This window comes from Achromobacter sp. JD-1, from assembly GCF_038594925.1.
GTDB lineage: Bacteria > Pseudomonadota > Gammaproteobacteria > Burkholderiales > Burkholderiaceae_B > Achromobacter > Achromobacter spanius_C.
Window position 1 is genome coordinate 112,159 of the sequence record NZ_JBCGCS010000014.1, and the last position, 54,399, is coordinate 166,557.

Annotated in this window: 58 protein-coding genes and 1 pseudogene (1 of these 59 only partly in view); 27 read left to right on the forward strand and 32 right to left on the reverse strand. The window is 60.4% G+C overall.

Annotation, left to right across the window (positions count from 1 at the left end; all coding sequences use genetic code 11):
• Positions 1 to 643: the 3' portion of a PDR/VanB family oxidoreductase gene (locus WBR68_RS20900; RefSeq protein ID WP_230695145.1), read on the forward strand. 320 nt of this gene lie to the left of the window's left edge; only the last 643 of its 963 coding nucleotides appear in the window; its start codon lies off the left edge, out of view; it ends in the stop codon at positions 641 to 643.
• Positions 644 to 706: 63 nt separating this feature from the next.
• Here WBR68_RS20900 and WBR68_RS20905 read toward each other — a convergent pair whose 3' ends face one another.
• From WBR68_RS20905 to WBR68_RS20910, 3 genes and pseudogenes are all read right to left on the reverse strand, one after another.
• Complete coding sequence (locus tag WBR68_RS20905; protein WP_370641260.1) at positions 707 to 832, reverse strand: SDR family oxidoreductase; 126 nt, start codon at positions 830 to 832, stop codon at positions 707 to 709.
• A pseudogene (locus tag WBR68_RS31515) lies at positions 818 to 916 on the reverse strand (SDR family oxidoreductase); the annotation flags it as partial. The gene WBR68_RS20905 and the pseudogene WBR68_RS31515, both read right to left, overlap by 15 nt.
• Before the next feature lie 47 nt (positions 917 to 963).
• A complete protein-coding gene (locus WBR68_RS20910; protein WP_230695146.1) occupies positions 964 to 1,638 on the reverse strand; it encodes a peroxiredoxin-like family protein in 675 nt (224 codons plus the stop codon).
• A gap of 122 nt (positions 1,639 to 1,760) precedes the next feature.
• Here WBR68_RS20910 and WBR68_RS20915 point away from each other — a divergent pair, with 122 nt between their 5' ends.
• A complete protein-coding gene (locus tag WBR68_RS20915; protein ID WP_342490511.1) occupies positions 1,761 to 2,801 on the forward strand; it encodes a LysR family transcriptional regulator in 1,041 nt (346 codons plus the stop codon).
• Positions 2,699 to 3,049 carry a nucleotide pyrophosphohydrolase gene (locus tag WBR68_RS20920; RefSeq protein ID WP_050446713.1) on the forward strand — a complete coding sequence of 117 codons (351 nt, stop codon included), beginning with the start codon at positions 2,699 to 2,701 and terminating at the stop codon, positions 3,047 to 3,049. The genes WBR68_RS20915 and WBR68_RS20920 overlap by 103 nt, the downstream gene beginning before the upstream one ends.
• Before the next feature lie 58 nt (positions 3,050 to 3,107).
• Here the strand turns inward: WBR68_RS20920 and WBR68_RS20925 are convergent, their stop codons facing one another.
• From WBR68_RS20925 to WBR68_RS20935, 3 genes are all read right to left on the reverse strand, one after another.
• On the reverse strand, positions 3,108 to 3,260 hold the full coding sequence (locus tag WBR68_RS20925; RefSeq protein WP_157055396.1) for a hypothetical protein: 153 nt from the start codon (positions 3,258 to 3,260) through the stop codon (positions 3,108 to 3,110).
• A gap of 142 nt (positions 3,261 to 3,402) precedes the next feature.
• Positions 3,403 to 4,149: a glucose 1-dehydrogenase gene (locus WBR68_RS20930; protein ID WP_230695147.1), complete on the reverse strand. Its 747-nt coding sequence runs from the start codon at positions 4,147 to 4,149 to the stop codon at positions 3,403 to 3,405.
• A gap of 156 nt (positions 4,150 to 4,305) precedes the next feature.
• On the reverse strand, positions 4,306 to 5,292 hold the full coding sequence (locus WBR68_RS20935) for a GlxA family transcriptional regulator (RefSeq protein ID WP_230695148.1): 987 nt from the start codon (positions 5,290 to 5,292) through the stop codon (positions 4,306 to 4,308).
• Between the two features lie 106 nt (positions 5,293 to 5,398).
• Here WBR68_RS20935 and WBR68_RS20940 point away from each other — a divergent pair, with 106 nt between their 5' ends.
• Entirely contained in the window at positions 5,399 to 6,037 is a 639-nt protein-coding gene (locus WBR68_RS20940) for an HD domain-containing protein (protein ID WP_230695149.1), read from the forward strand.
• A gap of 27 nt (positions 6,038 to 6,064) precedes the next feature.
• Here WBR68_RS20940 and WBR68_RS20945 read toward each other — a convergent pair whose 3' ends face one another.
• The 5 genes from WBR68_RS20945 to WBR68_RS20965 are packed head-to-tail and all read right to left on the reverse strand — an operon-like array spanning position 6,065 to position 10,200.
• Entirely contained in the window at positions 6,065 to 6,664 is a 600-nt protein-coding gene (locus tag WBR68_RS20945) for a TetR/AcrR family transcriptional regulator (protein WP_230695150.1), read from the reverse strand.
• Between the two features lie 51 nt (positions 6,665 to 6,715).
• On the reverse strand, positions 6,716 to 7,510 hold the full coding sequence (locus WBR68_RS20950; RefSeq protein WP_230695151.1) for an SDR family NAD(P)-dependent oxidoreductase: 795 nt from the start codon (positions 7,508 to 7,510) through the stop codon (positions 6,716 to 6,718).
• 1 nt (position 7,511) lies between these two features.
• Positions 7,512 to 8,228: a glutathione S-transferase family protein gene (locus tag WBR68_RS20955; protein ID WP_230695152.1), complete on the reverse strand. Its 717-nt coding sequence runs from the start codon at positions 8,226 to 8,228 to the stop codon at positions 7,512 to 7,514.
• Complete coding sequence (locus WBR68_RS20960) at positions 8,225 to 9,313, reverse strand: DMT family transporter (protein ID WP_342490512.1); 1,089 nt, start codon at positions 9,311 to 9,313, stop codon at positions 8,225 to 8,227. The genes WBR68_RS20955 and WBR68_RS20960 overlap by 4 nt, the downstream gene beginning before the upstream one ends.
• Positions 9,314 to 9,348: 35 nt before the next feature.
• The gene (locus WBR68_RS20965) at positions 9,349 to 10,200 is read right to left on the reverse strand and encodes an alpha/beta fold hydrolase (RefSeq protein ID WP_230695184.1); all 852 of its coding nucleotides are present in this window, start codon (positions 10,198 to 10,200) and stop codon (positions 9,349 to 9,351) included.
• Positions 10,201 to 10,341: 141 nt separating this feature from the next.
• On the opposite strand from WBR68_RS20965, the gene WBR68_RS20970 reads away from it, so the two are divergent.
• Complete coding sequence (locus WBR68_RS20970; RefSeq protein WP_127184827.1) at positions 10,342 to 10,722, forward strand: MerR family transcriptional regulator; 381 nt, start codon at positions 10,342 to 10,344, stop codon at positions 10,720 to 10,722.
• 42 nt (positions 10,723 to 10,764) lie between these two features.
• On the opposite strand, the gene WBR68_RS20975 is transcribed toward WBR68_RS20970, so the two are convergent.
• The 3 genes from WBR68_RS20975 to WBR68_RS20985 form a co-directional block, all read right to left on the reverse strand.
• Positions 10,765 to 11,472, reverse strand: coding sequence for an RES family NAD+ phosphorylase (locus WBR68_RS20975; RefSeq protein WP_230695154.1), 708 nt, complete (start codon positions 11,470 to 11,472; stop codon positions 10,765 to 10,767).
• Complete coding sequence (locus WBR68_RS20980) at positions 11,465 to 12,139, reverse strand: hypothetical protein (RefSeq protein WP_127184829.1); 675 nt, start codon at positions 12,137 to 12,139, stop codon at positions 11,465 to 11,467. The genes WBR68_RS20975 and WBR68_RS20980 overlap by 8 nt, the downstream gene beginning before the upstream one ends.
• Before the next feature lie 175 nt (positions 12,140 to 12,314).
• Positions 12,315 to 13,238: a LysR family transcriptional regulator gene (locus WBR68_RS20985; RefSeq protein ID WP_230695155.1), complete on the reverse strand. Its 924-nt coding sequence runs from the start codon at positions 13,236 to 13,238 to the stop codon at positions 12,315 to 12,317.
• Positions 13,239 to 13,381: 143 nt separating this feature from the next.
• Here WBR68_RS20985 and msuE point away from each other — a divergent pair, with 143 nt between their 5' ends.
• The 3 genes from msuE (at position 13,382) to WBR68_RS21000 (ending at position 16,110) form a co-directional block, all read left to right on the forward strand.
• On the forward strand, positions 13,382 to 13,963 hold the full coding sequence (gene msuE / locus WBR68_RS20990; protein WP_230695156.1) for an FMN reductase: 582 nt from the start codon (positions 13,382 to 13,384) through the stop codon (positions 13,961 to 13,963).
• A gap of 103 nt (positions 13,964 to 14,066) precedes the next feature.
• Entirely contained in the window at positions 14,067 to 15,050 is a 984-nt protein-coding gene (locus WBR68_RS20995; RefSeq protein WP_050446725.1) for a DUF1852 domain-containing protein, read from the forward strand.
• Between the two features lie 31 nt (positions 15,051 to 15,081).
• Positions 15,082 to 16,110 carry a methionine synthase gene (locus tag WBR68_RS21000; RefSeq protein ID WP_050446726.1) on the forward strand — a complete coding sequence of 343 codons (1,029 nt, stop codon included), beginning with the start codon at positions 15,082 to 15,084 and terminating at the stop codon, positions 16,108 to 16,110.
• A gap of 80 nt (positions 16,111 to 16,190) precedes the next feature.
• On the opposite strand, the gene WBR68_RS21005 is transcribed toward WBR68_RS21000, so the two are convergent.
• The 4 genes from WBR68_RS21005 to WBR68_RS21020 all read right to left on the reverse strand — a co-directional run bounded on the left by WBR68_RS21005 (position 16,191) and on the right by WBR68_RS21020 (position 19,616).
• Positions 16,191 to 17,174: a Bug family tripartite tricarboxylate transporter substrate binding protein gene (locus WBR68_RS21005; protein ID WP_127184833.1), complete on the reverse strand. Its 984-nt coding sequence runs from the start codon at positions 17,172 to 17,174 to the stop codon at positions 16,191 to 16,193.
• Between the two features lie 282 nt (positions 17,175 to 17,456).
• Positions 17,457 to 18,221 carry an SDR family NAD(P)-dependent oxidoreductase gene (locus WBR68_RS21010; protein WP_230695157.1) on the reverse strand — a complete coding sequence of 255 codons (765 nt, stop codon included), beginning with the start codon at positions 18,219 to 18,221 and terminating at the stop codon, positions 17,457 to 17,459.
• A 125-nt stretch (positions 18,222 to 18,346) separates the two neighbouring features.
• Positions 18,347 to 19,303 carry a zinc-binding dehydrogenase gene (locus tag WBR68_RS21015; protein WP_230695158.1) on the reverse strand — a complete coding sequence of 319 codons (957 nt, stop codon included), beginning with the start codon at positions 19,301 to 19,303 and terminating at the stop codon, positions 18,347 to 18,349.
• Positions 19,304 to 19,382: 79 nt separating this feature from the next.
• Positions 19,383 to 19,616: an alpha/beta fold hydrolase gene (locus WBR68_RS21020; protein WP_157055398.1), complete on the reverse strand. Its 234-nt coding sequence runs from the start codon at positions 19,614 to 19,616 to the stop codon at positions 19,383 to 19,385.
• 121 nt (positions 19,617 to 19,737) lie between these two features.
• On the opposite strand from WBR68_RS21020, the gene WBR68_RS21025 reads away from it, so the two are divergent.
• Positions 19,738 to 20,667 carry a LysR family transcriptional regulator gene (locus WBR68_RS21025; RefSeq protein WP_230695159.1) on the forward strand — a complete coding sequence of 310 codons (930 nt, stop codon included), beginning with the start codon at positions 19,738 to 19,740 and terminating at the stop codon, positions 20,665 to 20,667.
• 53 nt (positions 20,668 to 20,720) lie between these two features.
• Here WBR68_RS21025 and guaA read toward each other — a convergent pair whose 3' ends face one another.
• Both guaA and guaB read right to left on the reverse strand, forming a co-directional pair.
• A complete protein-coding gene (gene guaA, locus WBR68_RS21030; protein WP_230695160.1) occupies positions 20,721 to 22,313 on the reverse strand; it encodes a glutamine-hydrolyzing GMP synthase in 1,593 nt (530 codons plus the stop codon).
• A gap of 99 nt (positions 22,314 to 22,412) precedes the next feature.
• Positions 22,413 to 23,873 carry an IMP dehydrogenase gene (guaB, locus tag WBR68_RS21035; RefSeq protein ID WP_050449705.1) on the reverse strand — a complete coding sequence of 487 codons (1,461 nt, stop codon included), beginning with the start codon at positions 23,871 to 23,873 and terminating at the stop codon, positions 22,413 to 22,415.
• Positions 23,874 to 24,146: 273 nt separating this feature from the next.
• Here guaB and WBR68_RS21040 point away from each other — a divergent pair, with 273 nt between their 5' ends.
• Positions 24,147 to 24,827: a DUF2239 family protein gene (locus WBR68_RS21040; RefSeq protein ID WP_127184838.1), complete on the forward strand. Its 681-nt coding sequence runs from the start codon at positions 24,147 to 24,149 to the stop codon at positions 24,825 to 24,827.
• 154 nt (positions 24,828 to 24,981) lie between these two features.
• Positions 24,982 to 25,362 (forward strand): DCC1-like thiol-disulfide oxidoreductase family protein, encoded by a 381-nt coding sequence (locus tag WBR68_RS21045; RefSeq protein ID WP_050449703.1) that lies wholly within the window; start codon positions 24,982 to 24,984, stop codon positions 25,360 to 25,362.
• 19 nt (positions 25,363 to 25,381) lie between these two features.
• Here the strand turns inward: WBR68_RS21045 and WBR68_RS21050 are convergent, their stop codons facing one another.
• Positions 25,382 to 26,278 (reverse strand): LysR family transcriptional regulator, encoded by an 897-nt coding sequence (locus tag WBR68_RS21050; RefSeq protein ID WP_230695161.1) that lies wholly within the window; start codon positions 26,276 to 26,278, stop codon positions 25,382 to 25,384.
• Positions 26,279 to 26,469: 191 nt separating this feature from the next.
• Between WBR68_RS21050 and WBR68_RS21055 the strand changes: the two genes are divergently transcribed.
• Together WBR68_RS21055 and WBR68_RS21060 are read left to right on the forward strand one after the other, a co-directional pair.
• Positions 26,470 to 27,465, forward strand: coding sequence for a Bug family tripartite tricarboxylate transporter substrate binding protein (locus WBR68_RS21055; protein ID WP_230695162.1), 996 nt, complete (start codon positions 26,470 to 26,472; stop codon positions 27,463 to 27,465).
• Between the two features lie 66 nt (positions 27,466 to 27,531).
• A complete protein-coding gene (locus WBR68_RS21060) occupies positions 27,532 to 28,497 on the forward strand; it encodes a 2-hydroxyacid dehydrogenase (protein ID WP_230695163.1) in 966 nt (321 codons plus the stop codon).
• A gap of 72 nt (positions 28,498 to 28,569) precedes the next feature.
• Here WBR68_RS21060 and WBR68_RS21065 read toward each other — a convergent pair whose 3' ends face one another.
• Positions 28,570 to 28,971 carry an Imm1 family immunity protein gene (locus WBR68_RS21065; RefSeq protein ID WP_050449698.1) on the reverse strand — a complete coding sequence of 134 codons (402 nt, stop codon included), beginning with the start codon at positions 28,969 to 28,971 and terminating at the stop codon, positions 28,570 to 28,572.
• Between the two features lie 153 nt (positions 28,972 to 29,124).
• Here WBR68_RS21065 and WBR68_RS21070 point away from each other — a divergent pair, with 153 nt between their 5' ends.
• Positions 29,125 to 29,658 carry a hypothetical protein gene (locus tag WBR68_RS21070; protein WP_230695164.1) on the forward strand — a complete coding sequence of 178 codons (534 nt, stop codon included), beginning with the start codon at positions 29,125 to 29,127 and terminating at the stop codon, positions 29,656 to 29,658.
• Between the two features lie 59 nt (positions 29,659 to 29,717).
• Here WBR68_RS21070 and WBR68_RS21075 read toward each other — a convergent pair whose 3' ends face one another.
• A complete protein-coding gene (locus WBR68_RS21075; protein WP_050449696.1) occupies positions 29,718 to 29,924 on the reverse strand; it encodes a hypothetical protein in 207 nt (68 codons plus the stop codon).
• Positions 29,925 to 30,274: 350 nt separating this feature from the next.
• On the opposite strand from WBR68_RS21075, the gene WBR68_RS21080 reads away from it, so the two are divergent.
• Positions 30,275 to 30,499, forward strand: a complete 225-nt coding sequence (locus tag WBR68_RS21080; protein ID WP_050449695.1) for a hypothetical protein — start codon at positions 30,275 to 30,277, stop codon at positions 30,497 to 30,499.
• A gap of 32 nt (positions 30,500 to 30,531) precedes the next feature.
• Here the strand turns inward: WBR68_RS21080 and fdx are convergent, their stop codons facing one another.
• Positions 30,532 to 30,870, reverse strand: a complete 339-nt coding sequence (gene fdx / locus WBR68_RS21085; protein ID WP_050449718.1) for an ISC system 2Fe-2S type ferredoxin — start codon at positions 30,868 to 30,870, stop codon at positions 30,532 to 30,534.
• A gap of 29 nt (positions 30,871 to 30,899) precedes the next feature.
• On the opposite strand from fdx, the gene WBR68_RS21090 reads away from it, so the two are divergent.
• Positions 30,900 to 31,799, forward strand: coding sequence for a carbonic anhydrase (locus WBR68_RS21090; protein WP_230695165.1), 900 nt, complete (start codon positions 30,900 to 30,902; stop codon positions 31,797 to 31,799).
• 148 nt (positions 31,800 to 31,947) lie between these two features.
• Here WBR68_RS21090 and WBR68_RS21095 read toward each other — a convergent pair whose 3' ends face one another.
• The 3 genes from WBR68_RS21095 to WBR68_RS21105 are packed head-to-tail and all read right to left on the reverse strand — an operon-like array spanning position 31,948 to position 34,028.
• Positions 31,948 to 33,096: an extracellular catalytic domain type 1 short-chain-length polyhydroxyalkanoate depolymerase gene (locus WBR68_RS21095; protein WP_230695166.1), complete on the reverse strand. Its 1,149-nt coding sequence runs from the start codon at positions 33,094 to 33,096 to the stop codon at positions 31,948 to 31,950.
• A 29-nt stretch (positions 33,097 to 33,125) separates the two neighbouring features.
• Positions 33,126 to 33,548: a CopG family transcriptional regulator gene (locus tag WBR68_RS21100; RefSeq protein ID WP_050449717.1), complete on the reverse strand. Its 423-nt coding sequence runs from the start codon at positions 33,546 to 33,548 to the stop codon at positions 33,126 to 33,128.
• A 33-nt stretch (positions 33,549 to 33,581) separates the two neighbouring features.
• Positions 33,582 to 34,028: a hypothetical protein gene (locus WBR68_RS21105; protein ID WP_230695167.1), complete on the reverse strand. Its 447-nt coding sequence runs from the start codon at positions 34,026 to 34,028 to the stop codon at positions 33,582 to 33,584.
• 285 nt (positions 34,029 to 34,313) lie between these two features.
• On the opposite strand from WBR68_RS21105, the gene WBR68_RS21110 reads away from it, so the two are divergent.
• The 11 genes from WBR68_RS21110 to WBR68_RS21160 all read left to right on the forward strand — a co-directional run bounded on the left by WBR68_RS21110 (position 34,314) and on the right by WBR68_RS21160 (position 47,381).
• Positions 34,314 to 35,303: a LysR family transcriptional regulator gene (locus WBR68_RS21110; protein ID WP_230695168.1), complete on the forward strand. Its 990-nt coding sequence runs from the start codon at positions 34,314 to 34,316 to the stop codon at positions 35,301 to 35,303.
• Entirely contained in the window at positions 35,300 to 36,781 is a 1,482-nt protein-coding gene (locus WBR68_RS21115; protein ID WP_230695169.1) for a SidA/IucD/PvdA family monooxygenase, read from the forward strand. Before WBR68_RS21110 ends, WBR68_RS21115 begins: the two co-directional genes overlap by 4 nt.
• Positions 36,778 to 37,752: an ABC transporter permease gene (locus WBR68_RS21120; protein WP_100856131.1), complete on the forward strand. Its 975-nt coding sequence runs from the start codon at positions 36,778 to 36,780 to the stop codon at positions 37,750 to 37,752. Before WBR68_RS21115 ends, WBR68_RS21120 begins: the two co-directional genes overlap by 4 nt.
• Positions 37,749 to 38,666, forward strand: a complete 918-nt coding sequence (locus WBR68_RS21125) for an ABC transporter permease (protein WP_050449686.1) — start codon at positions 37,749 to 37,751, stop codon at positions 38,664 to 38,666. Before WBR68_RS21120 ends, WBR68_RS21125 begins: the two co-directional genes overlap by 4 nt.
• Positions 38,663 to 39,673 (forward strand): ABC transporter ATP-binding protein, encoded by a 1,011-nt coding sequence (locus tag WBR68_RS21130; RefSeq protein WP_100856133.1) that lies wholly within the window; start codon positions 38,663 to 38,665, stop codon positions 39,671 to 39,673. The genes WBR68_RS21125 and WBR68_RS21130 overlap by 4 nt, the downstream gene beginning before the upstream one ends.
• Positions 39,670 to 40,686 (forward strand): ABC transporter ATP-binding protein, encoded by a 1,017-nt coding sequence (locus WBR68_RS21135; RefSeq protein ID WP_230695170.1) that lies wholly within the window; start codon positions 39,670 to 39,672, stop codon positions 40,684 to 40,686. Before WBR68_RS21130 ends, WBR68_RS21135 begins: the two co-directional genes overlap by 4 nt.
• A 100-nt stretch (positions 40,687 to 40,786) precedes the next feature.
• A complete protein-coding gene (locus WBR68_RS21140) occupies positions 40,787 to 42,370 on the forward strand; it encodes an ABC transporter substrate-binding protein (RefSeq protein WP_230695171.1) in 1,584 nt (527 codons plus the stop codon).
• 3 nt (positions 42,371 to 42,373) lie between these two features.
• Positions 42,374 to 43,816, forward strand: a complete 1,443-nt coding sequence (locus tag WBR68_RS21145) for an acyl-CoA thioesterase/bile acid-CoA:amino acid N-acyltransferase family protein (RefSeq protein WP_230695172.1) — start codon at positions 42,374 to 42,376, stop codon at positions 43,814 to 43,816.
• A gap of 24 nt (positions 43,817 to 43,840) precedes the next feature.
• A complete protein-coding gene (locus WBR68_RS21150; RefSeq protein ID WP_230695173.1) occupies positions 43,841 to 45,016 on the forward strand; it encodes a CMD domain protein in 1,176 nt (391 codons plus the stop codon).
• Between the two features lie 105 nt (positions 45,017 to 45,121).
• A complete protein-coding gene (locus WBR68_RS21155) occupies positions 45,122 to 45,970 on the forward strand; it encodes a class I SAM-dependent methyltransferase (RefSeq protein WP_230695174.1) in 849 nt (282 codons plus the stop codon).
• Positions 45,971 to 46,817: 847 nt separating this feature from the next.
• Complete coding sequence (locus WBR68_RS21160; protein ID WP_230695175.1) at positions 46,818 to 47,381, forward strand: hypothetical protein; 564 nt, start codon at positions 46,818 to 46,820, stop codon at positions 47,379 to 47,381.
• A gap of 969 nt (positions 47,382 to 48,350) precedes the next feature.
• Here WBR68_RS21160 and WBR68_RS21165 read toward each other — a convergent pair.
• The 5 genes from WBR68_RS21165 to WBR68_RS21185 form a co-directional block, all read right to left on the reverse strand.
• A complete protein-coding gene (locus WBR68_RS21165) occupies positions 48,351 to 49,952 on the reverse strand; it encodes an AAA family ATPase (protein ID WP_230695176.1) in 1,602 nt (533 codons plus the stop codon).
• A 314-nt stretch (positions 49,953 to 50,266) separates the two neighbouring features.
• Positions 50,267 to 50,515, reverse strand: a complete 249-nt coding sequence (locus tag WBR68_RS21170; protein WP_230695177.1) for a hypothetical protein — start codon at positions 50,513 to 50,515, stop codon at positions 50,267 to 50,269.
• 276 nt (positions 50,516 to 50,791) lie between these two features.
• The gene (locus WBR68_RS21175; RefSeq protein ID WP_230695178.1) at positions 50,792 to 52,369 is read right to left on the reverse strand and encodes a GmrSD restriction endonuclease domain-containing protein; all 1,578 of its coding nucleotides are present in this window, start codon (positions 52,367 to 52,369) and stop codon (positions 50,792 to 50,794) included.
• A gap of 350 nt (positions 52,370 to 52,719) precedes the next feature.
• Complete coding sequence (locus WBR68_RS21180) at positions 52,720 to 53,400, reverse strand: hypothetical protein (protein WP_230695179.1); 681 nt, start codon at positions 53,398 to 53,400, stop codon at positions 52,720 to 52,722.
• A gap of 28 nt (positions 53,401 to 53,428) precedes the next feature.
• Positions 53,429 to 54,082, reverse strand: a complete 654-nt coding sequence (locus WBR68_RS21185; RefSeq protein WP_230695180.1) for a hypothetical protein — start codon at positions 54,080 to 54,082, stop codon at positions 53,429 to 53,431.
• Positions 54,083 to 54,399 lie beyond the last annotated feature (317 nt).

The following is a 54,399-nucleotide window of genomic DNA, read 5'->3' on the forward strand; positions in this document are numbered from 1 at the left end:
GCTGGATGAGTCGGCTTGCCACCATGTGTTGATCGCGGGCGGCATCGGCATCACCCCATTCATGTCGCAGTTGCACGAGCTGCACCAGCGCGGCGCTTCGTATGTATTGCACTACGCCTTTCGCGCTGACGAACACGGCGCCTTTCGGGATGAGCTGACCCGGCTCTGCGGGGATGGCGCCAGGTTCTATGCGGGCAGCAAAGGCCAGAAGCTGGATCTGGCCGGTTTGCTGGGCGGCATGGACGCTGGCGCGCATGCCTATGTCTGTGGCCCCGGGAAGCTGATCGACGCCGTCCGCCTTACCGCGCAAGCCAGCGGCATTGCATCCGCGCGTGTGCATGCCGAGCAATTCGCCGCACCGAAGCCAACAGGCAGCGCTTTCACCGTGGTGTTGGCCAAGTCCGGCAGGACAGTGGCAGTAGCTGCCGGCGAATCGATCCTGAACGCCATCGAACGCGACAGCACCGTGCCGGTGGAATGCCTGTGCCGCGCAGGCGTGTGCGGCACCTGCGAAACCCGCATTCTGGAAGGCGAAGCCGAACACGCTGATCAGTATCTCAGCCATGCCGAAAAGGCGGCGCAGCAAACGATGCTGATCTGCGTGTCCCGAGCCCGGGGCGGAAGGATCGTGCTTGATTTGTAGGGCTGCGCCGCTAGCGGCCGTGCCGGGTGCGGCTTGCCTTGGCCGGCTTGCTTGGTGCGGAACCTAGAACAACGCCCTTCCCAACGACGCCCCGCCATCCGCATGCAAGGTCTGCCCGGTCATGAACGCAGCATCGTCCGATAGCAGGAACGAAATCACTGCGGCAATCTCATCCGCCAAGCCAATCACATGATGGCCGCCAGCGGCAAGCCGGACCGATAACGCAAGACCGATGCCCTTGCTGGCGCCGGTGACAAGAAAAGTACGAGGCATGGGAGTTCCTTCGCGCTCGCCCTTCAGCGAGCGCTTATCCAGACGAATCAGACAGCGCGGGCGACTGCCTGCGCAATGGCGGGCAACATGTCTGAAGGCTCAGGGCGGCGGGTGTAGTCGGGGTTGACCTCTGCGTAGACAATCGTGCCGTCTTGCGCGACCACGTAGCGAGCCGGCATCGGCAGCGTCCAACTGGCATCGCCATTGAAGGCGGGTAGTTCGTTCTTGAGCGACTTGTACAGATCAACCAGATAGTCCTGTAGCTCAAAGCGCAGGCCGAACGCGGCCGCCACGTCGTTGTGCGAGTCCGACAGAATCGGGAACGTCAGCGAGTTTTGACGCACTGCCTTGCGGCTGTTTGCTGCAAGCTGCGGCGAAATCGCCACCAGGCTTGCGCCCGCCTCTTGGACAGCGGGCAGCGCGGCCTGCAACGCTTGCAAATCCATATTGCAGTACGGGCACCACACACCGCGATAAAACGTCACGACCAAAGGCCCCTGCCGCAGCAGATCGGCGGATGACACGGGCTTGCCCTCGGCATCGTCCAGCGTGAAGGCCGGCATCATGTCCCCCGCCTTCAGGGCGCGTTGCGCCGCGCCGGAATGGATGAGTTCAGCGGTGGCGCGGTGCATGGTCTCGACGACTGCACGCGGCACGTTATAGGGAGGCTGGCCGGCTTCAAAGGCGGCCTTGAAGGTATCGAGCTGTTCCTGGAGCGACATAAGAATTCCTTGGCAAATGAGAGCGTTTTGAGAACACGCATTGGGAGAGCACATTCTGGATGGCGCGCAGCAGGAATGGCAGATACCATTCAGCGATAACACTTATTCCAAAAAGGAATTTCATGGATCGCTTTCAGGCCATGACCACCTTCGTGCGGGTGGTCGAAGCCGGCTCCTTTTCTGGCGCGGCCCGCGTGCTGGGGGTGGGGCAGCCGGCCATCTCCAAAAGCGTGGCCCACCTGGAGCGCCATCTGAACGTGACGCTGTTGCTGCGTTCTACGCACGGGCTGACGCCAACCGAAGCCGGCTTGCGCTTCTACGAGCGCGCCCGCCTTGCCATTCAGGAAGCGGATGAAGCCGACCTGGCCGCGCGCGGCGTGGGCGCCAGCCTGTCCGGGCGGCTACGCATTTCGGCGGCGCCCACGTTCGCCAGCCTGCACGTCATTCCCCACCTGCCGCGCTTTCTGGACGCCAACCCCGGCCTGGACGTGGACGTGGTGCTGGACGATCGCGTCATCGACTTGATTGCCGAGGGCATTGATATCTCGTTGAGAATGGGCGCACTGAACGACTCCAGCGCCGTGGCGCGAAAGTTGGCGTCTTCACCCCGCTCGGTACTGGCCACGACGGAATACCTTTCCCGACACGGCACGCCACGGCTACCCGCTGAGCTGTCCGACCACGAAACAGTGGTGTTCAGCCAGGCGGGCAATGCGTGGAACTTCCAGCGTGATGGCGCCGAGGTGTCGGTGCTGGTCAGAGGCCGGGCAAGGTTCAGCGCGGCTGAAGGCATACGCGCGGCGGTGCTTGCCCACCTGGGCCTGACCATCGCATCCGACTGGATGTTCGCACCGGAACTGGCCGATGGCCGCGTCGTCCGCGTGCTGGAAAACTGGTCGCTTCCCGACATCGACCTTTGGGCCGTATTCCCCACGGGACGCCTGGCCACCGCCAAGGCGCGGCTGTTTGCTGAATTCGTGGAGACGGTGATGCGCGAAAATGGCTGCTTAATACCGCATCCAACCGCCCACTCAACCCTGCCCCCTCAACCCTGCCCCCCATGCCCGATACCCTGCAAGACCTTAGCCAGCAACAACGCGAATTTGCCCAAGCCCGCAATTGGGAGCAGTTCCATTCCCCCAAGAACCTGGCGTCCGCGCTGATCGTGGAAGCGGCAGAATTGCTTGAACATTTCCAGTGGCTGACCGAAGAACAAAGCCGCGCGCTTTCCCCAGAAAAACTTGAAGCGGTGGGCAGCGAGATCGCCGATGTGCTGCTTTACCTGATCCAGATCAGCAATGTGCTGGGCATCGACCCCGTGAAAGCCGCGCAGGCGAAGATTCCGTTGAACGCACAGAAGTACCCCGTCGACCGCGCTCGGGGTAGCAGCAAGAAATACGATGAGCTTTGAGTGCTTGGCCAAGACAGCATCGTTCATGCCATCTTGATCTGCGATGTTTAACCGCGGATCATTCGACGATGGGTGACGGGTCCCGATCCTCGAACGCGGACTGCACGGCCTCGATAACGCGCAAGGCCCGTATCTTGTCGTCGAGTACCGGGTACTCCTTCGCGAGTTTGCCCGAGATGCGCCACCCGTGTTCCTTGATCGAGCGGATCATGCGTACAGCGTCCGCGTCCGGCATCTCCAGTACGTCCTTTGGTAATTCAAAAAAAACGATAACGGAATACTGTCACACATCGCCGGACAATGCACCAAGAACAGCGTGCATCGCAATTAAGACGCACGCTTGCGCGCCCTCTTCAGCGCATCCCTCCCGACCCCAGAATCACCTCGCCCGTTACCCACCCCGCCTCGTCGGACGCCAGGAACGCGACGATCGACGCAATATCCTCAACTTTTCCGACGCGGCCCAGCGGCGTCTGGCCCACATTCCACGCCTCGAAGTCCGAACCCATCACGCCAGCGGCATGAGTGCCTTCGGTTTCGATCAGGCCGGGGTTGACCGCGTTGACGCGGATGCCTCGGGGCCCAAGTTCGCGCGCTAGCACACCGGTGATGGCGTCAATGGCTCCCTTGGTGCCTGTGTAGATGGCGCTCTCGGCGGGCAACACACTCGTCACGTTGGAACTGATATTGATGATGCTGCCGCCCTGGCCCAGATGCCGCGCGGCGGCGCCCGCCACCAGCAGCGTGCCCAGCACATTGATGTCGAACTGCTGACGGTAGAGCGCTTCGGTGGTGTCTTCGATCTTGGCGAACTGGTAGATGCCGGCGTTGTTCACCACGATGTCCAGCCGCCCGAAGTGCTTGATGGCCGACCCGACCATCGCCTCGACGTCCGCCTGCTGGGTGACGTCCGCGCCCACCGCCACCGCCCTGCCGCCAGCGGCTTCGATGTCGGCCACCACCTTGTCCGCGCCGCCCCGGCTTGAGGCGTAATTGACGATGACCTTCGCGCCGTCGGCCGCGAGTTGGCGCGCGATGCCGGCGCCAATGCCTTTCGATGCGCCCGTTACCAGGGCGACTTTATCTTTCAATTTGCTCATGTCTTGAGAACCCAGAATCGGCTGGCCCAACGTGGACCAGCTCGGCTAAGCCGCCATGGTGATCTCAATAAAACTGTTTGCGAACTGCCATTCCTGCATATTTTTCGTACGTTTTTGTACGGATCCACGGATGGTGGATTGCGGGTTGCGGATGACTTATTGCGGCGGCAGCAGCGCCGCGAAGCGCTTGCGGTATTCCGCGGGCGTCACGCCGACATGCCGCGCAAACGCCCGACGCAACACATCCGCATCGGCAAACCCGCAACGCGCCGCAACCTGCTTGGGTGCCGCTTGCCCTTGCTCCAGCAGGCGACGCGCCGCGTTCACTCGTGCCTCTTCGACCCAGCTTGCGGGCGTGATGCCGATCTCGCTACGGAACAGCCGCGCAAAGTGCCGGGGGCTGAGGTTCATGCGCTCGGCCAGGCTTGCCACGCTGTGGTTTAACTCGGGATTGGCGGCGACCCAGCGCTGAAGCTCCTGCAACGCCGCCCTGCCCACGGGCGCGGCTTCGCTTTTACGGCTGAACTGCAGTTGTCCGCCGGGCCGCTTGAAAAACATGACGAGTTGGCTTGCGACTTTAAGGGCGATCTCACGCCCAAGGTCTTCTTCCACCAGGGAAATGGCCAGGTCCAGGCCGGCCGTAACACCGGCGGCGGTACGCAGCGGACCATCACTGATGTGGATCGCGTCCTGGTCAACCGTGACGTCCGGGAATTGTTCGGCCAGGCGCTCGGCAACCGCCCAGTGTGTGGTGACGCGCTTGCCACTCAGCAACCCGGCTGCCGCCAGAAAGAACGCCCCGCTGCACACGGACCCGAAGCGCCTTGCCTTGGGCGCGCGACGCCTTAGCCAGTCCACCACCACGCCGCGAGCCGGCACATCAGCCGCGTTCGGGCAGCCGGCAACGAGCAGTGTGTCGACCGGTTCGTCCGCGTCGCGCCCGATGGTGCGATCAGCCATCAAGCGGACGCCGGAAGAACTGCGGATGGGGCCGGATCCGCCCGCGACCACCAGCAACCGGTACACCTCGCGCCCGGCCTGCACGTTTGCTTCGGCAAAGACGTCCAGCGGGCCGGATACATCCAGCAGTTGCACCCCTGGCAACGCCAGCACCATGATCGTTTTGACCTTATCTCGCGCCATGGCCGCCTTGATCTTTAAATGGCTGAAATCGACGTGTTCCGCCTATTGTTGCCATGCTAGCACGGCCCTATTCTTGATTGAACCCACTCAACCAAGGAGGAAGCTGATGTCCATCATCCACGAAGCCGCCATTCCCGATTCGACCCTGGCGCGCGCCATCACTGAATTCATCCGCGACACCGAGACGCCACTGCTCTTCAACCATTCAAGCCGCGTCTATCACTTTGGTGCGTTGGCTGGCGTGAAGCGCGGCCTGACCTTCGACCGCGAGCTGCTCTATGCCGGCGCCATGTTCCATGACATCGGTCTGATGCCCAGCCATAGCAGCCAGGACGAGCGCTTCGAGGTGGACGGCGCGCACGCCGCCCGCTCGTTTCTCAAGAGCCACGGCATATCGGAAGAGGACGCGTACACGGTGTGGACCGCCATCGCGCTCCACACCACGCCCGGCGTACCGCAGCACATGCACCCCGTCGTTGCGCTGGTGACCGCCGGCGTCGAAATGGACGTGCTTGGCCTCACCTACCATCAATACTCGGACGCGGAACGCGAGGCCGTCGTCCGCGCTTTCCCCCGCACGCCCCGGTTCAAGGAAGACATCATCCAGGCGTTCTACGACGGCATCAAACACAAGCCCGACACGACCTTTGGCAACGTCAAGGCCGACGTCATCGCCGACAAAGCGCCGCACTTCCACCGTGGCAACTTCTGCAGCGTGATCCGTTGCTCACACTGGCACGGTTGAGCGGCTTTACGTCGATCTTCCGCCCAATCAACGGGCCGGGCTGGCGTCATCAAGCAACGCCAGCGCGGGCCGCACCAGGCCACGGAGCAACTCCGGTTCCGGTCGCGAACGCGCCAGCACGCGCAGACCCATCAGCAAGCCAAGCAGCATGCGCGCAAGATCCTCCGCCGACTGCGTGGCGTTGATGGCGCCGGCTGCTTGGCCCGCCTGCACGCAGCGCAGGAAGAATGCCTCCATATCCCGCAGCACAAGCGCCAGCGCCTGCTGGAATTCGGCATCGTGCGGAGACAGCTCCAGCGCCGAATTCACAATCATGCAGCCCTTGCGCTGCTCGTCCGCCAGAGATAGCTCAATGATCTCGTCAAAGAACGCGCCGATGGCCTCGCGAGGCGTCAATTGCGATTCAAAACGCCTGACCCGTTCACAAAAGCCGCGCTCAACATAATGCGCGAGCGCCCGCTGGTACAAGCCGCGCTTGTCGCCAAACGTGTTGTACAGGCTGGGGCCTACGATACCCATGGCGGCGGCCAGATCGCGCACCGACGTGGCTTCATAGCCGCGCGACCAGAAGCATTCGATGGCCGCATCAAGCGCCGCCGCTTCGTCAAACTGCCTGGGGCGCGCCATGTGGGCTCCTCAGCGGCTGCGTCGCGCAGCGAACAGGGAAAGGCGACGCCATCATAATGCGCTGTGGTCCTTGACCGCGTCTTCCAGCGCAGGCTTGAGCGTCAGAAACCGTGCATCAACGGCGGCGGGATCCTGGCGGTTCAGCGCGATCATCTGCGCGCGTGTCTCGCCGCCGCGGATGACTTCGAAAGCGTCGGTCTCGATACCCTCGACGATGGCCTCGGCCACGGCGGAAGCCGGCTCACGCGAGAATCCCAGTTCCGGGCCGGCGCGGTTGGACTGCATCATGGGCGTATCGGTCCCGCCCGGATAGGCGGTCAACACATGAATGCCTTCGCCTTTAAGCTCGCGCCGAAGGGCCTCGCCGAAATGCGCCAAGCCCGCTTTCACCGCTGCGTAAGTCGTGTAGAACGGCGCGCCCACCAGCGCAATGCCAGACGTAATGTTCACGACCACGGCGTTGCCGCTGGCCCGCAAGGCGGGGATCGCGGCGCGGGTCAGCAAGATCGGCGCAAGCAGGTCCACGTTCACCATCTGCTCGATGTCGGCCTCTGCCGTATTTTCCAAGCGGCCGGCGCGCACGCCCCCGGCGTTGTTGATCAGGATGTCGAGGCCACCCAAGGCAGCCACGGCCTTGTCCAGCGTGACAAGCCGTCCTTCAGTCGTGCCCACATCGGCGCAAACCCCCGTGGCGGAATCCAGACCGCGCAGCGCGTCATCCAGCACGCTTTGCCGACGCCCCGTGATAACCACCCTGGCGCCGCGCGCCGTCAACGCATGGGCCAGCGCAAGGCCGATGCCGCTTGATCCGCCTGTGATCAGAACCCGCTTGTTCTTCAGATCCATCTCAGGCTCCTTGTGACGACGCGGGCGGGAAGTTCGACGGGAACAACGCCCGCTTGGTCTCGTCGTCGTTCACCGTTTTCCATTGGTGGCTCTTGGTCAGCGCCCGCGCACGCGCAACCGCCGGGCGCGCATCCACACTGGCGAACCAGCGCTTCAGTTCCGGAAACGGCGCCAGCGGGTCTTCGGCGCCCTTGCGCACGCGGGAAGCCCGGTCCAGCCAACCCCACGCCGAAATGTCCGCGATGGTGAAGCTGTTGCCAACAATGAACTCGCGCCCCTTCAGATGCTCGTCCAGCACCTGATAGTGCCGATCGGCTTCGCGGCGGTAACGGTTGACGGCGTAGTCCAGGCCATCGGGCGCGGCAAACTGAAAGTGCACCGCCTGGCCAGAGAACGGCCCCAGACCCGAGGCAATGAAGAGCAACCACGACAACAGCTCGGGCCGATCTTCAGGCGTGCCTGTTAGCTGGCCGGTCTTGTCGGCCAGGTAGATCAGGATGGCCGTCGAGTCAAACACGCGCGCTTCCTTGCCGCCGGGGCCGTCGGTGTCAACAATGGCCGGCACCTTGCCGTTCGGATTGATGGCCCGAAAGGCTGGCGTGTGCTGCTCGCCTTTGCTGGTGTCGACCGGCACGGCTTCGTACTCCAGCCCGGTCTCTTCCAAAAAGAGCGCGATCTTGGCGGGGTTGGGCGTCGGATGAAAGTAAAAACGGATCATGGCTGTTGTCTCGCTGTCGTGGTGGTCGATGGGACTGCTACCTTGCGCTTGGGACGGGCTGCCAGAAGCACGCCGCCGACGACGGCAAGAAGCGCAACGCCCTCTTCCCATGACGGCAACTCACCCAGGACGGGAATGGCGGTCAGCGCGGCAACCGCCGGAATCAAGGCAATAATGGCCGTCGCGGCGGACGGCCCCAGCAACGTGACAGATCGATTGAAGGACACGATGGCCACGCCGCTCATCAAGACGCCCTGATAGAACGCCTGCAAACCGATTTCACCGGGTGACGCCAAGTCAAGGCGGCTGAGTCCGGCAAACAGGTAGATCGGCAGAAACAACACGGCCGACCAGAAGCAAATCAACGCTGCCGCCTGCACCGGCGTCAACCTGCTGCGCCGAAACAGCAGCGTATACACGGCCCACATCGCCGCGGCCGTGATCAGCGCCAGGATGCCCACCGGGTTTGCAACGCCGTGCGCCGAGGCGCCGCCCGCGATCATGCAGACCAACCCGATGACGATGGCCAGATAGCCCAGCCAGCGGCCCCTGCCTGGTTGTTCTTTCAGAAAGAGCCACGCAAAAAGCCCGACAAAAACTGGCATCAATGTGGGCGCCACTGCCGCCGCCCGACCGGCGGACGTGAGCTGCAAGCCCAGGGCGACCGCCAGTACGAAGGGCATGCCCCACAGGCAGGCGTACAGCAGTCCTTCACCCCATTGTTTGGCGGACATGTGCCTTGCGCCGCGCAGCAGTACGGGAAAAAGAATCACAGCGCCGATACCGAACCGCAGCGCGGTGACATCCCACAAGCGCAGTTCCCGCGTCACGCTAAAGCGCGTCACCACAAACCAGCCCGCGAAAATCAGGACGCTAAGCGCCGCCCAGCAGAGTCCGTGAAGGGTTTGGCGAGAGGGTCGCGGGGAATGGGATATGGGAGCGGGTCCGATGGCGGCGTTCTGGGCGGGGTCGGCAAGTTGCGTCATGCGGTGGCCTTCCCCCTGGGGCAAGCGGGTTGACGAAGGCACTTGCGTTGCAGGCGCCGTGCGATGTCTGGCAATTTTATATCGACTGCTATAAAACATGCCAGCATTGATTTTCCCAGAGCGCCGATGAACGGCTAATGCGATGCCGCCGCATCAACAAAGGCAGACAGATCACGATTGAAGCGCTGCGCCTCTTCGATAAAGGGCGAGTGCCCCGCTTCTGGGTAGAACTTGCCGATGGCGTCGGGGTTCAGGGCCTTGGCCCGATTGAAGGACGGTTCGGCTTGAACCAAGGCGTCACGCGCACCGTAAATCAGCAACAGCGGCTTGTGCATGGCGCCCAAGCCCTTGGGCGCATTCAACGACATGCCATGCACGGCGTTCTGCATGGCCTGTGAGGCCATGGCCGCATTCGCCAACAAACGCTGGAACGTCTGCGCGTCGGGCAGCTTGGCAAAGCACAGCGCCACGAACTCACGCTCGGCATCCAGATGCGTCTTGAGATCCGGCGATGCCATCCCGCTGTACACCTGCGGATGCGAAACGATTTGCTCGGGCTTCAGCTCGATGACACCACCCACGTACACAGCGCCGGCGATTTTCTCGTCACCATAGGCAGCCAAGTAATTAGTGGCCACGGCAGCGCCCAGCGACCATCCCACCAAGACAGGCCGCCGGGCTCCTGACCCAGCAATCACCGCTGCCAGATCATCTGCCCAACGGCGTCCATCACGGTAGGCATCGGCGCGCTCCGGTTGACCGGACATACCATGCCCGCGCATATCAAAGGTAATCAGCCGATAGCGCTGTAACTCAGGGCTGTTGACCTGCTTGTCCCAACTCAGATGGCTGCCAAGCAAGCCGTGAATGAAGATAATGGGCTGGCCGTTCGGGTCACCGGCCTCTTGCACCGCGATGCGCACCCCATCAGGCGCCGTCACGGTGTACGGTTCCACGGCGGCATGCGCCAGCGCGGCCACAGCCATCAAGGCAACCGCGGCAAAGCCCTTGCGCCATTGGCTGAAGAGGTTGAAAAACATCATGTTGAAGCTCCTTCGAATAGAAAGAGCCCAGGCTAAAGCCTGACATTAGTGTCACAGTCAAGCGCGGATGATAAGGTTCGATCCATGAAGAAGACTGAGTCCATCACCCTGCTGAAGATCGGCGCTTTGGCGCAAGCAACCGGCGTCAGCGTGCGCTCGATTCGTCACTACGATCAGCATGGCCTGCTTGCGTCAACGCGTGCTCAGAATGGCTACCGCGCCTTCGAGGCAGTGGCCGTCACACAGGTCAAGCAGATCCAACGATTGATCGCCACCGGCTTCAGCTTGGAAGAAATCCGCAGCTTTCCGGATTGCATGTTGCTGATCGAAGGGGCGAAGGCATGCACGGATATGACGGATGCGAAGCGTAAGCGGCTGGCGATACTGGAGAAGCAGATAGCGGCGCTGGAAAAGCAGCGCCAGCGGTTGCGAGGCATGCTGATTGAGGGGGGTGGGCAGGAGTGAGTCGCCCTGGATTATGCGGAGGCCTGCACTTACCCGATTCGCCTAGCTTTTGCCTGGAACAATAAGCACGCCCAGCCGCCCCGCAAGATCCAACAACGCGTCGTACGCCCCGACATCGTCCATCAAGCTGCGCGACTCACCATCCGGGCGCAGAGTTCCGTCGGCGATTCGATCCCCAAACAGAACCACGGCCCGAGCGGAGTCATCTTGTCGAGAAATCCAAGATAAACCCTGCACCCGTGGATGCTTCTCATGAAGTTTTTTCCCCCATTGGCGGGTGACTGGGTACTGGTCTTTTTCCGTATCGATAAGCTGCCTACGGGTCACGCCTAGTTTGCGCAACGGTACGCTAGCCAAATCGACGAGCTGCAGGTCCTGGGTGACTTCAACACATGAGTGAACCTGACCTTCCAGTTTGCGCTTATCCAGACTTTTGAAACCCGGCGCGTGCGGAACATCGTGGAATACCGTCTCCATCATGGCGCAGTCCATGGTCGCACCACCGTAGAGCGTCGGAATCGGTGCGCCTTGGGCATCCCGAATAGGACTGAAGCGCGCGTTCCCCTGAGTGCCAGGGTTGAACTGGTCCGCCCGGTATTTCCCCTGGTGAACGCGGTGCAGGATAGTTCCAGCCTCTAGCGTTTTTATGGTCGCGTGAAGGACTTCAGGAGGTATCGGCGTGGCGTTGCCGGGGTGAGCTTCCATCGACAGCGACACCGAATCGGCAGAACGGCTACGGCGGTTAGCCATGTGCGACCTCTTGCACCTCATCGCGAGCGGCCTCGATCACCTGATCCGGCAAAGCAGCCAGCAAGTCCTGCGGCCGCTTGCCTGACAGGAAGCTATTGGCGGACAGGAACCAATAGGCCATGCCCCAAGCATCCTTGTGCCCGTCAAATTCCTTAATGATCCCGGCCAGCGCTTTCAATGGACGGAAGCTGGCCTCCCGATCCAGACCATAGGCTGGGAAGTAGTCAACGCCGTTGTGATGAATGGCAAATATCTGCCCCTGCTTCTTCCACTTGTTTGGCTGCGCGCTAGGGTTGACGGTGCTCAGGCCTGCCAACTGGGCCACTTCGGCTGCTGTGAGCCAGTCTCCACTTTCGAGAACAGCCATGCGAGCCCGAGCCAGCATCATCGCTTCCTTGAGAAGCTGGGGCGAGGCGGGCTTGCGGGGCACAAGGGCATCAACCAAGCGCTCGACGAGCTCCCGATCCTGCCGTTTAAGGAAAAGCTCAAGCATCGATTCCGCGACGCTGGACATGTTCCGGGCAACAGTGGAAAGCGAGGCGTTGTCGACATGTTCGAATGCAAGCACCACCACCTGATTGGCGTGGGATTTTCGGAGGTAGTCCTGTGCTTGCTTCGGGGTACCCACAAGGGTGGAGACCCCAGGATGGTCTTGTACGACGCCCATGGCTGAGCTCCGTCAGAGTTATAACAATTATGTCACCATAACATATCTTCTATAACTTAAATGGCGACGAAAACCTTCAGTTGCTGGCTGCCATAGTCGTATGAGAGAAAATCAAGGACACCGCTACAGGTCACGCCCAACCACTTGGCAAGCGGTTTGCCTACCCCTGTGAAGTTCATCCATTGGCTTCTTGCCCCACGGCGGTCGGCACGTCGGTCGCCGGATGGCGAGCCAGTTCGATGAAGGCCCGCACGTAGTCAATCGCGCTGTCCGCCTCGCGCGCCCCAAGAAAAATCTGCTTGGCGATACCGCGCACGCCCAGCCGCACCGGCACCACATCCATCCGAGCCGCGTATTCCTCGACCAGCCAGCGCGGCAGAGCGGCCACACCGCGTCCGCTGGCCACCATCTGCACCATGATGTCGGTGGTTTCGATGGCTTTATGGCGCTTGGGCGTGACACCGGCCGGCAGCAGGAACTGGTTGTAGATGTCCAGGCGCTCGATGTCCACGGGGTAGCTGATCAGCACTTCCTGGTTAAGCTGTTGCGGCTTGACGTACGCAGCCGTTGCCAGGGGATGGCCCTTGGGCACGACCAGCACCTGCTCGTAGTCGAACACGGGCTCAAACTTCAGGCCTGGCTTGAACAGCGGGTCGGGCGTCACCAGCAGGTCGATCTCGTAGCCAAAAAGCGCGCCGATCCCGCCAAACTGGAACTTCTGTTTGACGTCCACATCCACGTCGGGCCAGGCCGCCAGATACGGTGAAACCACCTTCAGCAACCACTGATAGCAAGGGTGGCATTCCATGCCGATGCGCAGCGCGCCGCGTTCGCCCTGCGCGAACTGGCCCAGCCGCTCTTCGGCCAGGTCCAGTTGCGGCAGCACGCGGTTCGCCACCGCCAACAGGTATTGGCCGGCCTGCGTCAAGCGCAGGCTTCGACCTTCGCGCAGCCAGACGTCGGTGCCCAGTTGCACCTCCAGCTTCTTCATGCTGTGGCTCAGGGCCGACTGGGTCAGGTTCAACACGCCCGCGGCGGCCGTCAACGACCCTTGCCTTTCGACCTGCTGGACGATGCTGAGATGGATGCGCTCAAGCATTCAGATGATTCCTGCTCATGGATTAGTGAAATAAAACCATTTTACTTCATGATTGCCGTCATCTAGCATGCGGTTCCAGCTTGATGCTGCAACTGCACAAAGACAGATGCCGCGCCGGGTAGATCCATTCATGTGAAGCAAAGATGACACGTCCACTCCGTCTAGTCGCAGTTTCCGGCGGACTGCAACGCCCCTCCAAATCAGCGGCCCTGGCAGAACACCTGCTGGATCTGATCGCCGACGATATCCCCTGCGAACAGCACCTGGTTGAACTGGGTGAACTCGCCCCGCAACTGGCTGGCGCCGTCTGGCGCTCGCAATTGCCCGACAAGGTGGAGCGCGAGCTTGGCATGGTCGAACAAGCGGACATCCTGGTGGTGACAACCCCGGTCTACCGTGGCTCGTACACGGGGCTGTTCAAGCACTTCTTCGACTTCATTCATCAGGACGCCCTGGTCGACAAGCCCGTCTTGTTGGCGGCCACCGGCGGCAGCGAACGCCATGCCCTGATCATCGACCATCAGTTGCGGCCCCTCTTCAGCTTCTTTCAGGCACGCACCTTGCCGCTGGGCGTCTACGCCACCGACAAGGATTTTGCCGACTACCGCGTGCAGGACATGGCCCTGATCGAACGGGCCAGGCTGGCGGTCCAGCGCGCACTGCCCTTGATCGAATTGATGCGCCATCCACGCACCGCCGCCGCACAAGAAGCGGTAGCAGCCTGACGCAAAGCCAAATCAAGCGCCGCCCGCAGCGGCAATAGCGTCCGTCGCCAAGCGGCCGCCGGACTCCGCATTTCTTTCGCAAAAATCAGCACACCCCATCACCATGAGCAACGCGTTCACATTCAACATCAAGAGCATTCCTTTTGATGAAAATTACCAGCCTTCCGACAGCACGCGAATCACGACCAACTTCGCCAATCTGGCGCGGGGCACGAGTCGCCAGCAGAATCTGCGCAACACGCTGAAGATGATCGACCGGCGTTTCAATAGCCTGGCGCATTGGGACAACCCCAGGGGAGATCGCTACACGGTCGAACTCGAAATCATCTCCGTTGAAATGAACATCGCGGCCAACAGCGGCAGTGATGCGTTTCCGCTGATTGAAATCTTGAAGACCAATATCGTTGACCACCACAACAACGAACGCATCGAAGGGATCGTCGGGAACAACTTCTCTTCGTACGTGCGCGACTACGACTTCAGCGTGCTTTTGCAAGAGCACAACAAAAACAAATCCAGCTTCAGCTCGCCTGACGGTTTCGGCGACTTGCACGGCAAGCTGTTCAAGCACTTTGTCGGTTCCAGCGCTTACCAAGAGCGGTTCAGCAAGCCGCCGGTCATCTGCATCAGCGCCTCAAGCAGCAAGACATACCTGCGCACTGAAAATCAGCACCCCATCCTGGGCGTTGAATATCAGCAAAACGAATTCTCGCCGACGGACCAATACTTCGAAAAAATGGGCTTGCAGGTCCGCTACTTCATGCCCCCGGGCAGCGCCGCGCCGTTGGCCTTTTACTTTCAGGGCGACCTGCTTGGCCACTACACGAACCTTGAGCTGATCAGCATCATCAGCACGATGGAAACGTTCCAGAAAATCTACCGTCCCGAGATCTACAACGCCAATTCCGCCGCGGGCAAGGTCTATCAACCGAGCCTGAAGAATCAGGATTACTCGTTGACGCAGATTGTCTATGACCGCGATGAGCGCAGCCAGCTCGCCGTGAAGCAAGGAAAGTTCACGGAAGAGCACTTCATCAAGCCCTACAAGCACGTGCTGGAAAGCTGGGCCGCCAACTACGCGCACTAATCACTCAAAAAACACACGAGACCACCTGATCATGAAAAAACTACTGCCCACCTCCACCGCCGGCAGCCTGCCCAAGCCTTCGTGGCTGGCACAGCCTGAAAAACTCTGGTCGCCTTGGAAACTGCAAGACGACGAGCTGATCGAGGGCAAACAAGACGCCTTGCGCCTGGCGCTGCAAGAACAACAGCACGCGGGCATTGATATCGTCAGCGACGGCGAGCAAACCCGTCAGCACTTTGTCACGACGTTCATCGAACATCTGGACGGCGTTGATTTCGAAAAGCGCGAAACCGTTCGCATCCGTGATCGCTATGACGCGAGCGTGCCGACCGTCGTGGACGCCGTCAGCCGTCAAAAGCCGGTGTTCGTTGAAGACGCCAAATTCCTGCGTCAGCAAACCAAGCAACCCATCAAATGGGCGCTGCCAGGCCCCATGACGATGATCGACACGCTGTACGACGCCCACTACAAGAGCCGCGAAAAACTGGCCTGGGAATTCGCCAAGATCCTCAACCAGGAAGCCCGCGAATTGGAAGCCGCGGGCGTGGACATCATCCAATTCGATGAACCGGCGTTCAACGTGTTCTTCGACGAGGTCAACGACTGGGGCATCGCCACGCTGGAACGCGCCATCGAAGGCCTTAAATGCGAAACCGCCGTGCATATCTGCTACGGCTACGGCATCAAGGCAAACACCGACTGGAAGAAGACGCTGGGTTCCGAGTGGCGTCAGTACGAGGAATCGTTCCCCAAGCTGCAGAAGTCCAGTATCGACATCATCTCGCTGGAATGCCACAACTCGCACGTGCCGATCGATCTGCTCGAATTGGTACGCGGCAAGAAGGTGATGGTCGGCGCCATCGACGTGGCGAGCGACAAGGTTGAAACGCCGGAAGAAGTGGCCAATACGCTGAGAAAGGCGCTGAAGTTTGTGGATGCCGACAAGCTGTATCCGTGCACGAACTGCGGCATGGCGCCGTTGTCGCGGGCTATTGCGAAGGGCAAGCTGCTAGCTTTGAGCGAAGGCGCGGAAATCGTTCGCAAGGAACTGCTGGGCTGATGCGCGATGGTGTCAGACTGCAATTTTTCGCTGGCATCGGCGAAATTGCAGTCTGACTCCTTATTTTATTTCCTTATTTCCTACTGCTCCTTCAGCCCCAACGACTTGATCAATGGAGCGAACAATTTCTTCTCCTCCTGCACACGTGCGGCATACTCGGCCACGCTCAGCGGTAGCGCCTCGGCGCCGGCGTCCAGGAACCGCGCCTTGATCTCCGGCCGTGCCAGCACCTTGTTGATTTCGCCGTTCATGCGATCAACCACATCATCGCGGGTGCTGGCGGCGGCATACACGCCGAACAGGCTGTCCGCGAAAACGCCGTCAATGCCGGCCTCAGAAAAGGTTCGTATGTCTGGCGCCACGGCGGCCCGTTGCCGGCTTGCCACCGCCAGCACCTTCAGCTTGCCCGCTTGCACCATGGGAAAGACCGTGGCCGGTCCAAAAGCAAAGTCGATCTGGCCCGCGGCCAGGTCTTGTATCGCCGGCGCCACGCCGCGATAAGGCGCATGGGTGGCCTGCATGCCGGTAGCCTGCTTGAGCAGCTCGCCAGCCAGATGCGGCGTCGTGCCGTTGCCGGCCGAACCGTAGTTAAGCGGATTGGGCTGCTTGCGCGCGTATTCGACGAACGCTTCAAGCGTATCGACGCCCAGCGAGGACCGGACGAACAGGAACAACTGGCTGTTGGCCAACAAGGCGACCGGCCGCAAGTCACGCTGCGGATCGAACGGCATGTTGGTGAACATCAGTGGGTTGACCGATTCAGTCGTCGATGGATTGAGCAAGAAGGTATGGTTGTCTCGGCCGTTGCGCGCGACCTCGGCGCCCGCCACGTTGCCGCCCGCGCCGCCGCGATTCTCCACGATAACGGTCTGCTTCAAGGCCTCGGCCAAATGCGGCTGTACCGTGCGCGCCAGCACGTCGACCAGCCCGCCAGGGGCCAGCCCCACGACCAGGCGCACCGGCTTGTTGGGCCAAGCCTGAGGCGGCGTTTGCGCTTGACTGCCCGTCGCCCAGCCAGTCAGCGCCAGCAGCATCATGGCCAGGCAATGTCTACGCAACGGCATGCGATTCTCCTTATGGGCCGCCACCGCGCGATCCTGCGTACGGTGCGTCAGGTGCCGCACCCCGGTGAACCGCCTTGATGCCTCATCACGGCGGTGCCCTGCATCTGCCGCTCATTCTTCACAAAAGTTTAAGCATAAAGAATCCCGGATAACCCTAGTTTGCCGGGGAGGAGCAAGCGCGGCTTGTCTAGACCGCTTTAGGCCGAACAAAAATTGTGTCTGATGATGAAGATCGGCTTTGCAGTCGTGTGGCGCGGGCCAACGGGCCCACTCCAGAAACGCTTAAGACGTGAAGCCGCCGTCGACCAGGATGTCGGCGCCCGTGACATAGGAGGCCTGTGGACTGGCGAGAAACGCCACGACGCTGGCGATTTCATTCGGCTTACCGTAACGGCCCACCGCGATACCGGGGATGAGCAACTTGGCCCACTCGCTATCGACCGGATTCATGTCCGTGTCTACGGGCCCGGGGTGCACGGCGTTGACGGTGATACCACGCGAGCCCAGGTCGTATGCCAAGCTGCGGTTGAAGCCAGTGATGGCTCCCTTTGTCAGTCCGTACACCGAGAGACCGGGCACACCGGCATACTTCGTGGCCGAACTACCGATGTGCACGATTCGGCCACCTTCCTTCATGTGGCGTACGGCTTCCTGCGTGGCAACGAACACGCCCGTGACGTTGACCGCGAGCATCGACTGATAGTCCTCGAACGTAATCTGGTCTATCGGAAGCGCCGACGCGATTCCGGCGTTATTCACCAGAATGTCCAGACCACCAAATGTCTCGACCGTCTTGGTGATGGCCGCGCGCACGGCGTCCGGGTCCGCAGCGTCGGCTACGATGGCCAGCGCGCGGCCACCGGCTGACTCGATGTCGGCGATTGTTTGCTTGGCCGAGTCAGGCGAGCCGCGGTAGGTGAAGGCGACTTGGGCACCGTCGGCAGCGAGTTGCTTGCTGATGGCCGCCCCGATGGAGCGCGAACCACCAGTGACGAAAGCCGTCTTGCCTAGCAGCGGAAGCGATTGGGTAGAAGTTGTGTCGTTCATAGGTCACTCCGTTTAAATGCCGAGAATTCGGTGGAGTGACTTTCGCGCTTTTATTGCCGATTGATTAGTATCAAATGACTTGGATCATCTTCAAGCAATTATTTAATATCCGCCTGGAGGTTGGTCTATGTGATCAGAACCGGAAGCCCGGTCAAGCGGCGACGGTCCATGTCGTCATGTGCACGCGTAATCTCATCGAACCGATAGCGAGCGGTTTCTAGGTCGTCGAAAATGCCGGAACGCACTGCGGCCCATAGCTCGTTGGTCGCAATCCCAACCGCCTGACCACGCACATATTGAGGGGCACCGCCACTTCGAACTGCGATGGCTCGTCGAGCGAAATCTGGTCGGTTTATCGATGCTTGGCCCGACGCATAGCCGATAGCTGCTATGACACCGCCGTCCCGGACACTTGCAGCGCCCAGATCAAACATCGCCTGCCCTACAAAATCGTAAACCACATCCACCCCATCCGGGGCGATCGCGCGGATGTTCGCCGCGATGTCGGGATCTTGTGAGTGAAACGCGTAAGTGCTGCCAGCGCTTACCTTGGAAAGCTTGTTCGGAGACCCAGCGATACCAATGACCGTCGCGCCGAGCGATTTTGCCCAACGGGAAAGAATTGAGCCCACGCTTCCTGATGCGCCGAGCACCAGCGCCACATCAGTCGGTTTGAGATCGTATAGCCCACGAAGACCCATCCAGGCCGTTCCGCCCTTGGCCAAGAAAGTCGCTGCGACCTCATTGGTGATGTCGCCAGGCAGGCGAACCAACGGTGCCGTTGAAATCACCCTCTCGGTAGCGTATGCACCCTCGGCGAAGAAGTAGGCGACACGGTCGCCGACCAAGAGCCCACTGACGTCGGGTCCTATCGCGGTGACTATCCCCGCTGCTTCAAAACCAGGGACCGCCGGCATCGTCATCGGATACTGACCCCTCCGTATCATGGCATCGACAAAATTGAGACCAATCGCGTCTTGGGTGATCTGAACCTCCCCAGCACCTAGCGCCCGCAGGTCACTGTGGATGATCTGCAGGACGGCCGGACCGCCGAGGGACTGCATCTGAATAATTTTCGGCACGGCATCTTCTCCTGTTCCAAGAGCGGCGCAGAACGCCCTTTACCTCCGATGGGTACGTCATATCGACGTCGATGAATATTCAACGGCGATCCGTAACGATCGTGGGCCATTCTGGGTAGCGGCGGCCAATCACCTCCAGTTCCCGAGTCAGCCAATCGATATATTCCTCTTTTGTCGCCGTAAATCCATCGGGCACAGGTTTTCCAAAACCCGGCAGGTCGGGTGCAATCACGTCCTGCCTTTTGATTTGTGAGAGAAGGCGGTTCCAGAGTCGATGGGTGTCGGGAACGCCGTGGACGAGTACCGCTGGCATGCTGCATCTCCGGCTTCGTTAGTGGTCGTGAATGACTCACCCGCACTGTCGCCCACTTATTTCCTCTTGATTAGTGCCATATGACTTGAATCATCTTCAAGCACCCATTTAATATCCACGAATGGAGACCTTGGCCAACTTGGAGTCGTTCGTGCGCAGTGCTGAAAGCGGAAGTTTTTCGGCTGCGGCGCGGCGGTTGGCGCTAAGTCCAGCAGCAGTAAGCCGGAACGTGGCCATGCTGGAGCGCAACCTAAAAGTACGGCTGTTCCATCGTTCAACCCGCAAGCTGACGCTGACCGAGGCGGGTGAGGCATTCCTGAGCGCGATCGGCGGCAATCTGGAGTCTTTGCAAAACGCCATTGCGTCGGTATCAGCAGACGACGGACAGCCTGCGGGTGTGCTCAAGATCAGCCTGCCGCCAACCGTCGGGATGAGCCACATTCTGCCGCTACTGCCGGACTTCTTGCAGCGCTACCCTCGCATCAAGCCCGAGTGGCATTTCGAGAACCGCGCGGTGGACCTGATCGCCGAAGGCTATGACGCCGCTATTGGTGGTGGCTTCGAGCTCGCACCCGGCATGATCGCCCGGACATTGGCACCAGCGCACATCATCGCCGTCGCATCTCCTGCCTATCTGGCCCGACGCACGGCACCTGCTGACCCATCCGGGCTGATTGAGCTGGATGGAATCGTCATGCGTTCACTCAAGTCGGGCCGCATCCGTACCTGGGACATGCGCAACGCGCAAGGCGATCAGGTTGCCGCATTGATGCGCGAAACTTTAGTGGTCAACGACCCTACCGCGCTGAGGGAGGCGGTGCAGCTAGGCTTGGGTGTCGCCATGCTGGCCGTCCCTGATGTTCTAGCAGGATTGGAGTCGGGGAAGCTTGTGCGAGTTTTACCGCGCTGGTGGGCCGATGCGGGCGCAATCTCGCTCTACTATGCGAGTCGCGACCTGCTCCCGGGCAAGACGCGAGTCTTCATCGACTTCGTGATCGAGGCATTCAAACGTCAAGACTATGCACGGCGTTTTGCCGGTAGCTTGGGATAAGAACGTATGAATGCCTCGCCGATAACTGGCGATAGTTCCCGAAGGACCTCAAATCACTCCCACTCAATCGTCGCCGGCGGCTTGCTCGACACGTCATAAACCACGCGGTTAATCCCGCGCACTTCATTAATGATCCGTGAAGAAACGCGAGCCAGCAGCGGGTGCGGCAGCGGCGCCCAGTCGGCCGTCATGAAGTCAAACGTCTGGACCGCACGCAGCGCCACAACGTACTCATAAGTCCGCCCGTCGCCCATCACGCCCACCGACTTCACCGGCAGGAACACGGCAAACGCTTGCGACGTCAGCTCATACCAGGTCAAGCCACTAGCTTCATCCTTGGTGTTCCGCAGTTCTTCAATAAAGATCGCGTCCGCACGGCGCAGCAGTTCAGCATATTCATGCTTCACTTCGCCCAGAATCCGAACTCCCAAACCCGGACCCGGGAACGGGTGGCGGTACACCATCTGCGGCGGCAAACCCAAGGCCACGCCCAGTTCGCGGACTTCGTCCTTGAACAGTTCGCGCAGGGGTTCCAGCAGTTGCAGGTTCAGCGTATCGGGCAAACCGCCCACGTTGTGGTGCGACTTGATCGACGTGGCCTTGCCCGTCTTGGCGCCAGCGGATTCGATGACGTCGGGGTAGATCGTGCCCTGGGCCAGCCACTTGGCGCTTTGCTGCTTGCCGGCTTGTTCCTGGAACACTTCGACGAATTCGCGGCCGATGATCTTACGCTTGGCTTCGGGGTCCGCAACGCCAGACAGCTTGCCCATGAATTGGGCGGTGGCGTCGACGTGAATGATCTTCACGCCCATGTTTTCGGCGAAGGTCTGCATGACCTGCTTGCCTTCGTCCAGGCGCAACAGGCCGTGGTCGACGAACACGCAGGTGAGCTGGTCGCCGATGGCCTTGTGGATCAGCGCGGCGGCCACCGAGGAGTCCACGCCGCCGGACAGGCCCAGGATGACTTCGTCGGTGCCGACTTGCTCGCGGATGCGGGCGACGGCTTCGGCGACGTAGTCGGGCATGTTCCAGTCGCCCTGGCATTCGCAGATCTCGTTCACGAAGCGGGCCAGCATGGCCTTGCCTTGGACGGTGTGCGTGACTTCGGGGTGGAATTGAACGGCGTAGAAGCGGCGTTCTTCGTCGGCCATGCCGGCGATGGGGCACGACGGCGTGGATGCCATCAGCTTGAAGCCCGGGGGCAGCTCGGTGACCTTGTCGCCGTGGCTCATCCAGACCTTCAGCATGCCGTGGCCTTCGGGCGTGGTGAAGTCGTCCAGGCCTTCCAGCAGCTTGGTGTGGCCGTGGGCGCGGACTTCGGCGTAGCCGAACTCGCGGTGGTCGGAAAAGCTGACCACGCCGCCCAGTTGCTGCGCCATGGATTGCATGCCGTAGCAGATGCCCAGCACCGGCACGCCCAGTTCGAACACGGCGTGCGGCACGCGCATCGAGCCTTCTTCGTAGGCCGAGGCGTGGCTGCCGGACAGGATGATGCCCTTCAAGCCTTGCGCCATCTGCTCGCGCACGAAGGCGTCGTCGACGTCGCCGGGATGCACTTCGGAATAGACGCCGGCTTCGCGGACGCGGCGGGCGATCAGTTGGGTGACTTGCGAACCGTAGTCAAGAATGAGGATGCGCTGGTGCATTGAGCTCTACCGATTAAATAAAACCGCACCGGCAGAACCGCTGTTGTTAATGCGATTCTGCCGGTGCGTGATGCATGACATTGTAGTTGACTGTACGGATCAGTCGGCGCGGTAGTTGGGCGCTTCCTTGGTGATCTGCACGTCGTGTACGTGGGATTCGCGCACGCCGGCGGAGGTGATCTCCACGAATTCGGCCTTGGTGCGCATGTCGTCAATGGTGGCGGCGCCGCAGTAGCCCATCGAGGCGCGAATGCCACCAACCAATTGGTAAATGATGGCCAGCACGCTGCCCTTGTAGGGAACGCGGCCTTCGATGCCTTCGGGGACCAGCTTGTCGGCGTTGTTGGACGGGTCCTGGAAGTAGCGGTCGGCCGAGCCGTCCGTCATGGCGCCCAGGCTGCCCATGCCGCGGTACGACTTGTACGAACGGCCTTGGAACAACACGACTTCGCCCGGGGCTTCTTCCGTGCCGGCGAACATGCCGCCCATCATGCACGCGAACGCGCCAGCGGCCAGCGCCTTGGCAACGTCGCCCGAATAGCGGATGCCGCCGTCGGCGATCAGCGGAACGCCCGTGCCTTCCAGCGCCTTGGCGACTTCGGAAATGGCATGGATCTGCGGCACGCCCACACCGGCGACGATGCGCGTGGTGCAGATGGAACCGGGGCCGATACCGACCTTGACGCCGTCGGCACCGTACTCGACCAGTGCGCGCGCGGCGGCGGCGGTGGCGATGTTGCCGCCAATGACTTCAACCTTGGGGTAGTTCTGCTTGACCCAGCGCACGCCTTCCAGCACGCCCTTGGAGTGGCCGTGCGCGGTGTCGACGATCAGGACGTCAACGCCGGCGGCAACCAGCTTTTCCACGCGCTCTTCAGTGCCCGCGCCCACGCCCACGGCCGCGCCCACGCGCAACTGGCCTTGGCCGTCTTTGCTGGCCATCGGGTGTTCGGTGTTCTTGACGATGTCTTTGACGGTGGCCAGGCCACGCAGCTCAAAGCCGTCGTTCACGATCAGCACGCGCTCAAGGCGGTGCTTGTGCATCAGGGATTGCGCTTCGTCCAGCGTGGCGCCTTCCTTCATGGTGACCAGGCGTTCCTGCGGCGTCATGATGTTGCGCAGGGGCTGATCCAGGTTTTCTTCAAAACGCAGATCGCGGTTGGTCACGATGCCGACCAGCTTGCGGCCTTCAACCACCGGCAGACCCGAAATGCCATGCTGGCGCTGCAACGCAATGGCGTCGCGCACTTTCATTTGGGGGGTGACGGTGACCGGATCGATCACGATGCCGAATTCGTGGCGCTTCACGCGAGCCACTTCACGGGCTTGGGCATCAGCGGACAAATTCTTGTGAATGATCCCGATGCCACCTTCTTGGGCCATGGCGATGGCCAGGCGAGCTTCGGTGACGGTGTCCATGGCGGCGGACACAAGCGGAATATTCAGGCTGATATTGCGGGTCAGGCGGGTGGCCAGGGAGGTGTCGCGCGGCAACACCTCGGAATACGCAGGCACCAACAACACATCGTCGAAGGTGAGCGCTTTTTGAACGAGACGCATGGGTAACTCCGGGCGCAAAGCAAGATTATACGCCGCCCGCTGATTTTTTCTAGGTGTCTACCCTAGGTTTTATGCGGGTTTTTTACATGACGGCGCAGCGCCGGCACCAAGAACGCCGGGGATCAGTGCCCGCGTTATAGCCCCGCATCGCGAAAGCCACAAGTATTTTTACCCGGGTGATATTGACAGCATATTTTCATCCGGGTAATAATTCGCAGCGCTTCGACATCCTCTTCTCGCCACCCTCTCCCCTGCCCCTTGGACCTTTATGCCATGAACCTGCCCGCCGCCAACATTGCCCCCACCAATACCTACACCGCCTTTGAAGGCCATCAAATTCTTGCCGCCGGGCCGCTTGCAGACGTAGCGCTGGCGGTCAAGCGCGCCATGGATTCAGGCGCCGCCCACACGATGCTGGTGTATCAGGACGGCACCGGTATCCAGACCGACCTGAACCTGGCGGGCACCGACGCGCAAATCATCGAACGCCACCGCCAACCCGTTGACGCGGCGAACCCCGGGTCGGCGCCATCGACCGAACCCGACGACTCCGCCGAACCACGCGAAGCAAGCCACCACAGCGCCCTGCACCCGCGCGGACGTGGCCGGCCCAAGTTGGGCGTGGTGCCACGCGAGGTGACGCTGTTGCCTCGGCATTGGGATTGGCTGGCCACACAACCAGGTGGCGCGTCGGTGGCGCTGCGCAAGCTGGTGGAACAGGCGCGCCGCGACAACGACACGCAGGACCAGCAGCGCCAACGTCAGGAAGCCGCGTACCGCTTCATGTCCAGCATGGCCGGGAATCTGCCCGGCTTCGAAGAAGCGACCCGGGCGCTGTACGCCAATGACCGAGAGCGATTTGCGCAATGCATCGCCGCGTGGCCGCAGGACGTCCGCGCTTATGCCACGCGCCTGGCGTGGCAGGCTGCATCCGACACGCAGGCGCGCCACTAAGCGCATTGCCGACCACAACGCCTGCGCGCGCCGTCCGCCCGCGCAAGGCTGGCCCTGCCCCAGGCAGCGCGATCAACAACCACTCACACATCGCCACACACAACCCGGCGCATTGCCGCTTTAATGAACCCGTGATGTCAACCGAAGGTGCGCCATGTCCATCTCCAAGAACTTCCTGCTGTACGACGGCGACTGCCCCTTCTGCTCGAACTACGTGCGGATGCTGCATCTGCAAAAGGCGGTAGGGCAGATCGACCTGCTCAATATGCGCGACCATCCCGACCTGGCCGTGGCCTACAAGGCGCAGGGCTATGACCTGAATCAGGGCATGCTGCTGCATCTGGATGGCCAGGATTACTGGGGCGCCGACTGCATCAATCGGCTGGCCATGCTTAGCACCGGCAACGATCTGTTCAACAGCCTGAACGCCGCCGTGTTCCGCAACCGCTGCCTGTCGACCGCGCTATACCCCTTCATGCGCACCGGCCGCAGCCTGGCTTTGACACTGCTGGGCAAGCGCAAGATGCAGTTGTAGGCTCGCGCAACGAAGGCGCTTAGCGGCGCGTGGCCACTCCATCCACATCCACCACCCGCTGCAAGAACGCGCCCAGCGCCGGGTTGTCGTGCTGGGCGAGCCACACCAAGTACATATCCGCGTACAGATTGCGCTGCCCGATCGGGCGAAACTCCACCCCCTCAAAGCGCAATTCCCGCGCCGAATCCGGCACGATGCCCACGCCCAGTCCCGCGCGCACCAGCGCCAGCAGCGTATGGGTTTGCCCGGCGCGCTGCACGTAGTCGGGCTGCACATCCGCCAGCCCGAACGCCCCCACGATACGGTCATAGAAATACTTGCCTTCGCGCGGCGAATACAACACGAAAGGCTGGCCCTGCAACAGGCGCAGCGGCACGGTTTCGTGTTCGCACAGCGGCGATCCAGCGGGCAGCGCCAACACCAGCGGCTCACGCTCGACCAGCCGGGACTCAATGCCGGCCTGCTGCGGCACGCTGCGCGACAGAATGGCGTCCAGCTCGCGCGCCAAGAGCAGGCGGACCAGATCGGTGCTGACCGTTTCGCGCAGTTGAATTTCAACGTCGGCCAAGAGCTTGCGGGCTTGCATGATCATCGAGGGCATCAAGCGATAGGACGCCACGGCGGTAAAGCCCAAGGTGATGTGGCCGGCTTCTCCGCCGGAGGTGCGCCGCGCCGTGGCGGCCGCGCGCGCCGAAAACTCCAGCAGGTGGCGCGCGTCGCGCAGAAAGCGCCGGCCTGCCGCGCTAAGCAGCACCTGGCGGCTGTTGCGCTCGAACAGCGTCACGCCCAGATCCTGTTCCAGCAACTGAATCTGGCGCGACAACGGCGGCTGCGTCATGCATAGCCGTTCGGCGGCGCGGCCAAAGTGCAGCTCTTCTGCCACGGCGATAAAGCACTCCAGCTGACGGAATTCCATCGATTCAACTCTTGAATTGATCAATGCTATTTATAGCTCGAACGGCTATCCATCGAAAGCCGTTTCTATACTCCGAAAAATCGCGGCGCACGGGTCGACGTGACCGCGAAAGTACCCAAAGGAGCTTCACCGCAGCACGGTAATTTTTCACGGCGCAAGCCGTTTCCCACCCCCAAAAAAAGAGAAGAGACATGGAGACACCCCCCATCGCCCGACCGCGCGTCCGGCTCATCGCCGCGGCGCTGGCCCTGGCCGCCACCGCCGCGTTGCCCTACAGTGCACAGGCCGCCGGTTACCCCGAGCGCACCATCAACCTGATCGTTCCTTTTTCACCGGGCGGCGGCACCGACATCTCGGCGCGGCTCTTGGCGGCGGCACTAAGCGAGAAGCTGGGGTCGTCGGTGGTGGTCGACAACCGTCCGGGCGCGGGCGGGCAGATCGCCGCGGACCTGGTCGCGCGTTCGCAGGCCGACGGCTACACGCTGCTGTTCGCCAATTCCGGCATGCTGGCCATCAACCCGTGGATCTACAAGCTGCATTCAGACCCGGCCACCGCGTTTGCGCCCGTGTCGCTGTTTTCGGATCTGCCCTTCGTGTTGGTCGTACCCGCCAGCCTACCCGCCAAGAACGTGGCGGACCTGGTCACGCTGGCCAAAGCCGAACCGGGCAAGCACACCTTTGCCAGTTCCGGCACGGGCGGCGCGCCGCACCTGTCCGGTGAAATCTTCCAGCAGGCAACCGGCGTCGACCTGATGCATGTGCCGTACAAAGGCGGCGGCCCCGCCATGACCGACCTGATGGCCGGCCGGGTCGACATGCTGTTTGCGTCCGTGCTGGAAACCATGCCCTATGTCTCGGCCGGCAAGCTGCGTGCGCTGGCGGTCACGGGCGCCACGCGGTCATCGGCCATGCCAAACGTGCCGACCATAGACGAAGCCGGCGTGAAGAACGCGCAATCCGGTTCCTGGACCGCGGTGCTGGCGCCGGCCGGTACGCCGCCAGCCGTCGTTGACAAGCTGTCGCAAGCCATCCAAGAGGTCGCCGCCGACCCGGCCATGAAAACCAAGCTGGAATCGCAAGGCGCCGTGGCGCACGGGTCCACCCCGCAGCAACTGCAAGCGCTGGCCGCCAGCGAACGCGCGCGCTACGGGCAGATCATCAAGGCCCGCAACATCCAGACCAACTGAGCTTGACCCGGCCCGAGTAACGCCGGGCCGTTTTCGATGAAACCTCCATCCCAATAAGCCGCATCCATGACCGATTCCCTGCCCTCCTCCGCCCCGCACCTGTTAATGGTCGGCCCTTTGCTGCCAGACCTGATTGCGGACTTTGAATCGCGCTATCACGTGCATCGCTTGTGGGAAGCGGCGGATGCCAATGCGCTGCTGCGCGAACAGGGTGCGAACATTCGCGGCATCGCCACCAGCGGGCGCTTTGGCGCCACGGCCGACCTGATCAACGCGCTACCCGCGCTGGAAGGCATATTCAGTTTTGGCGTGGGCTACGACACCATCGACCGGGCTGCCGCGAAGGCGCGCGGCGTGGTCGTCACCAACACACCGGGCGTGCTGGACGCCTGCGTGGCCGACACGGCGCTGGCCTTGATGCTGGCCGCGCCGCGCCGCATCGCCCAAGCCGACCGCTTCGTGCGCGCCGGCAGCTGGCCCAATGAAGGCTTTCCGCTGGGCACCCGCATGAGCGGCAATCGCTGCGGCATCGTGGGGCTGGGAAATATCGGCTTGCAGATCGCCCGCCGCGCCGCCGCCTTCGACATGGAAATCCTGTACACCAACCGCAAGCCGCGCGCCGATGCGCCGGCGGAATACCGCTACGTGGCAGACATCGAAACACTGGCCGCGCAGTGCGACTTCCTGGTGCTGGCCGTGCCGGGTGGCGGCGCCACGCAGCACATGGTGAACGCGCGGGTGCTGGACGCGCTGGGTCCGCAGGGCTGGCTGATCAACATTGCGCGCGGCACCGTGGTTGACGAAGCCGCGCTGGTCAGCGCTTTGGAGAACAAGCGCATCGCGGGCGCGGGGCTGGACGTGTTCGAGCACGAACCCGAGACCCCGGCCGCGCTGCACGCGATGGATAACGTGGTGCTGCTGCCGCACATCGCCAGCGGCACGCACGAAACCCGCCGCGCCATGGCCGATTTGATGGTGGCGAACCTGGACGGTTGGTTTCGGGACGAGAAAGTGCTGACGCGGGTGGTTTAAGCCAATGGCACGAAAGCGCCGGCGTCGCGGCGCTTGGGCCAAAGCGATCGGGCACAGCGCTTGGATTCGCCCTTACTCGCTGACCCACTGCAAGTCGGGTGACGGCGCGCCTTCCTGTTGGAAATGCAGCAGGGCCGCCTTCGCCATATCCCGGTCCACGCATTGGTACTGCTGGTAGCTGCCCGCTTGGCCGCCCACCACCACTTCCTGATCGTGGTCTTCCGAGCGCGACGGGTCGATCAGCGTATAGATGCGCGCGTCGTCATCCAACGTGATGGACACGACAAACGCGCCATCGCCGCCCCCAATAGCCATGACGGTTTCGTCTTCCGTCACGAAGGCGATGGAACTGAATTGCGCGCCGTCCAGTTGGTCCAGCGCGGCCAAGTTATCGGCGTGACTTGGGTCCTCGCGCTCGCTGACCGCGACGCGTTCGCCCAGGCGGCGTTCTTCAATCAGTTTTTTTATTTTCACAGCGTTCCAGCCCCCTTGGTCTTGGACGCGTGGCCACCCGCGTGGGCCAGCGCCGGTCTATTGCTGCCCCGTAAAAAACAAGGCGTGAAAAGAAGCAGTCTACCGGGATCGGGGCAAGCAGGTGCAGGCCACGGTTTATGCCAGAATTGCGCCATGAAATTGATCATCACCGCCGCCGTTTTGCTATTGGCCACCGTGGCATCCATCATTTATCGGGTGACCCGGCGCAGCCCCGACGACACCGGCCACCGCATCCGCAGCGATCTTTTCGCGGGCGGCTTGATGTTTGCGTTTATTGCGCCCGCCATTGGCGGCATCGCAGTCACGCTGGTGCTCAGCGCCATTTCGCAGACCCCTAGAAACCTGATGATCATGGTCTTCGGCCTGCCCTGGTTCTATTTATTCGGGGTGATCCCCGCACTGCTGTGCGGCGTCGTGGCCGGCGCGCTGAGGCCCGTGCAATCCACCTGGGCAGCGCTGGGCAAGATTGCGCTGGTCGGTCTGGTCTTTGGAATGGGCTCTTTCTTGCCATTCTCCGGCCGCGAGGCCGCCGTGGGCGATGTGGTGTTTCCGTTCTTTGTAGGGGGCTTGCCCGGAATGCTGAGCGGCTTTCTTTGCGCCTACTGGTTCTACGGGAAACCGGGCAGCGTGCGTCCGGCAAGCGCAGACGCGTCACAAGTGGCGTGACGTGAAACGAAGCGCCCCGGCGTGGTCAACTGCAAGCCGCGCCTGAGCGTCAACCGCTATCAGCGCTCTTCCTGCCGTTCCTTCTCTTCGGCCGCCGCCACATCCTCCAGCTTCACCGTCTGCGTACAGCCGTTGGCTGCCGCACATTGGCCGGGCTGCTGCGAGCTTTTTACGCATTCCGCGAATGCCAGCGCCGCATCCACCGTGGCGAAGTGGTACGAATGTCCATCCGTGAAAGCGACCTTTCCTTCGACTGAGCAATCCATGCCTGACTCCGTTAGCGACGCAATTCTTCGTCGGCATAGCCAAACGGCCAGCGGCGCTTGTTCGGTTCAGGGGTCGGCTTTTCGTTATTCATGATGGACTCCAATATTCGAATATCGAAATCCTATCTGCGCAGTTGTAACAGCCACGTAAGGGTTCGCAAACAAGCCCTTCATTGCTGGGAACGCACGCATGTCATGCATAAGTGATAGCGGGCGGCATTCGCCCACAAGGGCGATATTCCTCTCCCGCCTTCAGTGCTATCAATAAAGCGCCAAGGGTGAAACCGCCGTCCGTCGGCATAACAACATCCGGCCCGATACGGATTGGCAATCTGAGGGAGGGCTTTGTCATGGCCTCAGGCTCACGGCTGTCTGACGTAATTGTCAAACTGCCGGACCGGTCGACCGTACGCATTGAACGTCGCCTGGTTATTACTCGAAGTGCCGACGCGCCGCCAGAACATCGCTATGTCTGCACGCTGGAATCAGGCGAGCAAGTGACTTGGCTGGGCGATGGCAAGTACCGTTTGCCAGACGGCGCCGTCGCGGTGGCCGTGGCACACAAGCGCCCGTAGTCACGACGGGCAGCGCAGCGTTGCCCTTCACTTCAGTGATTTTCCTTTGCATGATTGACCGTGTACTTGGGGATGTCGACCGTCAGGTCCTGTTCGCCGACGATGGCCTGACAGCTCAAGCGCGACTGCGGCTCGACGCCCCACGCGCGGTCCAGCAGGTCCTCTTCGCCCTCTTCCACGTCATTAAGCGCATCAAAACCGCTGCGCACAATGCAGTGGCAGGTTGTGCAGGCGCGGCTTTTTTCGCACGCGTGTTCAATGTCAATGCCGTGATCCAGTAACGCATCACAGAGGGAAGTCCCTGAGGATACGTCCAGCACCGCGCCGGCGGGAGCAAGATCGGGATGGGGAAGAACGGTGATTCTTGGCATATTGGGCGGGCCCACCTTATGTGTCGGTCTTGGAAGATTCAAACCAGTGCCCCGAGACTAAAGATTCCCACGATGGCAAGGTCAAGCGCCCGCGACTGAAAATAATCGTCAATTTCACCCCAATTACCGCACCAAAACACGGTTATCGCCGCACAATCAATGCGCACGAATTCTCTGGACATCGTGTCCTTTGGGAGACCCTCATGTGCGATTGCGCTGCTTGCGTTACCCCTTCCCCGGACTCCGCCCCACGCCGTCGCCTGCTATTGGGCGCGGCAGGTCTCGCCGCTTTTGGCGCGACCGGCTGGGCGGAAACGGCCAATGCCGAAGTGCCGTCGAATGATATTGGCGGCGACGAAGCCTTGAAACGACTGATGGCCGGCAATGCCCGGTATGCGGCCAACAAACCCAATATGCGGGACTTTTCAGCGGGCCGGGCGGCTCGCGTTAAAACACAAAAGCCGATCGCCGCCATACTCAGTTGCTCTGATTCCCGGGTGGCGCCGGAATTGGCCTTCGACCAAAGCCCGGGCGATGTCTTCATCGTTCGGGTCGCGGGAAACTTCGTCAACGAAGATGGCCTGGCCAGCTTCGAATATGCCGCCAAGATTCTGAACGCGCCGTTGATCCTGGTGCTGGGACACAACAACTGCGGCGCGGTGGACGCCGCGATAAAGGTCCTGAAAGAAAACGCCGAGCTGCCCGGCCATCTGCCCCAACTGGTCAGTGCCATCAAGCCCGCCGTGGAACGCGCCAGCAAGGGCGACCCCAAGAACCTGCTGACAGCGTCAATCGCTGAAAACGTCCGTCAGGCCGTCCAGCGCTTGCAGACGGCGCAGCCGGTGCTGCAAGGCATGGTGCAGGAAAAGAAGTTGATGGTGGCGGGCGGCGTGTATGACTTGGCCACGGGGAAGGTGACGTTGGTTTGATTGTGCGGGTTTGATTGTGCGGGTTGACTGCGCGGGTTGATCGCGCCGACCTGACCCGCGCTTGCACGGTCGCGGCCTTTCCTGTTGGAAGGCCGCGACCGGATAGCGACTTGGTCGCCTGCCTGGTTGCGTAACGCTTTCCCCGCGCTTACTGCTTTACCGCCAAGGGATGTTCAAAGAAGAACCGCAGCATTTCTTGCGTGGCATCCGGTCCGCTCTGATCCGTATACGACCCCTTGGGCGACCCGCCTGCCCAGGCATGGCCGGCCCCGTGCACCTCCCAATATTCCGCAATCACCTGGCCCTGCGCATTCGTGTACACCCGTTTGGTGCTGTCACGCCCTTGGTTCGCCCCCGCCACGCGCTGGCTTTGCACGCGCGCATCGCCGCCGGCACTGGCCGCGACGACCGCGCCGGCATTGGCCGGGTGCACGGTGGCGTCGCGATCCCCATGAAAAACAATGGTCGGCACCGGCGTGCTGGACACCGCGCCCGGCCGGACACCAATGCCCTTCATGGCCGACAAGGCGGACGGCAGGTCCTTGGCCGCGCCCGCAGCCAGGCCAGAATGCACGCCCGCAGCCGCGTACAACTGCGGATAGGTATCGGCCAGAATCGCGGCCATTGCGCCGCCCGCTGACAGCCCCGCCACGTAGACGCGGCGCGTATCGATGCCGTATTCAGCGATGACGTGGCGGGTCATGTCGGCCAATATCGACGGCTCGCCTTTGCCGGCCTGCTGGTGGTTGTGCTTGAACCAGTTCCAGCACTTTTGCGGATTGGTTTCTCGCGGCTGCACCGGATACAGCACATAGAAACCCTGCTTTCGCGCGGCTTCGTTCATGGCGGTGCCGGCCGCGAAGTCGTCGGCGTCCTGCGTGCAGCCGTGCAGCATCACCACCAGCGGCCTCGCTTGCCCGTTCACGCCCGGCGGCACATACAGCTTGTAGGCGCGCTGACCGGCGCTATTGCGAAACGAACCCGCAGTGAAGAAATCACCCTGGGTGACGGAGGACTCGCCGGGCGCGCGGTGGGTGGGCTTGGATGTCGGGGCGGCGCCATCGTCCCGTGCCGGGGACGGCGCGGCGGCTGGGGATGAAGCGCTCGGCGACCGCGCGGGAACCTCGCGCGCCTCGACATCAATCACATCCGCCTCGTCATAGCGCGGTGCGGCGGATGCCGCCGTGGGCTGCACGCCCAGCAAGGCGGCTTGAATGGCGGCCGTGGCCGCGGCCAGGTTGCCGGAACGGGTAAGCCGCGTGGCTTGGCTCATCAGTTGCTGAAATTCTGGGTGCATAGGAAGACCTTGGAAGCGGCAATAAGGGGTCAGCGGATGCGCTGACGCAGGGCAGTCTTGACGGCGGGGCTGGCGTGCAAGGCCCCCAATACCGTAACGGATTCGATCGTGGCCAACGCCAATTCGGGCGTCACGTCCGGCGCGATGGTCGCCAGCCCCAGGATCCGGATCTGCAGCATTTCACCCGCGGCCTGAACCGCGAGCAGATCGTCGACCGTGTAGTGCTGAATACCCAACACCAAAGTCTTCCGGCTGACCGCCTGCCGCACGGCATCGCCATGGGCGGCAAGCTGGTTGCGGATGGCGGTGCGGATCAGGTCGGTCCGGTTGGCGTAGAAGCCCTCTTGAACCAGAAGATCAATCTGGCCCAGGTCGACATAACCCAGGTTGATCGTGATCTTTTCGTCTGAAGGCTTGGGAGCGGAAGCGAGGCGTGGGGGACGTGGAGGCATGGAACAAAGCATAAAACCATCCAAGTGGATGGCCTATGGATGTTTCATCTTGATAGATTCCTCGGCATTGGCCTGACGCCGAGCACGGGCGCTTTCAATACGAGCCAGCAAGGGCCCTTTGCGCTTGACGACAATTTCCAGGTAGCGCTCTCGCGACAAGGCCAAACGCACCAGCGTCGGCAGCGCCTCGTAGGCCCGTTCCAAAACCAACTGCACCGACGCCTCGTCCTTCAACTTGTCAGAGGCCACGTTCAACAGGCCATCCACCACCACTCGCTCGATTTTTGGCCAATGCTGGTCAATCAAGTCATGGCCCTTTCCACTGACTGCGTCCAAGGCGGCCCCGCCAGTGGCCTTGACCTTCACGGCTGAAGACGCGGTGCTTGCCGCTGCACTGCTGACTGACCGGGACGCCTTGTCCGCCAAGTTCTTGGCGGTGCCAGACGCGCCCGAAGCCAGATCGGTGATTTTCTTGAACATGTCCTGATCCCGGTTGCGGCCATCCACCTTATTGGTGCTTTGGCCCCTGTTGGTCGAGCGCGCGCGCCGGCTCGATCTTCTGTGCGGCCATGGTACCAAGGCCACGCTACACGCCGCCCCTGGCACCCGGGAATTTCACGCTTCGACCCTAAGCCCTTGAAATAACTGGCAGTTATGAAACCGCATAAGGAAATGCCGAATTAGGGAATTTACTTATGCCTTTTAACTATTTGCTGCGCGCATACTTGCCGGGTCAGAATTCGCGCTGAGCATAAAGCACCCCAGATGGAACTTCGCCAACTCGAGGCCTTCGCGGCCGTCATGTCTACAGGTAGCGTCACCGCTGCCGGGCGTCTGCTTGGGCGTTCGCAGCCGGCCATCAGCCGCCTGTTGCAAGAGCTTGAAGCGGAAATCGGCTATGCCCTGTTCAACCGCAGCGGGCCGCGCGTCACGCCCACCGAACAGGGCTTTCTGCTGTATGACGACGTGGAACGCGCGCTGGCCGGTTTGCAGCAGATTCGCAGCCGCGCCGAAGAAATTGCGCGCGGTCAGGCCAAGCCGCTGCTGCTGGCGGCAACGTCGGCGCTGGCTGCCGGCCTGGTGCCGGACGCGCTCAAACGCATCGAATCCCAAACCGGCGCGGCGCGCATTCAGGTGCGCAGTGCCTCCCCCGAACGCGTGGTGCATGCGGTGCTGAGCGGTGCCGCACAGCTAGGCGCCACCAGCCTGCCGCTGGAACACCGCGGGCTGACGGTGCATTGGATTGCGCAAGCGCCCTGCGTTGTGGCCTTGCCCGAAAACGATCCGCTGGCCGCGCATGACATGGTGCCCGTGGCGCTACTGGCCGGCCGCCGCCTGATCACCATGGCCAACCCCTACCGCCTGCGCCGCCGTTTGGACGCCGCGCTTGCCCCCAACGGCAACGCGCCCGGCACCATTGAAACCAATTCGTCCGTCAACGCCCTGGCCGCCGTGCGCGCCGGCTTGGGTGTGTCGGTGCTGGAACCGATCACCGCTTACGGCGTCCCGATGCCGGGCGTGGCGATCCGGCCTATCGACCTGGACATCCCTTTCTTCTTTGGGGTCATCACCCCGCAGCCGCAACCGCAACCCCAACCGTTGACGCCCGCCTGCCAGGCCATGGCCGACGCGCTGGCCGAAGCCGCCGCCGCGCTGCTGCCCGGCTTTGTGCTGCACGACGCCAGCGAGCATGCCGCGCTGCTGCACTCTGTTTACGGTGATGACGCCCCTGTTTTGGACTCCCCCACACTATGAATTTGCCCGTAGCCACCCCGCCGCAAGGCTTGGATGCGCTGGAAGCGCGTTTGCGGCAAGACCTGTCCTGGCTGGAGATTCCCGCCAAGAACTGGGTTGCGCCCCGTCTGGTTGACGGCCAACAGGTACTGGACGTTGTCGTCATCGGCGGCGGCATGGCCGGCTTGGCCGCGGCTGCGTCGTTGACGCATCTGGGCATCACCGCGCCCATCTTCGATCAAGCGCCCGAAGGCTACGAAGGCCCGTGGGCCACCACGGCCCGCATGGAAACGCTGCGTTCGCCCAAGCAACTAACCGGCCCTGCGCTGGGCTTGCCCGCCCTGACCTTCCGCGCCTGGTTCGAAGCGCAATTCGGCTCGGCCGAATGGGACGCGCTGGACAAAATTCCCCGCCTGCAATGGATGGACTACCTGCGCTGGTATCGCCGCGTGCTGAACCTGGACGTGCGCAACAACCATCGCGTGCTGTCCGTGCAACCGCGCGCCGACCGCCTGGTGCAGTTGGACATCGAATCCACCGCCGGACGCAGCACCGTGCTGGCCCGCCGCGTGGTGCTGGCCACCGGCCGCGACGGCCTGGGCGGCGCCTACGTGCCTGACTTTGCCAAGAAACTGCCGCGTGACCGCTGGGCGCATTCGTCCGACGTGATGGACTACTCCACGCTGGCCGGCAAGCGCGTCGGCGTCGTGGGCGCGGGCGCGTCCGCCATGGACAGCGCCGGCACGGCGCTGGAAGCCGGCGCCGCCAGCGTCGACCTGCTGATCCGCCGCAACGACATCCCGCGCGTGAACAAAGGCAAAGGCGCAGGCAACCCCGGCCTGACCCACGGCCACCTGACCCTGCCCGACGAATGGAAGTGGAAGATCCGCCACTACATCAACGCCGCCCAAGTGCCGCCCCCGCGCGGCAGCACCTTGCGCGTCTCGCGCTTCCCGAACGCCCGCTTCAACCTGGGCTGTGGCGTGCAAGACCTGGCCATAGAAGGCGATGAGATCCACGTCACCACGCCCAAAGGCGTATTCGTGCTGGACTTCCTGATCTTCTCCACGGGCTTTCGTATCGACTGGACCGTGCGCCCGGAATTCGCGCCGCTGGCGCCTCACGTGCGCAACTGGGGCGACCGTTTCACCCCGCCCCCCGGCGAAGAAGACCAGGAACTGCATGACTCGCCCGACCTGGGCGCCGTCTTCGAACTGCAAGAAAAAGTCCCCGGCGCCTGCCCGGGTTTGGACCGCGTGCACTGTTTTTCCTACCCCGCCGCGCTGACCCAAGGCACGATTTCGGGCGACATCCCGGCCATCAGCGACGGCGCCAAGCGCCTGGCGCAAGGCATCGCCGGCCTGTTCTACCGCGAAGACGTGGAAACGTACTACGCGAATATGGAAGCGTTTTCCGAACCCGAAGTGTTCGGCGATGAATGGACGCCCGCCCCGCCGCCCGCCCAGGCTGCGGCCTCGCAAGCGGAGACCGCGCAATGACTGGTTGGTTGATACGCCGTGTCGCGCAAGCGGCGGTGGTGGTTTTGCTGATGACGCTGATCGTCTTCGTAGGCCTGCACGCCATCGGCAACCCCGTGGACATCCTGATCGGCCAGGACGTAGACCAGGTCGACCGCGCCCGCATCATCGCGGAACTGGGCCTGGACAAGCCGCTGTGGCAGCAATACCTGGCGTTCCTGAACGGCGCGCTGCACGGCAACCTGGGCAACAGCTTCGTCTACAACATTCCCGCGATTGAACTCGTCATCCAGCGCCTGCCCGCCACGCTGGAACTGGCGATCAGCGCCCTGGGCCTGGCCGTCATCATCGGCCTGCCGTTGGGCTTGATTGCCGGCCTTTACCCCGATAGCCGCTTTTCCAAAATGATCATGGCCGGCAGCATCGTCGGCTTCTCGCTGCCCACGTTCTGGGTCGCGCTGATGCTGATCATGACGTTCAGCGTGTCGCTGGGCTGGCTGCCCGCCAGCGGCCGCGGGCAGACGGTGGAATTCCTGGGCTTTCAGTGGTCGTGGCTCACCGCCGACGGCTGGCGCCACTTGATCCTGCCCGCGCTGAACCTGTCGCTGTTCAAGATTTCGCTAGTCATCCGCCTGACCCGCGCAGGCGTGCGCGACGTGATGCCGCTGGACTTCGTGAAGTTCGCCCGCGCCAAAGGCTTGTCACCGTTTCGCGTGGTCTGTGTGCACGTGCTGCGCAACACGATGATCCCGCTGGTGACCGTGCTGGGCCTGGAGCTGGGTTCGACCATTGCGTTCGCCGTCATCACGGAAAGCATTTTCTCGTGGCCGGGCGCCGGCAAGCTGATCCTGGACAGCCTGAACGCGCTGGACCGCCCCGTGATCGTGGCCTACCTGATCGTGGTCGTGTGCCTGTTCGTGACGCTGAACCTGATCGTCGACATTCTTTATAAAGTGCTGGACCCCCGGGTACGGCTGGAGGGCTCGGCATGAGCACCACTGCAACCCCCGAGAAGGTTCCCGCCCTGCGCCGCGAATCGCCCTGGCGCCGCAACCTGACCGAATTCCTGTCGTCCAAAACGGCGGTGTTCGGCCTGGCCGTGGCCACCCTGCTGATTTTGGCCGCCATCTTCGCGCCGTGGATCTCGCCGCAGAACCCGTATGACCTGCTGCAAATCGACGTGCTGGATTCCCGCATGCCGCCCGGGTCCATGAACGGCCTGGACACCTTCCACTACTGGCTAGGCACCGACGGCCAGGGCCGCGACTTGCTGTCCGGCATTCTGTACGGCCTGCGCATCAGCTTGATGGTGGGCGTGGGCTCGGCCGTTATCGCCGGCATCGTCGGCACGCTGCTGGGCCTGCTTGCCGCCTACGCGGGCGGCAAGGTCGACGCCTTTATCATGCGTTTGGTCGACCTGATCCTGTCGTTCCCGTCCATCCTGGTTGCCATGATGATCCTGGCCTTTCTGGGCAAGGGCGTGGGCAACGTGGTGCTGACGCTGGTGATTCTGGAATGGGCCTATTACGCCCGTACCGCACGTGGCCAAGCGCTGGTGGAACGCCGCCGTGAATACGTGGAAGCCGCCCGCTGCCTGGACATTCCCAACTGGCGGATCATGCTCAAGCACATTCTGCCCAACTGCCTGCCGCCGCTGATCGTCATCGGCACCTTGCAGATTGCGCGCGCCATCACGCTGGAAGCCACCTTGAGCTTTCTGGGCCTGGGCGTGCCGGTGACCGAACCGTCGCTGGGCCTGCTGATTTCCAATGGCTTTCAATACATGCTGTCCGGCGAATACTGGATCAGCTTCTACCCCGGCATCGCGCTGCTGATCACCATCGTCGCCATCAACCTGGTGGGCGACCGCCTGCGCGACGTGCTGAACCCAAGGACTCACAAATGACCGACCGCACCGCTACCGGCGCGCCGGCCACGCTTGAAGTGCGCAACCTGCGCACGCACTTCCATACCCGCGCGGGCGTGCTGCCCGCCGTGGACGACGTGTCGTTCACGCTAGAGCGCGGCAAGATCCTGGGCCTGGTCGGTGAATCCGGCTCGGGCAAATCCGTGACGGGCTTTTCCATCATGGGTCTGGTCGACGCCCCCGGCCGCATCGTCGGCGGAGAAATCCTGTTCCAGGGCCGCGACCTGACCAAGCTGGCTCCGCGTGAACTGCGCAAGTTGCAAGGCAACCGCATCGCCATGATCTTCCAAGATCCGATGATGACGCTGAACCCCGTCTTGCGGGTGGACGTGCAGATGATCGAAACCGTGCGCGCGCATAACAAGATGAGCAAGGCGCAGGCCCGCACGCTGGCCCGCGACACGCTGGGCATGATGGGCATTCCCAGCCCCGAAGAACGTTTGCTGGCCTACCCGCATCAGCTGTCTGGCGGCATGCGCCAGCGCGTGGCCATTGCCATCGCCATGCTGCACCGCCCCGACCTGATCATTGCCGACGAACCCACGACCGCGCTGGACGTGACCATCCAGGCGCAGATTCTGTCTGAAGTGCAAAAGCTGGCGCAGCAGCACGGCACCAGCCTGATCTGGATTACGCATGATCTGTCCGTGGTGGCCGGCCTGGCCGATGACGTGGCCGTGATGTACGCCGGCCGCATCGTTGAACACGGCAAGGTCGACGACGTGCTTGACCGCCCGCAGCACCCCTACACGGTGGGCCTGATCGACAGCCTGCCCAGCAATAACCTGCGGGGCCAGCGCCTGCGCCAGATTCCCGGCATGACGCCCAACCTGCTGCACCTGCCCGCCGGCTGTGCGTTTTCCGCGCGCTGCTCGCGCGCCACCGCCGCCTGTGGCCAGCAACCCGGCATCACTCAAGCCCTGCCCGAACACGACGTGCGCTGCTTCCATCCGACTATCCAGATCCACAACGAGGTGACGGCATGACTGTATCCGCCGCCCCCACTCCGCTGATTGACCTTTCGCAAGTCAGCAAGCGCTTTGGCGAAAGAAAGGTCGGCGCAGCCGGCCGCGCCATGCAGCGCATGGGCTTGTCAAAGCCGCCCGCCATTACGCGCGCGGTCGACAACGTGGACCTGATCGTGAACCCCGGCGAAGTCGTCGGCCTGGTTGGTGAATCCGGCTGCGGCAAATCCACGCTGGGCCGCATCGCCGCAGGCTTGTTGACGCCTTCCGGCGGTGAAGTCCGCATCAACGGCGTGCGCCCGTCCGACATGAACTCGGCCGCCGCCCACGCCGCGCGCCTGACCGTGCAGATGATTTTCCAGGACCCCTACGCCAGCCTCAACCCGCGCCTGCGCGTGGACGAGATCGTAGGCGAAGCGGCCCGCATCCATGGCCTGGTCGGCAATGGCGACTTTGACGACTACGTCAGCGCCCAGCTCGAACGCGCGGGCCTCGACCCCGCCCTGCGCCAACGCTATCCGCATCAATTCAGCGGCGGCCAGCGCCAGCGCATCGGCATCGCCCGCGCGCTGGCCGTGCAGCCGTCCATGCTGGTGTGCGACGAAGCCGTGGCCGCGCTGGACGTATCCATTCAAGCCCAGATCCTGAACCTGTTCATGGACCTGCGCGAAGAACTGAACCTGACGTACCTCTTCATCAGCCATGACCTGGGCGTGGTGGAACACCTGTCTGACCGCGTTGTCATCATGTACCTGGGCCGCGTCGTGGAAACGGCCACCGTGGAAGAAGTGTTCCAGCGCCCCAACCACCCGTACACGCAAGCGCTGCTGGCGGAAATTCCCAGCCTGAAATCGCGCCACAAGGTCTTTACCGCGATCAAAGGCGAGATTCCCAGCCCGCTGAACCCGCCTGGCGGCTGCCATTTTCATCCGCGATGTCCGCATGCGATGCCGCGCTGCAAGACCGAAGTTCCCACGTTGAAGGGAATCGCCATCAACCATTTAAGCGCCTGTCATTTGAACGACATGGCCTGAACCTAATTGGCGGCGTTGTCCTGAATGCCCTCAGTGGCCTGAATGACAACGCAGCCTTCGGAACACTTAACTCGTTCCCCCCCTACCAAGGACCCCGAACATGAAACGCTTGATTCTTTCGACCCTGACCGCCGCCATCCTCGGCGCCTCTGCCGCCGCGTCCGCCGACAACCTGTCGATCGGCTTCGCCGACCCGCTGTCGTCCTTGGACCCGCAACTGAACAACCACGCCGGCGACCGCTCGGTGGCCCTGCACTTCTGGGACCTGCTGATCGAGAACAAGTGGAACAAGCTTCAACCCGGCCTGGCCGTCAGCTGGAAGCCGCTGGACCCCACCACCTGGGAATTCAAGCTGCGTGAAGGCGTCAAGTGGCAAGACGGCACGCCGTTTACCGCCGACGACCTGATCTATTCCTACACCCGCGCGCGCGCCGTGCCCGGCAGCGTGGCGACCTACGCCGGCTACCTGCGCACCATCGACACGATGACCGCCAAGGACCCGCTGACGCTCATCGTCAAGACCAAGGCGCCCAACCCCGACCTGCCGCTGAACCTGGCATCCGTACACGTCGTCAGCAAGCACGTCGGTGAAAAGTCCACCACCGAAGACTACAACTCGGGCAAGGCCATGGTTGGCACCGGCCCCTACAAGTTCGTGTCCTACACGCCAGGCGACCGCGTCATCATGGAACGCAACGACGGCTACTGGGGCGAGAAGGCCACCTGGGACAAGGTCAACTACCGCTACATCAACAACGCCGCCTCGCGCACCGCTGCGCTGTTGGCCGGTGACGTGGACGTGATCGACAAGGTGTCGGTGTCGGACCTGACCAAGCTGCAAAAGGCCGCCAACATCTCGGTGTACCCGTACGACGGCCTGCGCGTCATGCTGCTGCAACCCAGCTTCAACCCCGCGCCCAATCAGTACATCACCGACAACAACGGCAAGCCGCTGGACAAGAACCCGCTGCTGGACCTGCGCGTGCGTCAAGCGCTGAACCTGGCCATCAACCGCAAGGCCATCGCCGACCGCATCCTGCAAGGCGCGGCCACCGAAGCCAACCAGTGGATGCCCAAGGGCACCTTCGGCTACAACCCCGACGTCAAAGACATCCCCAACGACGTCGCGCAAGCCAAGAAGCTGCTGGCCGAAGCGGGCTTTCCCGACGGCTTCAAGCTGACCATGCACGTGCCCAACGACCGCTACCCGCAAGGCCCGGAAACGGCCCAGGCCGTGGCGCAGTTCTGGACCCGCGTCGGCGTGAAGACCCAAGTGGAAGTGGTGCCATGGGCCGTGTACTCGGGCCGCGCCAACAAGAACGAATTCGCCGTCAGCATGCTGGCGTGGGGCAACGGCACGGGTGAAGGCAGCTACGCGCTGGTCAACATCCTGGCGTCGGTCGACCCCAAGAAGGGCCTGGGCGCCTCCAACTGGGGCCACTACTCCAACCCCAAGGTGGACGCCGCGCTGGAACAGTCCACGTCGGAATTCGATGTAGCCAAGCGTGAAGCCATCCTGCGCGACTCGGTCAAGCTTGTGTCGGACGACGTCGGCATCTTCCCGCTGTTCCACTACAAGAACATCTGGGCCACCAAGAAGGGCCTGAAGGTGACGCCGATGACCAGCGACCGCACGGCCGCCATGATGGTCACCAAAGAACCCGCCGCCGCTGCCGGTAAATAAGCCATGGCGCCGACCCTGACCATCACCCCCGCGGACGCCTTGATCGACGTGCCGCGCCAGATTCGGGTGGAAAACGTTGCACCCGGCCAAACGGTCGAGATCAGCGCGCTAACCCGCCGTAACGGCGTGCTGTGGCAAGCCCACGCCGCCTACACGGCGGGCGAAGACGGCGCCGTCGACCTGACCCGCGACGCGCCCATCTCGGGCGACTACACCGGCCTGTCGCCGATGGGCTTGATCTGGTCGCAAGCCCCGGTGGACTCGCCCAGCCGCGAACACTTCAACCACCCGGTGACCGATGCCTTGGTTACCGATGTGGTTGCGCGTGTGGGTGCGGTTGAAGGCGGTGCTGAAGCGCGCGCTGAAGCCGGCGCTGTAGCCGACATGCAGGCCCAAGCCACGTTCACGCAACGCCTGGCGCTGGACGGCGTCACGCGCCACGAGGTCCGCGAAGAAGGCTTGGTCGGCACGCTGTACCTGCCGGCAGGCAGCAAGCCCGGTTCGCACCCCGCCGTCATGATCCTGAACGGCTCGGGCGGCGGCATCAACGAACCCCGCGCAGCGCTTTACGCATCGCGCGGGTATGCCGCCTTTGCGCTGGCGTACTTCAAGGCACCCGGCCTGTCCGACTACATCTCGAACACCCCACTGGAATACTTCCAGACCGGCCTGCGCTGGCTGCGCAAAAAGGTTCAACCCAAGCACGACTTCGTCGCCATCAGCGGCCAATCGCGCGGCGGTGAACTGGTGCTGCTGCTGGGCGCAACCTTTCCCAAGGAAGTGTCCGCCGTCGTCGCCTACGTACCCGGCGCCGTCGTCCACAGCGGCCAGAACGCCTGCGACCCCAAGATCGGCCGCGAAGGCCCCACGTGGTTGCTGGGCGGCAAGCCCATCCCCCACGTCTGGGAAAACAACCGCACCGCCACGTGGGCCCCGTTTGACGAAGGCCCATCGCCGCACCGTCACGAGAAAGCCATCCTGACCGCGCTGCAAGACCCCGACGCCGTCGCCCGCGCCCGCATTCGCGTGGAAGACATCGAAGGCCCGGTCATGCTGCTGTCGGCCACCGACGATGGCTCGTGGCCGTCGAGCCTGTACTCGAAGATGGTGCAGGACAAGCTGGTCGACGTGAAACACCCCTACCCCGTCGAATGGCTCGACTACGAAAACGGCGGCCACTCGATCCTGTTCCCGTACGTGCCCACCACCCAGCTCGTCTACGCCCACCCCGTGTCGGGCAAGATCAGCACCAGCGGCGGGAATCCGAAAGACAACGCACGCGCCGACCAGGAATCGTGGGAAGGCGTGAAGAAGTTTTTGGACGCGGCGGTAAAGGCGCGGGCGGCTACGGTTAATTCGGCTAGCGCGGAATCGACTCGTTCGGATGCCGCAAGCTCGCAATCGGCTGCTGCCCCTTCGGCAAGCACTTCCGGCAACGCCGGCTGATCAGACACCAAGGAGAACATCCCCATGGCACAACAACCCATCGTCTATGACGCCGTCAATGATCTGGTCGACAAGCTCGTCGGCCTGACCCCCGGCAGCAAAACTTTTGAGGTCCGCCACCAACGCGAAAAAGTCGCCGCCGCCACGCAAGGCAGCTACGACGCCCTGTTCGACCCGGCACTGCCCGGCTTGTCGCTCGCCGAGCGCCTGCTGGTCGCGCTGTACGCCACCCGCATCAGCCTGTCGCCGCTGCTGGCCTCGCACTACCGCGCCCGCTTGGCGGAAACCGATGCAGCCCCCGCCGACATCGCCGTCGCAGAATCCGGCAAGCCGTCAGACGCCTCCACCCCGCGCCTGGCTGCCGTGTTGGAATTCACGCGCAAGCTGATCGAAAACCCCGTCGAAGGCGACGAAGCCGCGCTGAAGACCCTGCCCGCAGCCGGCGTCTCCACGCCCGCGGTCGTCACCCTGTCGCAACTGATCGCCTTCCTGTCGTACCAGACCCGTCTGGTCGCAGGCTTGATCGCGATGAAAGACCTGGAAGGCCAAGCCCCCCACGCCGCCGCCGTCCCGCCCGCGCCCTTCGAACCCAACACCGCCGCCACCGAACCCGGCGCCGTCATCAAGGCCCACGGCTTCACCAACGAAGTGCTGGAGTGGAAGGCATGGCTCGACGTCGTCAACGTCGACACCGCCACCCCGGAACAAGTCGCCGTCCTGGAAGAAAGCCATCCCAAGGCCAAGGTCTCGGACTACTACCTGTTCCTGGTCCACCAACCGGAAATCCTGCGCCAGCGCTCCACCGCCTTCAACGCCATCATGTACGCCCCAGGCGGCCTGTCGCGCGCCGAACGCGAGCTGGGCTCCACGGTCGTCTCGCGTGTGAACGGCTGCGTGTACTGCGCATCCGTCCACGCGCAGCGCTTCGAACAACTGGCCAAGCGTAATGAAGTGATCGCGCAAGTGTTCGAAGACCCCTACACCGCCGGCACCACGGCGCGTGAACTGGCGATTGCCCAGTTCTCGATCCAGATCACCGAAGCCCAGGCCGACGTCAACGCCAACAGCATCCAGGCATTGAAGGATGCGGGCTTGAGCGAAGGCGAAGTGCTGGACCTGCTGCACTCGGACGCGATCTTCGCCTGGGCAAATCGTTTGATGCTGAACCTGGGCGAACCGGTTTTTGCCACCGTAGGCTAAGACCCGCTTTTCCGCCGCCCTGCGGCCACGTCAGCGTATTCGTTAAACTGACGCTTTCCGCGCCACTACGCGCCCCGCCCCGTGCGGGGCGCTTTGCCTTCCCCCATGTCAGAAAAAACCCACGACATCCGCCCCGGCCAGTCCGTCGAACTCCTCAAAGCCCTGCACATCCTGACCCGCGACGGCAAGATGAACCAGGACAGCCGCCGTAAGCTGAAACAGGTCTACCACCTGTTTCAGTTCATTGAGCCGTTGCTAAAGGACGTCCAACAAGAACGCGGCGCGGTGACGCTTGCGGATCACGGGGCTGGCAAGTCGTATCTGGGGTTCATTCTGTATGACCTTTTCTTTAAGGAACAGAAAGATGCCGTCGGGAATGGGTCCCATATTTATGGGATCGAGACTCGTGAAGAGTTAGTGAAGTCGTCAGAGGAACTGGCGAAACGGCTCGGGTTTGGCGGGATGTCGCTCTTGAATCTCTCTGTGGCGGAATCGATCACGTCGGATAAGTTGCCGGCGACGATTGATGTGGTGACTGCGTTGCACGCTTGTAATACGGCAACGGATGATGCGATTCACTTTGCGTTGGAGAAGAAGGCGAAGTACATCGTCGTTGTGCCTTGCTGCCAGGCGGAAGTGGCTTCGGTGCTAAGGAAGAATAAGGGCAAGGCGCTGGCTGATCCGCTGGCGGAGATTTGGCGGCATCCGCTGCATACGCGGGAGTTTGGAAGCCAGATTACGAATGTGCTGCGGTGCTTGCAGCTTGAGGCGCATGGGTATCAGGTCAGCGTGACGGAGCTGGTCGGGTGGGAGCATTCGATGAAGAATGAGCTGATCGTGGCGCAGTATAAGAATCTGCCGACCAGGAAGCCTGCGGAGAGGCTGACGGAGATGTTGGAGCGGATTGGGTTGCAGGAGTTGAAGGATCGGTTTTTTGTGCCGGTTGCTGCATGAAGATGATGAAGGGCTCTGCGGAGCCCTTTGTGCATTTTGACCGTCGTTTGGGGCGAGACAAAAACGTCACTCGCATCGTTGCGGCTTCCATAGCGTTCCGCCGTATACTCGCCCTGCGGTCACACCAATGACCGTCCGGTTTGACAGCCGGAAATGACAAAAGGCGGACTGCCGCTGCAATAGCGGCATTTTTACGTCCGTAGGCCGACGCACGTCCCTGCTATGGGCGGGCCTTGGCTGGGGCACGCTCGCGTGCGCCGGTTTCTTTTGTCACCGGTCTGTCAACCCGGCCTTGCGCCCGCCCACCCCGATTGACAGCGGGGAGCGGGTCTAACGACGAAAGAGGCTGCTATGAATGATCACCCTTATACCTATGACCGTTGGGCCACGCCGGATGATCCGGAGTTTGCGCTTGTGCGGGTGGATGATTTAAGGAAGATGGAGCGGGCTTGCCAAGGGATTTGGGCGATTGCTCGGATTGTGGGGAATGGTGTGAATGAGGCGGACTCTGCGGACGCACAGCCGTTGGACGATTGGATTGCGTCGAATTTGGTAGGCGGGGTCGAGGCTCTTTGTGACCATCTCTCTGAACTCATAGGAGTGGCACTTGATAATCCACGATCAATGTGTGAGCTGTCCTAGGCGGCTCTCCCTACCAATTAAGAAAATAGTCGGATGGAGCCGGTCTTCAGCTAATGTCGGCCGGCTCCGTCAATCCGAAATCGATGTCATCACATTCCGATCATGAAGTTGTAGCGCTGCACTTTTCTTGTTAGTGGGCATCCGCCGCTCAACTTAGAATAGGCCTCGAACGAGAGGTTTTCCAAAAGTCATCAGGGAATTACCTATGCCAATTCTCGCAGAAATGAAAATTGACTGGACCGCTTTTGCCGCATTGACGGCTTTGGCTATTTGGCTGGTCGACGGATATCGAAGACGCCGGGAACGACGGGCATCTAGACGGCTTCTAGCGCAGATCATGACAGCTCCGTTAGCTGTTGCACAGTTAGAAATCGCCAAACTCAGAAGTCTAATTGTTCCACCCGGCGGTGGAGATACCACCTACTTATTGAGAGTGCTGAACTATCAAATCGAACGCCAGAATTTTGCGTCCAAGGCCTCACTTATCACCCTGGAATTGCCATCGCAGTTTCTGGACAAGGCGGACATTTTAAGTGAGGTCGTTAGCAACCGACTCGCTTTGGCTTTCGCCCAAGTCAACCGCTTAAGGAGCCTATGCCAATATTTCGGAGAGGTTCCCGATGAAGCCGACGAGGAGGAAATAACACAGAGTCTGAAGCTAGTCATCACTCAAATTCAAGATGCCGAACAGAGCATCGGTGAGGCATTTCAAGCGCTACTACACGACGGTCGCGCCTCTGCTCGGTTTCAGCGACCGAACTCAAGATAGCCCTCCGCGCGCTGACCTGTGAAAAAATGGTCACCCTAAGCAAAATTTCAATCCGGCGCCTTATTTTTTTGACTGGGCTATCCGCTCGCATGACAGGAAATTCTCGCTGCCGTTGCTAGGCAACTTTAAATTAGCCCCGGCACACGGCTTGAATAAACCACTCTGACCTATCCAACCCAGCATAAAGCGCGGCCTCCCACTCATTCTTATATTCGTACGAATTCGCCTTTTTGGTTATATACCACCGCAATTCCTCCGCGCTTAAACTGGCCAAAAATTCTTTTGCACCTGCCAAATAGCTAGCTGCCTGGACAGCATATCTCGACGCAAGTTTAAGTTCATTGAAATAATTCAGCACCCTTCGACTCAACAAATTATCCCAATCTGCCGGAAAGTTGGTTCGATAAACGACTGTCACTGGCAGAGTCTCGATCACATCGCAGATTAGCCATCCATCTGTCTCGATTCGCGAGTCCTCAAAATATGGATGCGGCATCTCAGTCTCAACCGTTATTAGTCCAGAACCCTTGCCTTTGTTGCAGTCCGAGCAAGACGGAACTAAGTTAATGGGTAACACAGAGAACGCAGGATACCTAGATTTTGCCGCAAAATGGTCCAGCGTGGAAACATGTCCAAATCCGCAGAATGGGCAAATCCCCAGTCTAGTGAGCCTTAATTTATCGTAATGTGAACGGCCACTACCTTTGGCATTCGACATTTGGTCGTCGTACAGAGCTACAAACTCCGATTTTGTAATATTTGTTAGCGCGACTTGATCCCCGCCCCCCCACGCGCACGGGATAAGCATGTGCAACTGCTTATTCTCCGCGTGCAATGCGTATTGCTCGGAGGCTGCATCCACGCTGTCATTTGCGACATTTAGCCTGGAGGACAATTCCGGACCCGCCACACCCGCCACGCAATCGAAATACACCGTTGCTCGACTCAGAGCTGGAGTCGGCAGTAGCCTCATTCCTGCACCCCTTCCGTCTTAGCCCTAAGAAGTGTTAACAGAATGGCTTGAGCCTCGTCACCAAGTTGCCCATCGAAACGCTGCGCGATGCTCGCGAACGTTCCACCATTCTCAACTGCTCGCTCCAGCATTTCATGGAAGCCGGACCTAGAAACCTCCAGTCCAAATACTTCACGGGTCAGCACTCCAACGTTCTCACCGAAGGTTTCACGCTCGGGTCGGTCGCTTCGAGCCTCAAGGCGGCTTCTCGTGAGCTTCCAAACACACGACTTTGGAACTTCCTGCAAAACGACCGGAGAGTGAGTAGCGACAATTGCAACGCCGTTACGGTTGTACAGCAGTTCGGAAACTGCGCGAGTAAACGCGGATAGAAGGGGGGGATGAAGATGGCTCTCCGGTTCGTCCAGCAAAACCAGCGTTTTCTCTTCCACCAACTCGACAAGCCTGGTAAGCGTCAGCAAAACGATGGAATGACCAGAACTCATTCGGCGAGCCATCGAGCGCGACTCTTGGATGGCGAGATCGTCGGGGAGATCGATGAGATGCGCCCAACCCATTTCTCTAAAATTTGCATCGGATTCGAGTCGAGAGATAGCGCCGAAGAATCTCATCTTTTTCGCAGGCTGGCTCAAGCAGAGGCTAAAGCTCTCCACAAACTCGTTTACTAAGTCGAGATCCGTTTTGGGGGGACTAGATTCGCGACCATCCCCCTGGCGAATGGTCTTCATGCCCACGTAGTAGTAGGCTGGCCCCACCGTTCTATCTGGCCTATCCATTGGAGGAATGAATGGGTCGAACGCACTGAAGGAAACCGAAACAACGCTACTGAAATAGTCCTTTTGCATGGCCGAACCATACATTGCTCGGTCGGTGAACTGGCAAGGCGGCTGGGTTGGCGGCCCATTCACAACCAGCGCGCGCACCATGTTATTCAAAAGCGTAGTTTTACCGACACCATTTCTGCCGATAAGAACATGAATATTAGTCGGAGGATGAGACGCAGCACTAACATTGAAAATTAAATTAACTGCCGCATGACGCTCATCAGCGAGTTGCTGAAAGGCGAATTTAAAATCCGAAAGCTGCGCCTCACCTTTAAGCACGCGCTTAAATTGTCCGCTGATAACCGAAGTGCTCACTCCGCGCATGAGTGAATCCTTAAATACATCCTCCGATTCTGCCCGCGTGTGGATTGCGTCGTTGACAACGACGTCCTTCAGTGCGCGTAAAAGACTGTCACCCACCTCATTTGATAGTTTGTCCTTTACAGCCTGATAATAATCAACATCTTGACCCAGCGAAAACCACCCCTCGGGCAGCTCGTTAAAAGACTCTGGTATGGCCGCTTCCGTCCAGCCATGTTTTTGACCTAAATATCCAATTTTCACTATACCGAAATCAAGGCGAGTCCCATCATTGGTAACGAATGAAAGCGAGAAGCTTGTCTTGTAGGAGTAGTCATCCCAATTATCGGGCGACAATTGAAACGTGTTACGAGCACCATTATCAGAATACTGTCGAACCGCGAGTTTTTTGAAGGTGAGCAGCATGAATTCCTCGGATGTAGGCAACAAAATAAAGTTGTCAGGCTGCAACACCGCAATTGCAAACTGAACCTTTAACTCCGGTTACTTCGGCTTGCTTTCGGCTGTGCGTGTTTAACGTCTCCAGTAGCCTCGAATGACAACAAGCCAATGCATTCGACACTATTAATTATGCAATATGGGAAGCCACTCGCGGTACAGGTCTAACACATCCTCATTTCCAGCATACTGAGGCGCATAAGCCGCAATTAAGGTGTCAGACCGCAATTTCCTCAGCTCGCCTGAGTGCAACTTTAGTCTGACACTTTATTTCCAGCGGACGTGATACACGATCCGTCGTAACTGACAATTGGCCAAGCGACCGCGCTTTACTTGCTTTGCTTTTTGCCATTTCCCTCAAGAAATTCTGCAAGCTTGTCTAGTGAGACTCCATACCAGTCTTTTCCATTCTTTGGTGACCAAAGAACGCCGCTTGGCTTCACTCGAATATGTCCAACTACTTTGTTGTCCGCATCCACAATTTCATGATCTTCATATTTTTTCGGGCGAAACGAGTTCACTCGATTTTTGGCCGGTGCTGCTGCAGTTCCTGCGGGGGAAGCCTTCTTTGTTGCCATCAATTACTCCTTAAGTTCAACCGCTAAAAAAACAAAAATGGGCGAAAAATTTTTACGAAACCGTTTGCCAAAGCAGAAGACACGGGGCGGGCCGCCTGCCGACTCGCATAATCGGGCACCACAGACCCGCTTGCTAAACGCAAGCTACTATGGCAACGCTGTCGGAGTGCAAACGTCGAAGAACCATTTCCGACAAGAACCCTGTTCCGTATTAAATTCACGGATTTACGCGCCCAATCGATCAATGATTAAAACACCACTAAATAGCGCATTGCCTCAAACTAACTGCAACGTGCCATACTTCACTAAAGATTGAGCTTGTTCTGAAAGAAGCAATGCGCGCGCATTAATAAAGTCGCTATAGGTATACGAGCCATCCAACATAGACCGGGGAATTAACGCTCCATCTGCAATATTGTCTCTCTGATGAACCGGAATACTGGTCATATAGGTAGCAGGACTCTTATCACTAATACTCCTGTTGTCCGAGGACGTTAGCAGACAAACATTTGCAATAATGTTGGATTGATGGAAAGGAATCCCTTGAGTTGCAAGAAACGCTTTGGGATAAATGTGATGAAACTCCCTCGCATTGTAAGCGGACATCACAGTGCCCAAATCTACCAGGGCACCACTAAGAAAAGTTCGAGGCTGGGCTTGTGCGAGCAGACAAATGGCGGCTTTGGCAATCGTGGAATTAATTCGCCAGGTCTTCGTGAAGACAGCAGGATCAACCTTGGCATCTAATGCAGAAAACACGGTAGGATCTTTGGCAAAAGCTTCCATACGCTTCAGATCTTCCAAGACAGCAGTATTTGTTCCAGCCTTGTATTTCTGCGTGAACGCGCAATGCCAAAACCAGCGCTTCAAACCCATCAGGTGTGACGCTGTTGGCTTAAGAGTGCGCGCATAAAATCCGACTAGAGGCACTAGCATTATAGGAAACGGAACAAACACAATGTTTTTTATTCGGAGTTCCTTTTCCAAGAAATCGACCGTAGCATACATAGCTTGTTTGAGCTTTGTCATTCCCTCAATCAATCTCTCTGGCGGAGCGTCGACCAGTGCATCTGCATCGATACTTCCTTGAACGATAGTTGCTAGACAACGAAGGACGAGCTCCTCGCCTACGTCTTCATAGCCACAATCCGCTAACCTGTCCAAGAGAGTTTGAATCTCGTTAATGAGATTGAATTGGTCGGACCAAGTCCACGCTGACAACAGTTCCAACGTCGAAAGACTAGTACCCGATGAGTTAATACGTTGAAAGACCCGGCAGACCTCTTGATTGGAGCGATCTCTGATAGTAACGACAGGGAACTCATAGTCTTTGAATCTCTCGGTCAGCGTGGCTATTGATTTTTGGTCTTCCGAAGAAAACCTAGCCAACTCCGGGAGCAACTTAGTTGTGTCGAGAATAGCCCTTAAGTTAATGCTCTTAGCCGGATCCGCGACACTGGAATGTAAGAAAATTTCAGTTTCAGGAACAAACGAAACATCAAAACATTCAGCGAGTGCGGGGTCAGCGGTTTTAGCATCGGAATTAAAAACACCGAAAAGCGTCGTTAGACGCTGCTGCCCATCAAGCAAATAATTTACAGGAAAGTCTTCCGGAGTTTTCGGCAGTTCGAATCCTCCGACATCGCGCTCGTGCTTCAAGGGCACCTTGGTACTCCAAAGTAGCAAGGAACCGACGGGATAGCCTTGATATATGGAGTCCAACAGGCTCATTATTTGCTCGTCTTTCCACACGTACTCTCGCTGAAAGACAGGGATCTTTATATTTCCCCTACTTACATCTGACAGGAGAGCACCCAAACGAGGACTGGAAGGAGTTATTTTATTTGCACTCATTACGCACACCACTCATCCATTTAAATAACATGTTATTGCGAGAAAAGTAAGAATATAAAAATCAGTTATAAAACCGATAGCAAACTTGTATTTCGCAAATATTTCTGCGCGGATAAACCAGCATAATTCTCCCCTCAATAACTATGCTTGTCGCCTTGCGATGCCGAGGATCGTGCTTCAATTTCAACCAAATAGGCGCTGGGGCAATCTCGCGAGTTAAAAGGATATAAACGCCCCTATTTCCCATCTTTGCCAACCGAACTAAGCCCCCGTGATAGCTATAGGACCATGTTCGAGAAACCTTTTCAGCGAAGGCCGCATTACAAGATCGAAGTCCGGACGCTATAGAACTAAATTAGATTAACCAATTCACCTTGTGGGATCGCAACCCCCTCCAGCTCGGCAAACCAAAATTCACCAAATTTTTTCCAATTGAATTCGTAGGAATTCTTCAGATTAATATTGACGGCCTTTCCACCCACTGGCACCTCGATCTTTCCCCCGGGAAACTTAAATCCATTCGAAATATCGTATGCCCAGCATTTTCCATATTTCGTCCGAGGCTCGACGAATCTTGGCAGATCGTTCATTACCAGTGCAACTCCGGTCGACACCACGCCCGCTGTGACATAATTTTCTAAAATGTGTAAGTCCTCGTAGACATCTTTCATAAAAATGTCGTGGGCACCGCGGTTACCTCCAGACGCTGCAATCGTTCTATAGCACTTCAGCTCAATCGCGATCTTCACGTCTCCGGCTGCGGACCGACCGCAGAGCAGGATATCAATATTGTTTGTTTTGTCCCCGATGCGGACGCCCGTTTCCAGTTCGACCTCGGCCCCTTCGTCTGGTTGATAATTTATTAGCGGGAGGATCTGTTTAAGAATATATGCAAACTGCAGTTGCATAGATGCCTCTTTATTTATCGGTATTAGGCCGCCTCCCACCTTTCGACCGAATACCGTCCATGCCAAAGAGACTGCGCATCTCAGACGCTCGTGGAAGTGTTGTTGTGTGGCGATATCATTCATTTTCGTAAACCAAGAAACCATTAATTAATCAAAGCTTCAACACGTCCCGCGCCAGCACCTCCGTGCAAGCCTCTCCCGCCTTCGCCAAATATCCCTTCAACATCCCCGCCCCGTTTTCCAGCAATTGATCCTTAGTCGGCGGGTTCTTATCATTCCCCTGCACCCCTGTGCAAGCCGATTCCGCCACCACAGTCTTCTTCGCCGCATCAATCAGCCGCAACCTAGCCGTATAGCTGACCCGGTAATGCGCCCAATCCGTCGGGTAGTAATTGAACATCCACGTCAATGTCTTCACGTCCAGAACATAATCGCCGCCTGGACTGGCGGCGACTACCGTTGCGACATCATCTTTAGCTGCCACGCCAGATGCGTTCACGGCCGTGGTGTTCTTCAAGCTGGCTAGCTTGCTTTGCAGTCCGGCAGAGATCGCAATCGCTGGATCTTCGATGCCGTTTTCTTTCACGATGGTATTGCCCTCCGTGACCATGGCGGCAGCGCCAAGCATCGCGAATGCAGCCTTGCCAGCGGTAAAGGCAGTGAAGTCGGGCTGGCCGTAGCGGGAGGAAACGATGGATTTTCCTTCCAGCTTGCTCAGGGAATCTTGGGAGATCGGTGCATGCTTGACGGTCGTGCAAGCGCCGAGGGAGAGGACAACTGCTGCTGTGATAGTGATACGGAACATCAACATCTCGTTCTAAGGTTGCAGGATAGAAACTCTCTATCTCGGAAAGCGCTCATGCGCGCGTTACTCCGGAAAGCGCTCATGCGCGCGTTACTCCGAGTCCCGACCGACGATGCGGATTGTGCTGTCCCGTGCTTGGGCTGCTCTTGCGGTGTGGTGTCCGCCGACCTTGCCAAAGCTGATGCACAAGCAAACCGCAAATGACAACTTGGCTTAACGAATCGATGCTGATCGCGTTGCGGGACTGTCAGGATTTTTGTGTGCAGGCCTATGATGGTTTTCAAGGAGACCGACCATGGCACGCAACCCGAAGTCCA

Coding starts and splice junctions, on each gene's coding strand:
- WBR68_RS20910 (WP_230695146.1), bottom strand. CDS start 1,638: ATGTCGCTCCAGGAACAGCTCGATACCTTCAAGGCCGCCTTTGAAGCC.
- WBR68_RS20915 (WP_342490511.1), top strand. CDS start 1,761: ATGGATCGCTTTCAGGCCATGACCACCTTCGTGCGGGTGGTCGAAGCC.
- WBR68_RS20920 (WP_050446713.1), top strand. CDS start 2,699: ATGCCCGATACCCTGCAAGACCTTAGCCAGCAACAACGCGAATTTGCC.
- WBR68_RS20925 (WP_157055396.1), bottom strand. CDS start 3,260: ATGATCCGCTCGATCAAGGAACACGGGTGGCGCATCTCGGGCAAACTC.
- WBR68_RS20930 (WP_230695147.1), bottom strand. CDS start 4,149: ATGAGCAAATTGAAAGATAAAGTCGCCCTGGTAACGGGCGCATCGAAA.
- WBR68_RS20935 (WP_230695148.1), bottom strand. CDS start 5,292: ATGGCGCGAGATAAGGTCAAAACGATCATGGTGCTGGCGTTGCCAGGG.
- WBR68_RS20940 (WP_230695149.1), top strand. CDS start 5,399: ATGTCCATCATCCACGAAGCCGCCATTCCCGATTCGACCCTGGCGCGC.
- WBR68_RS20945 (WP_230695150.1), bottom strand. CDS start 6,664: ATGGCGCGCCCCAGGCAGTTTGACGAAGCGGCGGCGCTTGATGCGGCC.
- WBR68_RS20950 (WP_230695151.1), bottom strand. CDS start 7,510: ATGGATCTGAAGAACAAGCGGGTTCTGATCACAGGCGGATCAAGCGGC.
- WBR68_RS20955 (WP_230695152.1), bottom strand. CDS start 8,228: ATGATCCGTTTTTACTTTCATCCGACGCCCAACCCCGCCAAGATCGCG.
- WBR68_RS20960 (WP_342490512.1), bottom strand. CDS start 9,313: ATGTTTTATAGCAGTCGATATAAAATTGCCAGACATCGCACGGCGCCT.
- WBR68_RS20965 (WP_230695184.1), bottom strand. CDS start 10,200: ATGGCTGTGGCCGCGCTGGCGCATGCCGCCGTGGAACCGTACACCGTG.
- WBR68_RS20970 (WP_127184827.1), top strand. CDS start 10,342: ATGAAGAAGACTGAGTCCATCACCCTGCTGAAGATCGGCGCTTTGGCG.
- WBR68_RS20975 (WP_230695154.1), bottom strand. CDS start 11,472: ATGGCTAACCGCCGTAGCCGTTCTGCCGATTCGGTGTCGCTGTCGATG.
- WBR68_RS20980 (WP_127184829.1), bottom strand. CDS start 12,139: ATGGGCGTCGTACAAGACCATCCTGGGGTCTCCACCCTTGTGGGTACC.
- WBR68_RS20985 (WP_230695155.1), bottom strand. CDS start 13,238: ATGCTTGAGCGCATCCATCTCAGCATCGTCCAGCAGGTCGAAAGGCAA.
- msuE (WP_230695156.1), top strand. CDS start 13,382: ATGACACGTCCACTCCGTCTAGTCGCAGTTTCCGGCGGACTGCAACGC.
- WBR68_RS20995 (WP_050446725.1), top strand. CDS start 14,067: ATGAGCAACGCGTTCACATTCAACATCAAGAGCATTCCTTTTGATGAA.
- WBR68_RS21000 (WP_050446726.1), top strand. CDS start 15,082: ATGAAAAAACTACTGCCCACCTCCACCGCCGGCAGCCTGCCCAAGCCT.
- WBR68_RS21005 (WP_127184833.1), bottom strand. CDS start 17,174: ATGCCGTTGCGTAGACATTGCCTGGCCATGATGCTGCTGGCGCTGACT.
- WBR68_RS21010 (WP_230695157.1), bottom strand. CDS start 18,221: ATGAACGACACAACTTCTACCCAATCGCTTCCGCTGCTAGGCAAGACG.
- WBR68_RS21020 (WP_157055398.1), bottom strand. CDS start 19,616: ATGCCAGCGGTACTCGTCCACGGCGTTCCCGACACCCATCGACTCTGG.
- WBR68_RS21025 (WP_230695159.1), top strand. CDS start 19,738: ATGGAGACCTTGGCCAACTTGGAGTCGTTCGTGCGCAGTGCTGAAAGC.
- guaA (WP_230695160.1), bottom strand. CDS start 22,313: ATGCACCAGCGCATCCTCATTCTTGACTACGGTTCGCAAGTCACCCAA.
- guaB (WP_050449705.1), bottom strand. CDS start 23,873: ATGCGTCTCGTTCAAAAAGCGCTCACCTTCGACGATGTGTTGTTGGTG.
- WBR68_RS21040 (WP_127184838.1), top strand. CDS start 24,147: ATGAACCTGCCCGCCGCCAACATTGCCCCCACCAATACCTACACCGCC.
- WBR68_RS21045 (WP_050449703.1), top strand. CDS start 24,982: ATGTCCATCTCCAAGAACTTCCTGCTGTACGACGGCGACTGCCCCTTC.
- WBR68_RS21050 (WP_230695161.1), bottom strand. CDS start 26,278: ATGGAATTCCGTCAGCTGGAGTGCTTTATCGCCGTGGCAGAAGAGCTG.
- WBR68_RS21055 (WP_230695162.1), top strand. CDS start 26,470: ATGGAGACACCCCCCATCGCCCGACCGCGCGTCCGGCTCATCGCCGCG.
- WBR68_RS21060 (WP_230695163.1), top strand. CDS start 27,532: ATGACCGATTCCCTGCCCTCCTCCGCCCCGCACCTGTTAATGGTCGGC.
- WBR68_RS21070 (WP_230695164.1), top strand. CDS start 29,125: ATGAAATTGATCATCACCGCCGCCGTTTTGCTATTGGCCACCGTGGCA.
- WBR68_RS21075 (WP_050449696.1), bottom strand. CDS start 29,924: ATGGATTGCTCAGTCGAAGGAAAGGTCGCTTTCACGGATGGACATTCG.
- WBR68_RS21080 (WP_050449695.1), top strand. CDS start 30,275: ATGGCCTCAGGCTCACGGCTGTCTGACGTAATTGTCAAACTGCCGGAC.
- fdx (WP_050449718.1), bottom strand. CDS start 30,870: ATGCCAAGAATCACCGTTCTTCCCCATCCCGATCTTGCTCCCGCCGGC.
- WBR68_RS21095 (WP_230695166.1), bottom strand. CDS start 33,096: ATGCACCCAGAATTTCAGCAACTGATGAGCCAAGCCACGCGGCTTACC.
- WBR68_RS21100 (WP_050449717.1), bottom strand. CDS start 33,548: ATGCCTCCACGTCCCCCACGCCTCGCTTCCGCTCCCAAGCCTTCAGAC.
- WBR68_RS21105 (WP_230695167.1), bottom strand. CDS start 34,028: ATGTTCAAGAAAATCACCGATCTGGCTTCGGGCGCGTCTGGCACCGCC.
- WBR68_RS21110 (WP_230695168.1), top strand. CDS start 34,314: ATGGAACTTCGCCAACTCGAGGCCTTCGCGGCCGTCATGTCTACAGGT.
- WBR68_RS21115 (WP_230695169.1), top strand. CDS start 35,300: ATGAATTTGCCCGTAGCCACCCCGCCGCAAGGCTTGGATGCGCTGGAA.
- WBR68_RS21120 (WP_100856131.1), top strand. CDS start 36,778: ATGACTGGTTGGTTGATACGCCGTGTCGCGCAAGCGGCGGTGGTGGTT.
- WBR68_RS21125 (WP_050449686.1), top strand. CDS start 37,749: ATGAGCACCACTGCAACCCCCGAGAAGGTTCCCGCCCTGCGCCGCGAA.
- WBR68_RS21130 (WP_100856133.1), top strand. CDS start 38,663: ATGACCGACCGCACCGCTACCGGCGCGCCGGCCACGCTTGAAGTGCGC.
- WBR68_RS21135 (WP_230695170.1), top strand. CDS start 39,670: ATGACTGTATCCGCCGCCCCCACTCCGCTGATTGACCTTTCGCAAGTC.
- WBR68_RS21140 (WP_230695171.1), top strand. CDS start 40,787: ATGAAACGCTTGATTCTTTCGACCCTGACCGCCGCCATCCTCGGCGCC.
- WBR68_RS21145 (WP_230695172.1), top strand. CDS start 42,374: ATGGCGCCGACCCTGACCATCACCCCCGCGGACGCCTTGATCGACGTG.
- WBR68_RS21150 (WP_230695173.1), top strand. CDS start 43,841: ATGGCACAACAACCCATCGTCTATGACGCCGTCAATGATCTGGTCGAC.
- WBR68_RS21155 (WP_230695174.1), top strand. CDS start 45,122: ATGTCAGAAAAAACCCACGACATCCGCCCCGGCCAGTCCGTCGAACTC.
- WBR68_RS21160 (WP_230695175.1), top strand. CDS start 46,818: ATGCCAATTCTCGCAGAAATGAAAATTGACTGGACCGCTTTTGCCGCA.
- WBR68_RS21170 (WP_230695177.1), bottom strand. CDS start 50,515: ATGGCAACAAAGAAGGCTTCCCCCGCAGGAACTGCAGCAGCACCGGCC.
- WBR68_RS21175 (WP_230695178.1), bottom strand. CDS start 52,369: ATGAGTGCAAATAAAATAACTCCTTCCAGTCCTCGTTTGGGTGCTCTC.
- WBR68_RS21180 (WP_230695179.1), bottom strand. CDS start 53,400: ATGAATGATATCGCCACACAACAACACTTCCACGAGCGTCTGAGATGC.
- WBR68_RS21185 (WP_230695180.1), bottom strand. CDS start 54,082: ATGTTCCGTATCACTATCACAGCAGCAGTTGTCCTCTCCCTCGGCGCT.